Source organism: Nodularia chucula CCY0103, from assembly GCF_963923915.1.
GTDB lineage: Bacteria > Cyanobacteriota > Cyanobacteriia > Cyanobacteriales > Nostocaceae > Nodularia > Nodularia chucula.
Genome location: NZ_CAWUOL010000019.1, coordinates 1 through 57,671, shown reverse-complemented (window position 1 = coordinate 57,671; position 57,671 = coordinate 1). Strand labels below are relative to the sequence as shown.

The 57,671-nt window shown below is 39.7% G+C and carries 51 protein-coding genes (1 of these 51 running past the window's edge); 13 read left to right on the top strand and 38 right to left on the bottom strand.

The window, feature by feature from the left end; translation table 11 throughout:
• From ACM0OP_RS08185 to ACM0OP_RS08110, 16 genes are all read right to left on the bottom strand, one after another.
• On the bottom strand, positions 1-437 hold the start of the coding sequence (locus tag ACM0OP_RS08185) for an NAD-dependent epimerase/dehydratase family protein (protein ID WP_414527904.1). It extends 649 nt beyond the left edge of the window; only the first 437 of its 1,086 coding nucleotides appear in the window; its start codon is at positions 435-437; its stop codon lies beyond the left edge, outside the window.
• A 211-nt stretch (positions 438-648) separates the two neighbouring features.
• The gene (locus ACM0OP_RS08180) at positions 649-1,719 is read right to left on the bottom strand and encodes an NAD-dependent epimerase/dehydratase family protein (RefSeq protein WP_414527903.1); all 1,071 of its coding nucleotides are present in this window, start codon (positions 1,717-1,719) and stop codon (positions 649-651) included.
• Between the two features lie 62 nt (positions 1,720-1,781).
• The gene (locus ACM0OP_RS08175) at positions 1,782-2,978 is read right to left on the bottom strand and encodes a glycosyltransferase family protein (protein WP_414527902.1); all 1,197 of its coding nucleotides are present in this window, start codon (positions 2,976-2,978) and stop codon (positions 1,782-1,784) included.
• A gap of 84 nt (positions 2,979-3,062) precedes the next feature.
• The gene (locus ACM0OP_RS08170) at positions 3,063-3,974 is read right to left on the bottom strand and encodes a glycosyltransferase (protein WP_414527901.1); all 912 of its coding nucleotides are present in this window, start codon (positions 3,972-3,974) and stop codon (positions 3,063-3,065) included.
• Between the two features lie 21 nt (positions 3,975-3,995).
• Complete coding sequence (locus ACM0OP_RS08165; RefSeq protein WP_414527900.1) at positions 3,996-5,156, bottom strand: polysialyltransferase family glycosyltransferase; 1,161 nt, start codon at positions 5,154-5,156, stop codon at positions 3,996-3,998.
• 40 nt (positions 5,157-5,196) lie between these two features.
• Positions 5,197-7,449, bottom strand: a complete 2,253-nt coding sequence (locus ACM0OP_RS08160) for an N-acetylneuraminate synthase family protein (RefSeq protein ID WP_414527899.1) — start codon at positions 7,447-7,449, stop codon at positions 5,197-5,199.
• A 19-nt stretch (positions 7,450-7,468) separates the two neighbouring features.
• Positions 7,469-8,149 carry an acylneuraminate cytidylyltransferase family protein gene (locus ACM0OP_RS08155; protein ID WP_414527898.1) on the bottom strand — a complete coding sequence of 227 codons (681 nt, stop codon included), beginning with the start codon at positions 8,147-8,149 and terminating at the stop codon, positions 7,469-7,471.
• Positions 8,146-9,042: a phytanoyl-CoA dioxygenase family protein gene (locus ACM0OP_RS08150; RefSeq protein WP_414527897.1), complete on the bottom strand. Its 897-nt coding sequence runs from the start codon at positions 9,040-9,042 to the stop codon at positions 8,146-8,148. The genes ACM0OP_RS08155 and ACM0OP_RS08150 overlap by 4 nt, the downstream gene beginning before the upstream one ends.
• Positions 9,043-9,103: 61 nt before the next feature.
• Positions 9,104-10,039, bottom strand: coding sequence for a hypothetical protein (locus ACM0OP_RS08145; protein ID WP_414527896.1), 936 nt, complete (start codon positions 10,037-10,039; stop codon positions 9,104-9,106).
• 44 nt (positions 10,040-10,083) lie between these two features.
• Entirely contained in the window at positions 10,084-11,046 is a 963-nt protein-coding gene (locus ACM0OP_RS08140; RefSeq protein ID WP_414527895.1) for a class I SAM-dependent methyltransferase, read from the bottom strand.
• A 9-nt stretch (positions 11,047-11,055) separates the two neighbouring features.
• Positions 11,056-11,703, bottom strand: a complete 648-nt coding sequence (locus ACM0OP_RS08135) for a class I SAM-dependent methyltransferase (protein WP_414527894.1) — start codon at positions 11,701-11,703, stop codon at positions 11,056-11,058.
• A 161-nt stretch (positions 11,704-11,864) separates the two neighbouring features.
• Complete coding sequence (locus ACM0OP_RS08130; RefSeq protein WP_414527893.1) at positions 11,865-13,145, bottom strand: ABC transporter ATP-binding protein; 1,281 nt, start codon at positions 13,143-13,145, stop codon at positions 11,865-11,867.
• 48 nt (positions 13,146-13,193) lie between these two features.
• Positions 13,194-14,057 carry an ABC transporter permease gene (locus ACM0OP_RS08125; protein WP_414527892.1) on the bottom strand — a complete coding sequence of 288 codons (864 nt, stop codon included), beginning with the start codon at positions 14,055-14,057 and terminating at the stop codon, positions 13,194-13,196.
• A 224-nt stretch (positions 14,058-14,281) separates the two neighbouring features.
• Positions 14,282-14,755 (bottom strand): DUF29 domain-containing protein, encoded by a 474-nt coding sequence (locus ACM0OP_RS08120; protein WP_414527891.1) that lies wholly within the window; start codon positions 14,753-14,755, stop codon positions 14,282-14,284.
• A gap of 34 nt (positions 14,756-14,789) precedes the next feature.
• Positions 14,790-15,215 (bottom strand): hypothetical protein, encoded by a 426-nt coding sequence (locus ACM0OP_RS08115; RefSeq protein WP_414527890.1) that lies wholly within the window; start codon positions 15,213-15,215, stop codon positions 14,790-14,792.
• 306 nt (positions 15,216-15,521) lie between these two features.
• Entirely contained in the window at positions 15,522-16,847 is a 1,326-nt protein-coding gene (locus ACM0OP_RS08110; protein ID WP_414527889.1) for a glycosyltransferase family 4 protein, read from the bottom strand.
• Between the two features lie 1,181 nt (positions 16,848-18,028).
• Between ACM0OP_RS08110 and ACM0OP_RS08105 the strand changes: the two genes are divergently transcribed.
• The 4 genes from ACM0OP_RS08105 to ACM0OP_RS08090 all read left to right on the top strand — a co-directional run bounded on the left by ACM0OP_RS08105 (position 18,029) and on the right by ACM0OP_RS08090 (position 22,772).
• A complete protein-coding gene (locus ACM0OP_RS08105) occupies positions 18,029-20,194 on the top strand; it encodes a GumC family protein (protein ID WP_414527888.1) in 2,166 nt (721 codons plus the stop codon).
• Between the two features lie 369 nt (positions 20,195-20,563).
• Positions 20,564-21,838: a hypothetical protein gene (locus ACM0OP_RS08100; RefSeq protein ID WP_414527887.1), complete on the top strand. Its 1,275-nt coding sequence runs from the start codon at positions 20,564-20,566 to the stop codon at positions 21,836-21,838.
• A 202-nt stretch (positions 21,839-22,040) separates the two neighbouring features.
• Entirely contained in the window at positions 22,041-22,532 is a 492-nt protein-coding gene (locus ACM0OP_RS08095) for a hypothetical protein (protein WP_414527886.1), read from the top strand.
• Between the two features lie 42 nt (positions 22,533-22,574).
• Positions 22,575-22,772 carry a transcriptional repressor gene (locus ACM0OP_RS08090; protein WP_414527885.1) on the top strand — a complete coding sequence of 66 codons (198 nt, stop codon included), beginning with the start codon at positions 22,575-22,577 and terminating at the stop codon, positions 22,770-22,772.
• A 672-nt stretch (positions 22,773-23,444) separates the two neighbouring features.
• Here the strand turns inward: ACM0OP_RS08090 and ACM0OP_RS08085 are convergent.
• The gene (locus ACM0OP_RS08085; protein ID WP_414527884.1) at positions 23,445-23,648 is read right to left on the bottom strand and encodes a hypothetical protein; all 204 of its coding nucleotides are present in this window, start codon (positions 23,646-23,648) and stop codon (positions 23,445-23,447) included.
• 252 nt (positions 23,649-23,900) lie between these two features.
• On the opposite strand from ACM0OP_RS08085, the gene ACM0OP_RS08080 reads away from it, so the two are divergent.
• Positions 23,901-24,773, top strand: a complete 873-nt coding sequence (locus tag ACM0OP_RS08080; RefSeq protein WP_414527883.1) for an S-methyl-5'-thioadenosine phosphorylase — start codon at positions 23,901-23,903, stop codon at positions 24,771-24,773.
• A gap of 124 nt (positions 24,774-24,897) precedes the next feature.
• Here the strand turns inward: ACM0OP_RS08080 and ACM0OP_RS08075 are convergent, their stop codons facing one another.
• Both ACM0OP_RS08075 and sat read right to left on the bottom strand, forming a co-directional pair.
• Positions 24,898-27,039 (bottom strand): caspase family protein, encoded by a 2,142-nt coding sequence (locus ACM0OP_RS08075; RefSeq protein WP_414527882.1) that lies wholly within the window; start codon positions 27,037-27,039, stop codon positions 24,898-24,900.
• A gap of 235 nt (positions 27,040-27,274) precedes the next feature.
• Positions 27,275-28,453 (bottom strand): sulfate adenylyltransferase, encoded by a 1,179-nt coding sequence (sat, locus tag ACM0OP_RS08070; RefSeq protein ID WP_414527881.1) that lies wholly within the window; start codon positions 28,451-28,453, stop codon positions 27,275-27,277.
• A 168-nt stretch (positions 28,454-28,621) separates the two neighbouring features.
• Here sat and ACM0OP_RS08065 point away from each other — a divergent pair, with 168 nt between their 5' ends.
• Positions 28,622-29,275 (top strand): Uma2 family endonuclease, encoded by a 654-nt coding sequence (locus tag ACM0OP_RS08065; RefSeq protein ID WP_414527880.1) that lies wholly within the window; start codon positions 28,622-28,624, stop codon positions 29,273-29,275.
• 2 nt (positions 29,276-29,277) lie between these two features.
• Here the strand turns inward: ACM0OP_RS08065 and ACM0OP_RS08060 are convergent, their stop codons facing one another.
• Together ACM0OP_RS08060 and mnmA are read right to left on the bottom strand one after the other, a co-directional pair.
• Entirely contained in the window at positions 29,278-29,673 is a 396-nt protein-coding gene (locus tag ACM0OP_RS08060; protein ID WP_414527879.1) for a hypothetical protein, read from the bottom strand.
• Positions 29,674-30,084: 411 nt separating this feature from the next.
• Positions 30,085-31,140, bottom strand: coding sequence for a tRNA 2-thiouridine(34) synthase MnmA (gene mnmA, locus ACM0OP_RS08055; RefSeq protein WP_414527909.1), 1,056 nt, complete (start codon positions 31,138-31,140; stop codon positions 30,085-30,087).
• A 369-nt stretch (positions 31,141-31,509) separates the two neighbouring features.
• Here mnmA and ACM0OP_RS08050 point away from each other — a divergent pair, with 369 nt between their 5' ends.
• Both ACM0OP_RS08050 and ACM0OP_RS08045 read left to right on the top strand, forming a co-directional pair.
• Entirely contained in the window at positions 31,510-32,229 is a 720-nt protein-coding gene (locus ACM0OP_RS08050) for a hypothetical protein (protein ID WP_414527878.1), read from the top strand.
• A gap of 113 nt (positions 32,230-32,342) precedes the next feature.
• A complete protein-coding gene (locus ACM0OP_RS08045; RefSeq protein ID WP_414527877.1) occupies positions 32,343-33,884 on the top strand; it encodes an NAD(P)H-hydrate dehydratase in 1,542 nt (513 codons plus the stop codon).
• 149 nt (positions 33,885-34,033) lie between these two features.
• On the opposite strand, the gene ACM0OP_RS08040 is transcribed toward ACM0OP_RS08045, so the two are convergent.
• The 3 genes from ACM0OP_RS08040 to ACM0OP_RS08030 all read right to left on the bottom strand — a co-directional run bounded on the left by ACM0OP_RS08040 (position 34,034) and on the right by ACM0OP_RS08030 (position 38,972).
• On the bottom strand, positions 34,034-36,820 hold the full coding sequence (locus tag ACM0OP_RS08040) for a pentapeptide repeat-containing protein (RefSeq protein WP_414527876.1): 2,787 nt from the start codon (positions 36,818-36,820) through the stop codon (positions 34,034-34,036).
• Positions 36,821-36,881: 61 nt separating this feature from the next.
• The gene (locus ACM0OP_RS08035) at positions 36,882-38,201 is read right to left on the bottom strand and encodes a DUF1822 family protein (RefSeq protein WP_414527875.1); all 1,320 of its coding nucleotides are present in this window, start codon (positions 38,199-38,201) and stop codon (positions 36,882-36,884) included.
• 138 nt (positions 38,202-38,339) lie between these two features.
• Positions 38,340-38,972 carry a sigma-70 family RNA polymerase sigma factor gene (locus tag ACM0OP_RS08030; RefSeq protein ID WP_414527874.1) on the bottom strand — a complete coding sequence of 211 codons (633 nt, stop codon included), beginning with the start codon at positions 38,970-38,972 and terminating at the stop codon, positions 38,340-38,342.
• A 435-nt stretch (positions 38,973-39,407) separates the two neighbouring features.
• Here ACM0OP_RS08030 and ACM0OP_RS08025 point away from each other — a divergent pair, with 435 nt between their 5' ends.
• Entirely contained in the window at positions 39,408-40,817 is a 1,410-nt protein-coding gene (locus ACM0OP_RS08025) for a hypothetical protein (RefSeq protein WP_414527873.1), read from the top strand.
• A 130-nt stretch (positions 40,818-40,947) separates the two neighbouring features.
• On the opposite strand, the gene ACM0OP_RS08020 is transcribed toward ACM0OP_RS08025, so the two are convergent.
• Positions 40,948-41,688 (bottom strand): dienelactone hydrolase family protein, encoded by a 741-nt coding sequence (locus ACM0OP_RS08020; protein ID WP_414527872.1) that lies wholly within the window; start codon positions 41,686-41,688, stop codon positions 40,948-40,950.
• A 437-nt stretch (positions 41,689-42,125) separates the two neighbouring features.
• On the opposite strand from ACM0OP_RS08020, the gene ACM0OP_RS08015 reads away from it, so the two are divergent.
• Positions 42,126-44,081 carry an alpha-amylase family glycosyl hydrolase gene (locus tag ACM0OP_RS08015; RefSeq protein ID WP_414527871.1) on the top strand — a complete coding sequence of 652 codons (1,956 nt, stop codon included), beginning with the start codon at positions 42,126-42,128 and terminating at the stop codon, positions 44,079-44,081.
• Between the two features lie 492 nt (positions 44,082-44,573).
• Here ACM0OP_RS08015 and ACM0OP_RS08010 read toward each other — a convergent pair whose 3' ends face one another.
• From ACM0OP_RS08010 to ACM0OP_RS07985, 6 genes are all read right to left on the bottom strand, one after another.
• Positions 44,574-44,957: a hypothetical protein gene (locus ACM0OP_RS08010; protein WP_414527870.1), complete on the bottom strand. Its 384-nt coding sequence runs from the start codon at positions 44,955-44,957 to the stop codon at positions 44,574-44,576.
• A 1-nt stretch (position 44,958) separates the two neighbouring features.
• Complete coding sequence (locus ACM0OP_RS08005) at positions 44,959-46,074, bottom strand: tyrosine-type recombinase/integrase (protein WP_414527869.1); 1,116 nt, start codon at positions 46,072-46,074, stop codon at positions 44,959-44,961.
• Positions 46,067-46,396 (bottom strand): hypothetical protein, encoded by a 330-nt coding sequence (locus ACM0OP_RS08000; protein WP_414527868.1) that lies wholly within the window; start codon positions 46,394-46,396, stop codon positions 46,067-46,069. The genes ACM0OP_RS08005 and ACM0OP_RS08000 overlap by 8 nt, the downstream gene beginning before the upstream one ends.
• Positions 46,393-46,797 carry a hypothetical protein gene (locus tag ACM0OP_RS07995; RefSeq protein ID WP_414527867.1) on the bottom strand — a complete coding sequence of 135 codons (405 nt, stop codon included), beginning with the start codon at positions 46,795-46,797 and terminating at the stop codon, positions 46,393-46,395. The genes ACM0OP_RS08000 and ACM0OP_RS07995 overlap by 4 nt, the downstream gene beginning before the upstream one ends.
• A gap of 579 nt (positions 46,798-47,376) precedes the next feature.
• Positions 47,377-47,625, bottom strand: a complete 249-nt coding sequence (locus ACM0OP_RS07990; protein ID WP_414527866.1) for a hypothetical protein — start codon at positions 47,623-47,625, stop codon at positions 47,377-47,379.
• Positions 47,618-47,812 carry a hypothetical protein gene (locus ACM0OP_RS07985; RefSeq protein WP_414527865.1) on the bottom strand — a complete coding sequence of 65 codons (195 nt, stop codon included), beginning with the start codon at positions 47,810-47,812 and terminating at the stop codon, positions 47,618-47,620. The genes ACM0OP_RS07990 and ACM0OP_RS07985 overlap by 8 nt, the downstream gene beginning before the upstream one ends.
• A gap of 326 nt (positions 47,813-48,138) precedes the next feature.
• On the opposite strand from ACM0OP_RS07985, the gene ACM0OP_RS24585 reads away from it, so the two are divergent.
• Positions 48,139-48,540, top strand: a complete 402-nt coding sequence (locus tag ACM0OP_RS24585; RefSeq protein WP_462362462.1) for a hypothetical protein — start codon at positions 48,139-48,141, stop codon at positions 48,538-48,540.
• Positions 48,541-48,593: 53 nt separating this feature from the next.
• Here ACM0OP_RS24585 and ACM0OP_RS07975 read toward each other — a convergent pair whose 3' ends face one another.
• On the bottom strand, positions 48,594-49,046 hold the full coding sequence (locus tag ACM0OP_RS07975; protein ID WP_414527863.1) for a KGK domain-containing protein: 453 nt from the start codon (positions 49,044-49,046) through the stop codon (positions 48,594-48,596).
• Positions 49,047-49,458: 412 nt separating this feature from the next.
• On the opposite strand from ACM0OP_RS07975, the gene ACM0OP_RS07970 reads away from it, so the two are divergent.
• On the top strand, positions 49,459-52,512 hold the full coding sequence (locus ACM0OP_RS07970) for a DUF3854 domain-containing protein (protein ID WP_414527862.1): 3,054 nt from the start codon (positions 49,459-49,461) through the stop codon (positions 52,510-52,512).
• Positions 52,509-52,736, top strand: a complete 228-nt coding sequence (locus ACM0OP_RS07965; protein WP_414527861.1) for a hypothetical protein — start codon at positions 52,509-52,511, stop codon at positions 52,734-52,736. The genes ACM0OP_RS07970 and ACM0OP_RS07965 overlap by 4 nt, the downstream gene beginning before the upstream one ends.
• Before the next feature lie 579 nt (positions 52,737-53,315).
• On the opposite strand, the gene ACM0OP_RS07960 is transcribed toward ACM0OP_RS07965, so the two are convergent.
• The 6 genes from ACM0OP_RS07960 to ACM0OP_RS07935 all read right to left on the bottom strand — a co-directional run.
• The gene (locus tag ACM0OP_RS07960) at positions 53,316-53,600 is read right to left on the bottom strand and encodes a hypothetical protein (protein ID WP_414527860.1); all 285 of its coding nucleotides are present in this window, start codon (positions 53,598-53,600) and stop codon (positions 53,316-53,318) included.
• Complete coding sequence (locus ACM0OP_RS07955) at positions 53,578-54,168, bottom strand: hypothetical protein (protein ID WP_414527859.1); 591 nt, start codon at positions 54,166-54,168, stop codon at positions 53,578-53,580. Before ACM0OP_RS07955 ends, ACM0OP_RS07960 begins: the two co-directional genes overlap by 23 nt.
• A gap of 42 nt (positions 54,169-54,210) precedes the next feature.
• On the bottom strand, positions 54,211-54,573 hold the full coding sequence (locus ACM0OP_RS07950) for a hypothetical protein (RefSeq protein ID WP_414527858.1): 363 nt from the start codon (positions 54,571-54,573) through the stop codon (positions 54,211-54,213).
• Between the two features lie 188 nt (positions 54,574-54,761).
• Positions 54,762-55,406, bottom strand: a complete 645-nt coding sequence (locus ACM0OP_RS07945) for a hypothetical protein (RefSeq protein WP_414527856.1) — start codon at positions 55,404-55,406, stop codon at positions 54,762-54,764.
• A 2-nt stretch (positions 55,407-55,408) separates the two neighbouring features.
• Positions 55,409-56,290 carry a hypothetical protein gene (locus ACM0OP_RS07940; protein WP_414527855.1) on the bottom strand — a complete coding sequence of 294 codons (882 nt, stop codon included), beginning with the start codon at positions 56,288-56,290 and terminating at the stop codon, positions 55,409-55,411.
• On the bottom strand, positions 56,287-57,671 hold a 1,385-nt coding region (locus tag ACM0OP_RS07935), incomplete at its 5' end, for a hypothetical protein (RefSeq protein WP_414527853.1). The genes ACM0OP_RS07935 and ACM0OP_RS07940, both read right to left, overlap by 4 nt.

Below are 57,671 nucleotides of genomic sequence, written 5' to 3'. Positions count from 1 at the left end.
GGATAAAATGCTCCATTTGCTTCAGCAACTTGCAACTGACTTAAGCCGGGGATGGAATAGACTCGGCTCGTAGATAGCAGCGTAAACCCAGATTGATGGCGTTTGCAATATTCTAGGAGGTTAATAGTGCCGATGAGATTGTGTTGCACCAATTGTAAACTACTGGTTTTACCATCCACTCCCGCCAAAACACTGGGGTTAGCAGCAGCGTCAATCACCCAATCGGCGGGAGGTAAAGCATTTACATCACTGCTGTGACGAATATCACCATGAATTACCTCAATTCCTCGTTGCTGTAAGGTTGATTTATTCAACCAACTGCCTGAGCGCGATAGATTATCAATGCCAAAAATTCGATATTCTGGAAAATATTCTTGTAATGCTTTGGCTAAGGTAGAACCGACAAAACCACAAATTCCTGTAATTAAAATTCGCATAACAATGTGGTGAAAATTAATACCTTATTAGAGGATAATTAGAGGATATTTGAACTATTTTTAGATAAAAAAATAAGATTTAAGGTATCTCTTAATTTACCCAATTTTCCAACCGCACTCCCGCAACGCGTCCAAATAGCCGTGACTTCTAGTCGCCAGTTGACACTGAGCGCAGTCGAAGTGGGCTAGGAGTAAATTACACTTTACAAACTTAACAATTGTCTGTCTTTGTATTTAGTCTTTGTTGCCAAGACATTACAATTTGCTCAATAGTTTCTTCTAAAGAGATGGTAATATCCCAGTTGGGGTAATGTTGTCGCATTTTATTTAAATCTGAGTAATAGCAAATATGGTCTCCTATGCGGTTTTCTGACACATAGACATATTTCATTTCTTTTTGACTATATTTTTGTACTAATTTAAATGCTTCTAAAATTGAGCAGCTATTTTGCTTCCCACCTCCGAGATTATACACTTCTGCTATTCGAGGTTCTGCAATAAACGCTTCAATAAATCTAGCTACGTCTAGGGAATGAATATTATCTCTAACTTGCTTACCTTTATAACCAAAAATTTTATACTCTCTACCTTCTAAGTTCGATTTGACTAAATAACTTAAAAAACCATGCAACTCAACCCCTGAATGATTGGGACCAGTTAAACAGCCCCCTCGCAAACAGCAAGTTGGCATATTAAAATAGCGTCCGTATTCTTGCACCATTACATCAGCTGCGACCTTAGAAGCACCAAATAGAGAATGCTTGGATTGGTCAATACTAAAGGTTTCTGGAATTCCCTCTTGATATGTGGGGTCATCATAATCCCATCGAGTATCTAGTTCTTTGAGCTTAATTGTGTTGGGGCGATCGCCATAAACTTTATTAGTGGACATATGGACAAAGGGCGATTTGGGGCAAAATTGCCGTGCTGCTTCTAGTAGGTTCAATGTCCCAACAGCATTGGTATCAAAATCATCAAAGGGAATGGCTGCTGCGCGGTCATGACTGGGCTGTGCTGCGGTATGAACAATTGCATCTGGTTGAAGACTTTCAATTAAATTCAGTACCCCTTGGCGATCGCGGATATCTAGCTCGTGATGGACAAAACCTTTCAGAGTGGATTGCAGTCGCTGTTGATTCCAACGAGTATCCCCTTGTTCACCAAAGAATACTGACCTTTGATTATTATCAACGCCATGAATCTGCCAGCCTTGATTGGCAAAATAAACACAAACTTCGGAACCAATTAAACCGGAGGAGCCGGTTACAATTAATTTTTTCATGATCATCTCCAGTTTAATAACTTGGCAAAATATGATAGATAATTTAGCTAAACTTCACGCTTCTACAGTTGACATTTTTCTGTTTGGGCTGTAAAAGTAACAAGTTGATCTATAGATTTGAGAAGTTGATTATGAATTACTAAAGGGTTAAATAGAGATTTTGACAATTCTTTCGCGGCTTGAGATAGATAAATTTGATAATCTATATCATCGTTAAGTTGAGATAGGCACTTAATTAAATCGGCCGGATCTGGGCTGGTAACAATTGATCCAGCAGAATGCTCTTGCAAAAAGTTTACAGCAGAACAATCTTTTGGACCCCAAGCAATAATTGGTTTACCGTATGCACTGTATTCAAGTATTTTGCTTGGAAAACTTGTTTGAACTCGACGTTTTAGTAATTTGTTAAAACTTGTAACCACGAGATAAGCATCTGCATCGGCAAGCACAGTCTGTCCTTCAGGACCGTACTTTGCTCGACCCCTGTAAAGAGAGTTTTTTTGAGCAAACTCTAAAATATTATCTGACCAGTCTGTTGCTAGACCGTATAACCTCAGATCCAACCAATCTTGAGGATGATCCTGAAGAAACTTAACTAGAGATTGAACAACTTGGCCATAATCATTTGCTAATAGGCCTAGATAAACAACTCGCAAAGGCTTCTTCTGTAATGTTCCTTTTGGGTCAGAAACTTCAGGGGAATGAAAACTGGGGATGGGATAAAGTACTTCTGAATTGCGATGGAAACCGAGTTCATTACGCATTGAATCACATACACACAGCGCTAAGTTGCTCTCTTGATACAAGCGACGAAATCTATAGTCTAGAAGTTGTTTTCTCCAACTGCGACAAGGTGTTAAATCAGGCCACCAATCATGGAAAAAGGTAATGAGAGGAAGTTTTAATTGGCGAGCAACACTGGAGGCAACAAAACCATAGCTTCCGTAAGCGATGGTTACTATTGCCTTGGGATTAAAGGTTAATACTTTGTCTAAAAGTGACGAACTGGCTCTATGTTCTGCCATCAGTACATTGAGTGCCACAAAATCTGGGTATAGTCTTGTTTTACTTATTCTTTCTAGTAAATTATCAAATGGTTGGTAATATGTTTTAATATACTCAATTGTCTCTGCGTAGGGTTCAATAATGGCTTCAAATTCAAAATCTTGACTTTCTATAAAATGTCTATACATTTGAAGTGGTCCGCCACCTGTTTGTTCACAAGGTAGTGTACCAATATACATTAGTCTTGTTTTCATCTTTGCTTATGGTGCTTTGACTGATTGTTTTGTGATGAGAATATCTATGCTTAATATGTGAATGGAAACGAAAACAAGATTTAATCAGTAAAGAATATTTTTCATGTTCCAGGTTGCAATTTCTTGCATTGCTAATTTCTTACCTTTTTGCTCAGAATCATAAAAGCGTTTACGCCTGGAATCCATGCGCCAGCGTAGATAATATTCATATATTCGTTGACTACGACAGGGATAAACAGGGATAATTGTCCTAAATGCGTTTAAGATTGTTACAGAATAAGCCATACCTTCCACCAGTTTTAGTAAATAATCTTCTTGTAAACGATTACTCGATATGAGATGAGTTAGTCTCAGAGAGGTAAATTGACCCGTGCCTAAGCCAATATCACAGGCTGTGAAAGCCAAGTCAGAATCTCCACAGGAAGTTAGTTGCTTGCCCTTACGATCTAATTTAATGCGAGTATTTTGGTTACATACTAATTCAGCGTACTTTTCAGCTACAAATTTACGAATGCAAAGACCAGCACCGCAAGGTGTTGTTTCATGCTGATGTAGTAAATTTGACCACTTATCTTGGTCGAATTCTCGAATTGCTAGCATTCCCCAATATGGCTTTGTCCATTCAGGTGGTTCAATTTCAAACTCTGCTCTAATTTGTCCACCCCAAGCACCAAGGAATGGGTAATCTTTACTAATTTTAAGAACTACTTCTAAATAATCATCATCTAAAACGTTATCATCATCTACAAACACTAAAGTTGCTGCTTTAGCTTCTTTTATGGATCTTAATCTAGCAGGAGTTAAGCCAAGTTCATCTTCACGAATATGGCGTGAGTGCGGATGCCAACTCAGATCAATTTCTGAAGCAAGTAATTTGTCACTGGCATTATCTATTAAAAGTAATTCCCATGTATTCACAGATAAGGTTTGATTCTTTAAAGCTTCTAAGACTCTTAAAAAGTAGTCCTGACGAGGGTTATAAGAACATATGATCACACTCAAATTAATGTACATATTTCAACTAATATTTATTGATTCTTTAAACATTTCAGGCATCAAATTTATGTGAGGTATATGCTTTACTACTAATTCTGTCATGTAGGCAAAATCTCCCGAAAATAAATCAGATAGTTCATGAGATACTGTGTATGACTGTAAGCCAAATATATCCCTAACATAAAAAAGAGATGTTGAAGTTGCGGAAACACAAGCAACCAAGTTGATTTCTTCAATAAATATTTCTATTGGCCAGTATATTGGCAAATTAAATTCTATTGGATGGAGTTCTTGAAACTGAGTTGCCAGTTCTTTGAAGAAAGGTTTATTAATTCTAGGATGTTCTTTCCAAAGAGGAGTTAAATTCTTTTTTTTGATAGTATTAAAAATTTTAGAATACATATTAAGTTCTTGCTCCCATGACATTAATCCCCATCTGGCGAAACATTGACCTGTTACTAAAACGTAATTATTAGATTTTGAGGTAATTTGTTTAGAAAAATCAATTTTCATACCTGCTCGGATGTTTTTAATAGTCAACAAAACGAATTCATTGTTAATTTTTATAATTTTACAATCAAGATACTGGGGTACAGGTAAAATACTATTTAATAGTAAGTATGATCTAGTTAGACGGTTAAGATGTTGGCGGCATAAACCATGATTTTTGAGTCGATGAGAAATATTAGCATTTTGTTGAATCCGTTTTTGAATTTTGTATTTAGCTATTCCTGGTTTAAATATTAATTGAAGGTGATTTAAGCGCCAATCTTCTTGTGGAGCATAAGTATGTAACCCATCTTCATATATTGATATTTGTGCATTAGGGAAGCTTTCCAATATTAACTTTTCTGCTGGATCAGTTAATTTACCTATCCAAATTTCTGGAAAAGTATTTATACCAATCCTTTCTCTAATTGCTTGTAATAGTTCTAAAATTTCAAAATTTGAATAAGTAATAATATTGCTATATAGCAAATCATCTACCCAAATAATTTTTCGCCATGTCCAAGCTAGGGATGCTATTTCCATCATCACCTTCTTCATACCATTAGATAAACCTGGCGCATATAGAAGAAGATAGTCATCACAAACATAAGAAGTAGGACTAGAAATTTGTGATAAAGCAGATATAACTACTATTAGTTGCCAAGTTCCATTCGCAACAATAAGACGATTCATTAAATGTAGATTACCTCTAATTTTCGTTTAGGGCTAATTTTTAGCGACCAAAGTAGGTTTCCAATCTTTCCAAAGCAATCCAAAAACCCTCACCTTCATTTTTATGACCTTGCCAAATTTCAGGGATAAAGGATGCATTGGGTGCAGTTTTCTTTAAATCTTCTGCTAAAGCCGGAAAGTCAATTCCTCCTTCACCAATCTGTAAACCTTCTCCATCCGAACCCTCAGAATCAGCAATATGTAAATGTGCTACATAAGCCCCGACTTGCTCAATAAACTCCTTGAATGACCATTTATGATGATTACACGCTAACTTGGAATGTGATATATCTAAACAGACACGATAGCCATGTTTGCGGCAAAAGTCGGCTGTATCCTGGGGGTCAACGAAAAGGTTATGATATCGCTGACCACCAAAGTGCCAAGGAAATGGCGGCATTGTCTGGGGAATGACTTCAACACCTGTAGCATCAAGCTGGGAAAGGCTATCACTTAGTAACTCATAAAGTTGCTCTCGTTGCGATCGCCCAATTTCCACATCTAAGGTAAAGCCTCCCACATTAGTTACTATACAGGGACGAACAGACCGCTTAAAGTAAGGTTTGAGTTTTTGTGTAATCTCAATGACTCGCTGGAGTTCGGCAATTGAACGCTGGCGATATGCCTCATTCTGAGAACAAAGATCCAGTAAGTGATCACCAGCAAATAATTCTGGCGCGTGAACTACTAAATCTAAATCATAAGGCTGTTGAAAAAACTGATGGATATCTTGTTCTAAATCTTTGTAACTCAGGTGAAACTCTAGCAGGTCAGGATTGGTTTTAGCCAGGAGAGCTTGAAAGTCATGATAGCGAACGGGCAAACCCCAAGGACGTTTAAAGTTGTAATTTCGTGCTTTTACCTGTTCATGTTCTAAATCGCTAGGGTAAAAGAAATCACCAGCTTTAAAGTTTCGTTTTGTCTGTTTACCAATCAGTTCAGTTTTGCGATTTGGCTGCAAACCTTTACCTGGGCTTTTTACCTCAATCATAGCTGCGGTAATCATTTCTCCTGCTGCTAAATCGCAATTAATCACCAAGCTTTTGGCTAATGTTTCCCGGTTCATTAACTCACCCTGGCTGAGTTTGCGATCGCCACTTTCCCCCAGGGACTGCTCAACTTGGCGAATCCCCTCCACCATCAAGCGAAACTCATCTGGTAACAGGCTAACTTTGTGATCGTTGCCTTCCATTGTTTTGTCTAGGGTGAAGTGTTTTTCAATCACCTTAGCACCCTTGGCTACAGAGGCGATCGCAACATTAATTCCTCGCTCATGTCCAGAGTAACCAACGGGACAGTCGCCAATTTCCTTTAATCGCTCTATGTAATTGAGGTTAACATCCTTAAATGGGGCTGGATAGGTTGAGTTGCAGTGAAGTAGCACATACATCGCTCCCAATCGCTTGAGTAAGGCCACTGCTTCAGATATTTCTTGCTCTGTCGCCATCCCTGTGGAACATAGCAACGGCTTACCTGTTTTCGCCAAGGCTGTTAAAAGGTCATGGTTTGTTAAATCAGCAGATGCAACTTTATACGCCTGCATCCCGTATTCTTCTAACAAAGCCAAACTTTCTAAATCCCAAGGAGTACACAGAGGTAATATTCCTTGGGAATGGCAATAGTCAAAGGCCGTAAAAAATTCTTTGGAAGTCAGTTGAAAGCGGGATAGTAAATCTAATGTGTACTGTGAACCTAAATCCTCACTGGCATCATTAGCATTGCCGGCGTTGCTATAGAGAGATTTGAGATCCCGCATTTGGAATTTTGCACAGTCAGCCCCTGCGGCTATAGCTTCATCAATTAACTGTTTTGCTAGTTCTAAACTACCATTGTGATTATTCCCAATTTCAGCAATTACAAATGTAGGAGATTGGACATCAATGATAAAATCACCAATGCGGATACCTGCGGATTTACGGCAAGCAACAGCTACTAAATGACGGTTTTTATCTAAAAGCGGGATAAATTCAATTTCTTTGGAAAAATCAGCCTTAATTTTTGCCAGGTCTTCTGTGTAATCAATATATTTATAGTTTTTATTAGAAATTTTAGAGACTGGTTGATTTAAATTAATGGTGTCTTGCTGCACTAACCAACGCCGAAAGTCTCCATCAGTGAGGACACCTTCTAAAACGCCTGCTTCGGTAACTGAAAAGATAATCCGGTTTTTATTATCGCTGATTTTTTTCAGCGCGTTGATAATATCGTCTTCAGCAAAAACGATATATTTTGATAAATTTTTATCTATAATCATTGTTTCTGATAATTAATTTCTATACTGACTGCTTATTGAGCAAAAATTCCACATATTCAAAATCCTCTAAAGAATCTATTTCGTGACTTTGCTCTTCATTCATGACAAACATAGAAATTTTACCCCCCAGTCGGTTATGTAATTCTTTTAATACCCAAGGTTTAAAGATATAAACTGAACCATTTTCCATATATTGGGGATTCATATCTTGGCGGCGCTGGCGCTGGCGGTAGTCATAATTAATAGACTCAGTAACACCGTTGACCTGATGCCAAAGAAAGCGATGGGTTGGGGAAACAGAGAGTAAGGAATCTGCATTTTCTGACCGCAATTGCTCGATAGCCCGATCAATGTCTGAGCCAGTACGCAAGGGAGATGTACATTGTAAAAATACAACCAGTTCAGGGCTGATACCTGTTTTTTCAATTTCAGTTAAAGCATGGATAAGAGCAGATTCGGATGATGCAGTATCTGTGGCCAGTTCTATTGGACGTTGAATTACTTCTGCGCCATAGCTGCGTGATACAGATGCAATTTCTGCGTCATCTGTAGTTACGTAGACGCGATTAACAAGCTGGGCTTCTTGAGAGTCTATTATGGAATAGGCAATGAGGGGTTTGTCTAGCAGGGGGCGAATGTTTTTACCAGGAATGCCTTTAGAACCACCTCTGGCTGGGATGATAGTAATGATTGAACTCAACGTTTTATAGTTTCAAGCGGTTTAAGGTCAGAGAAGTAGTCTTCAGCTAGTAGCACTCCGTTTTCGAGAAGTTGTTGCCGCAGTACTTTTGGAAGATAAACTGACGACTTAGGATCTTGAGCTAGCTGCCGCCGCATATTATTTTGGGCGAACTTAATGGTATATTCATTAGGATATCCAAATGTAAAAAAGATAGACAATCTATCTCCTGCAATGCTGTCATAGAAAGTTTTAAGCCAAGAATTAAACTTGCTATAGGGTATGCGAAATAGCTTATGTAAAACTCTTGTGAGAAGCCCAATCGGTTTGAGCAACCAGGGAACAGGAATAACCTCGGTTTGCCCTGTGTGGGTTAACCGAACATCAAAGATAACAATATCTCCTGCTTTAGTTCTCAAGTACACCTCTTCACCTTGGTCTAGCGTGGACAGGCGATGTGATTTACTCCGAACTCTTAATCCTCCGAGGTTGTAGTAGTGATCTTGAAGATAGATGGCGATTTTATAAACTTGACAATCATCTAGGTTATAACTAGGTTTCTCAAAATAACCACCTTCCATAACCATCATGCCATCATCTTTATGCCAACCACTTAAAGTACGACTGTGAACGTCACAGTGACTTGTAAACATGATATTTTCTGTTTGTAAGAGTTCTCTCATAATTGATAGAACTTTAGGATGATAGAAAATCCAAGCTAAATTTGGAAGTACGCACGCTGCATTAGGTTGTGTTTTACCTCCGTAAGAACTAAAACTTATATCACATTTATTCATATAATTTGTTACCGAGTTTCGGAGATTTGCTATCTCTTCATCTCGAAAAACATTATTAATTATGAGAAAACCATTTTCGGTAAGGCTATTTTGAAAATCCATTTTTTCTTCTTTCATTATTGAGTCTTTAAATATTATCAATAATTTCCATGAAATTACTTCAGGAAAAGAGTAAATTCTAAGCTGTTACTAAGAGTCGAGATTTAATTTCATCCACATCTAAGTTTACTTGCTGGATTTTTTCTATCATATCGGGCCTAACGTGACATTTTCTAATCTCTTGTTCTATGAAATTGTAATCTATCAAGCTATTGTTTAAACACTCTTTAATAAGAGCAAAAAATAACTGTTCCTGGTTATAATCTGGGTGCTGACGATAAAAAGATGTTTTCTTATAACCTTTCAAAAAAAGCTTAATCTGTTTTTTAAACCAGCCTAAAGACAGGTTAAAACCTTTATATGTATTATTTAGATTTTCTGGACGATACACAAGTCCTGTTTTCCAGGGCTGAGTAATTTGAGTGGTATTGTGCAAGAGCTTAGTTTTACTATTGAGTGTGTCGTAATGATTCCACTCTTCAGGTAAGTCACCCACTATCTCAGGATCTTCAGTATTTAGCCCAATCCAATCTTGCAAGTCTCGCTTCTTGGCAAAAACTTCATCTATTTGATTCTCCCATTTCCAATGGGTTAACTTTTCACAATCTAGGAGCATCACACTTGAGTTGTGACTGATGACTTTTTCTCCAGAAAGAACTGGCCTTGCGAGAATTGCTTTACCAGCCATATCAAAAGTTAATAGATCATAGATATCATTTACAGCAAAGATGTCTGGATCAATTACAACTGCTTTACCTATATAGTGCATCAGTTGGGGAACAATAAATCGTAATGGCAAGAAGGATTGAGGTACATCCTTATACCACCCAGCCTGCTTGCCATTTCTAATACACTTAGAACCGTGATATTTTAAGATATGAGGAAAGCTTTCAATTCTGATAATGCGAGTCTCGAAATCATCTGCATGGCAGGACATTCTCTTAAGTGCATATAAAGCAACATTTGCTGCTAGAATTTCATGGCAACTTGTGTGAATAAAAACTGTTGGTTTCATACTCAATTATTCCACCTTATTAAATACTATAGAGAAAAAAAGCTTTAGCTTGAACGTTTGGCTACTATACGAATCCATTGACCTTGCTCTTTACCTGACCAATATGTTTGAAAAATAGATGTATCCTCTTTGTCAAGAGGTATTCTCCTCCTAAATAAAACTGTTTTTAATTTCTTGTGGATACGTTTAGTAAGCTTGATGAGGCTATTGGTTTTAGCAATAGTGTTTGGATTTGGAGGAAAAAATCCCTTAATATTGTGTCCGCAAGTCTTTAGCAACAACACTTGAAAGCCACTTGCTTCTAATAATGTCCGTATTGAATTGGGAGAGAAAAAGAATAAATGCCCTTGGTGTGTTGCGGGTGGAAATATACTGGGATTAATGCAATTCTCTATACCTAATGCATACTGGTTGGGAACTTCGAGAAACAAAATACCATCTTCTTTGAGAACTTTTTTAAGAGCAATAAGGTAAGATAAGGGGTCAGTTAGGTGTTCAAGAATATGAGATGAGCAAACAAGATCAAATGTCTGATCTAATCCGTTAGTATCATTAATATCAAAAAGAGTATTCTTAACAGTTCCATTTTGCAAAAACTTACCTAAACGAGAATTGGCTAAATCAGCCATTCTTTGATCTATTTCATACCCAAGTACTTCACATTCTTTTTCAGCAAACTTAATTAAGACAGAACCATCTGAGCAACCCACATCTAAGACTTTCAAGTGTGAACAGTTATCTATAAAGGGCGCAATTAGTTCAAATTGCGCATTAGCTCTTTGTAAGCTGATTTTCAATCGGTTTTCAATAGCATTTGCGTCATCTTCTTTAACATAGAACCCAGGTCTATAAAAATCTTCTACCTGATTTGCTTTGGGTAAAGGATGAGTAAAACCAACTTCATACTTGATGGACTTATAAACATTGCATCCTTCAAAAGATGGATGCTTGCCGAGTAGGTCTAACTTCTCATCATCAGGAATAAATGGTAAAAGGTGGTTATGCATATTAGTTATTTATTGAGGTTTAGTTCCTGCATAATATACCAACCAGTTTTCCCTCCAGCCACCTAGATAATCAACTGGTACAGCATCCGCCAAATTAGGCCATAAGCCTTGAATATTGTAACGCCTTGGTCCAACATTAAAATTTGATTCCAGCTTTTGTAAATCTCTAAACAAAAAGGCAAGACAGTCTGGAGAAAAACGCCAGTAATCTATAGGAACAGGATGATATCGCCAAGACCAAACAGTTGAAATATAACAAAAACCACCTGGCTTTAGAAGTCTCACAATTTCTTGAGCAGCTTTCCAAGGTTCATTAATATGCTCGAAAGTTTGATGAGATACAATTATATCAAAAGAGTTGTTTGGTAAATCTATTGGTTTAGTTATGTCACCAACAATAGTTGGTAGATTTTCGTTATAATCAATATCAAGATTAAGATATTCAAATTCTGGAAAAAACGTCATAGAATTTTGACTGTTTGATCCTCCTATCTCTAAAATTTTTCCTTTTTTTATATTAGTATTTATATTGAATGATTCAAATAGTATTCGCGAATGTTCATGAGTACTTTTATGAAATTCAATAGCTTTAGTAGAGAGGGTTTCGTCAGATTTTACTATTCTAGTTTTATATTCAGCAAGTTCAGAATTATTCACGACTGTCAATGGCTTATCATTGAGTAGCCTAAAGGACAAATTATTTAGGATGCGCCCTATTATTTTTCTGGTCTTCATAGTTGTTATTACCAAAATCTTTACAAATACAGTAACAAAATATTGTGATTTATGACTATTTATTTAATTCTTCAATTTTGAACTTACCTCACTAGTTCCCACGCATGAGGTTGATAAAACAAAGACCTATTCATGCAAAAATAACTCTCTACGACAAAAGGTAAATTGTCGGCATAATCAATTACTGAAATTTTATTATGCTTGATGATAACTTTCATAATATAATTACCTGGACATAAGCACAATTGAGGAATTGTCATCTTTAAAATGCTAATACCTAATGGGGCTTTCATGAAAAAACCTTCATTTCCGCTATCGATTGATAACATCACATCGTTTTCTCCAGATTCTTGAGTAATAAGAATGTAGGCACTTATTTTATTTATTAATTTTTTTGCATATAGCTTTACACAAACTTGAACTTCTTCTCCAGTTTTTACTGGACTGATAATTTCTCCTAAAGAATTCTGAAAGGATATAGAAATAATACCTAAATCTTCAAGGATATTTTCCGTTTGATTGATTTCCCAAAAATTATGACATTGTATGTTTTGCTTAAGGGAGAAAATATCTTGTTCGTATTGCCGAATGACATGATTAACACTGCCAGAATCTATGACTTCTCCTTTTCTTAGGTATACAGCATGAGTACATGCAGTGAAAATTGCCTGTGTGTTGTGAGAAACCAGGACAAAGCTAACGCCCTTATCGCGTAAGTTAGAAAGTCTACGATGGCATTTTGCTCTAAACTTTATGTCACCAACCGATAATACCTCATCAATCAATAAAATATCTGGCTCAGTATGAATCGCACTTGCAAACCCCAACCTTGCCGCCATGCCCGAACTATAACTCTGCACTGGCGCATCAATAGCTTCCCCAATCTCGGCAAACTCTACAACCTGATCAAACCGCTCATCAATCTCCTCTTTGGAAAGCCCCAAAATCGACATATTGACATAAATATTTTCCCGTCCCGTTAAAATTGGGTTAAACCCAGCCCCCAACGCAATCAACGGCGCAACCCGTCCCTTAATCTCTACCGAACCATGATCCGGCTTAATCAAACCACTAATAATCCTGAGCAGCGTTGTTTTACCAGCACCATTAGCCCCCACCAAACCCAACGCCTCACCCCGGCGCAGTTCAAAACTGACATCATTCAGCGCCCAAAACTCACCCTTGCGTAACGCTACATCTTTTCGCCGAGCGCCAAACACCTCACCACCTATATCTTGTATCCCATAAAACAGCGACCGCTTCAAATCCCGACAAAACCGCTTGGATACATTCTTCACCGATAAAACAACTTCGTCATCTTGTGGTTGTTCAAAAGTGTCTTGATCAGATGTGAGCAAAGTCATAGCTAGTAATGAATATAAGTTTAACTACAAATACAATCAGGGGATAAATTACGAACTCATGCGCTCCACAACAAACGGTATTGCCAATCTATACCATACCCAAGCTATTAATAACACCCCAAACGCCAAACCACTAACAACCCAGAAACCAGCTGGGTTAGTAACTAAGCCACTTGTGGCTAAATCTCGTGTAGTCACCAACAAAGGTGTTACCGGATTTAAATTAACAATGGTAGCAAACAATCCCTCTTTAGGAGTCGGATAAATCACCGGAGTCAACAACAACCAAGGAGACACAATTAACGGTATAGCTTTAGCTATATCTCCATATAAAGCCCCAATAGGAGCCAACAACAAACCAATTCCCGTACCTAATATGACCAAATGAATCAAAGCCACTGGCGAAAGCAATATACTCCAAGTCACCGGAATCTGGAACCAAATAAACAAGCCCAAAATCAAAATTAACTTAATGCCAAAGTTAAAAAATACTTCCCCCAACTTAGCTAATATAATCGCCTCTTTTGGAAAGTTAATTTTTGCCAGCATTGGTTTAGCTGCACCTACAGCCGCAATTGGTCCACTCAATGATTCCACAAAAGTTTGCCAGAGTGCCATGCTAAACATTACATAAGCCGGATAGGGAATTGCTGTCTCTCCTATATTTACCGCCCCAGCATTGCGCGCTACAAGCAACCCACCAGCCGTAATAATCGGTGGTAAAAATGCCCACAAAACCCCAAACAAAGACTGTCGATATTGAGCGCTAATATCTCTGACCAATAATCGCCATGCTAATTCTCTTGAAGCCAGCAAATCTCGCCCCATCTCCCGAAATAATTGCAATGGGTGGCGAATCCTACTTTCTGATGTATAAATAACTTTGGTAGAAACTGTATTACGTTGCCTCACATTAAAATTACCTGCTATGTGTCTGTAATTAAATAAAAAAAGTTATGTAGTACCAATTATTTTTGAAGCTGTATATTATTTTGACCACCTTAAATTACAAAAAGCCTGTTCTCTCCTCGCTTGCGGGGAGGGTTAGGGAGGGGTTCTTTCTACGCTTCTTTATATGAAATTGGTATAAGCTTGTTTATAACAATACTGTACTGTCTGTAAGCTAATTTTCGATTTTATTTACTCTCCATCGCCTTTTCAAAATCATCGGTCGTATTACACAAAAACTGCGGATTTAATATTTCTGCAATGCTATAAGGACAAGTCTCTAAAAAAGTAGCTAAACCTAATCCTGTTTCTGCCGATGCTTCCCGGCGAGCATTTCGATAAGCTTTGGGTAAAATATCAGGAATATATTGCTGTAAACTAGGTTTTTCTGCTAGTAAATCCTGTAAATCATCTCTTTGGTTAGCAATGGTTGTAAACCAACTTATAGAACGTTTTGCAGGCTGATATTGCCACTTGAGTAAATGAGCCAGTAAAACTACCAAGCGGTTTTTAAACTCATTCTTTTCCCTAATACCCATAGCATCTAACTCTTCCGCCAGATTTTCCCAGTCTAAAGCTGTGACATCCCGATTCGTTAAAGCTAAATGTTGCTGATTTATCCAACCTAAAAAATCTGTTTCGTAGAGAGATGACTTAGACATAAAATCTTCTCCCGCAAACCTATAAATGGCTTAATTATAAGCAATAAAAAGAATTGAGGGTATGAGAGCTTAGTTGTTTGGCATTCTTGCGCGTAAACTCGCCCACAGAAGGATTACCATAAGGATCAATCACCCCTGTTACCTGCTGCCATAGTTCCCTGGGTGCTAAGGAAATGTTATATGTTCCATTATCGGACTGACGCACATAATACCAGTTTTTTTGCTGACACTGTTCACACCAAAAACCTTCTAACCACTCTCCTTGTATGGGAACGGCTGTATGATTCGTTATTGACAAGCATGCAGCTCGCCGACTGAAGCCCCGTTGCTGTAACTGACCTGGTTGGTCAGCGAAAAGTCTATATTTTTGACTGACGCTATCAAGGTGACAGGCGTGAATGGGACAGTAGATAGCTCTACGTTTGGAACGTTTCCGATTTCGGTCACACCTTCTCTGCAATTCGACCTCCTAATATAACTAACAAGGATGGTTACGTTTGGAGGGACTGAGATCAATTAGACCATCGAAGCCCTACTCCTCAAAACTAGCACTCTATATTTAGAGAAAGTATGAATTTTTTTGTGGATGCTTGATACGATTAAACTATGTATTTTAACCTCCTAATAATCTCTTATTTATAAACCCAGAGGGGTATTTTTTACCCCTATTTTTCCTGCATCACTTATAGCACATAAGGGTAACTTTGACATCAAAACTTACTTGAAGCATTCACCCTGGATGTGGGTCGTTGCAAACTACATGAGATTATACCTCTTTTATGTTCAATGCCTGATGGAAAACATCCAGGTATTGTTGAGCAATTATTTTAGGTGTAAAGTTGCCTTGCAGATACTGACGGGCAGCGTTGCCCATCTGTTTCCCTAGTTGTTGATTATGCCTCAGCAGGCGAATAAATTCTGCTAGTCCATGACCATCACCATGATCAAATGCTGCACCACAGTTGGCTTCTTTGATTATTTGTCTCAAGCTGGAGTAGGGTGAACAAACTACTGCCAATGGCCTGCCTGTTGCTAAGGCTGAGTACAATTTGCTGGGTAACACTAAACTTTCACTAGATGGGTTAAGACTGACTAAGGACAAATCACTAGCTGTGAGAGAATAGGGTAAAACATCTTTATCTTGATAAGGTAAAAATGTAAAGTTGTTTAAGCCTAATTCATAGACTTGTGCAATCAATTGTTCCCGTTTAGCTCCCCCACCAATACAGACAAACTGGACTGGCTCATTTTGCAGTTCCGTAGCAGCTTTTAATAGGGTATCTATGTCATGACAGCGACCCATGTTACCAGAGTAAAGCACAGTGAATTTATTCACTAAGTTGTGCTTCCAAGCGAACCAGTTTTCTTCCTTGGCTATGGGGACTATCAAGTCTGGGTTAGCCCAGCTATGTATTACAGAAATTTTGTGACTTACTTGGGGACAGGATTCGAGGATACGCTGTTTCATCTCCGGGCTAAGAACTACAATTGCTTTGGCCTTGAGCCACACTCGTTGATTAATAGCTTGCCAAAGTTTAGCTACCCAATGATTTTGAGAGATTACACCCAAGGTAATAGCAATATCTGGGTATAGATCATACACTATGCATACATAGGGGAGTTTAAATAGGAGGTTTACTAAATAACCTACAATTGGCAAAAATGGTGGGGCTGTAGTTACTAATAATAGATTGTTACGTCGCCAAGCTCTTAGGAGATAGAGGAAAGTACGTAAAGTATATAAGATACCATTTACTAATTTACCACGAATTCTGCCTGGAAAAAGTTGTGCGCTGCGCGATCGCTGAATCTTAATCCGATCAATACGTTCTAAATATGGGGCTTTACTTAATCTAAAGGCATATCCAGGCTGACTGGTAAAAACCTCAATATTTATACCTTGCTGGCCTAGCTGGTTGACAAGTTCCTCTATCAACTGACCTGTAGCAGCATAGTCTGGGGGAAAAAACTGTGTAACTACAGATAAATTAATTGATTGCTGGATTTCAGAATTATCGTGATATTTATCTGCTGATTCAAAAGCGATGGATGCTGGTATTATCTTTTGATTAATTGATTTGTTCAGTTTCATCTATCATCGTATAGTAAAGAAATTTTCTTAAGAATTTACCAAACCACTGAAAGTTATTAATAAATCATATTCATTCATATTAATCCAATGTAGTTTTCCGTCTGTTGCCTAAACAAATGTGTGTTTGATGTTGTTTCGTGGTTGGATGATGCATATCAAATGGATGAATTGAGCATTGATATCAGGTGTAAAGGTAGATAATGAGATTTTTTTGCTGTAGGTAAGACAATATGATTATCCCATTAAGTAGCCCTAACTTTTGTAATGAAGCCCAAATCTGAATTATGCACTCATCTAAATTGCTTACCCATAGTGGGTAAGTATAGCCTAGCAACCTACGTTATTACACTGGAGAAATTTAATACTAACCTAAAATGATTATGTTGTCATCTTGCACCGTATTCTTCATGAAAAAATTACTGTAAGGAATTAAATTTCAATAAGTATTTAAAGTATTTATAAAGCCGTATCTTTAACAAAGAGAGCAATAGTACAAATACTTATACAATGCACCTATATACCAGAATTTGATGAAGATTAGATTTTTGTTTGACTAAAGATTATGAATTTTTACTATAATTGGGCTAAATCAGCAAGTCCTAATTAATGTTACCAATTATACTGAAAAGTGTTTGCTGAAGAATTTACTGATTTATAAAATCTATAATTTTGATACAATTATTCACAATATCCTCAAAAAAGATGTGTAACTGGCTAAGATCCGGTTTTACATTGAATCTATAATACACGCCACCCAAGATGTTCTGTATAAATATTGCTGGTTACATATTCAATTTTATCTACCTGCACTACTAATATGCTATTGATCATCTTAAAATCTCATTTGTAGAGAAAATACTATCTCCACTAGAGTAGTTGATAACTTGATGGTATAAAGTTAATGTTAATAATTACAGTAAGGCTAAATATACAATAGAATACCTCATTATGTGGCGTTGCCTGTTGCAGTGAGGTAAAAATTTATATGTGTTTATCCGTAGTTCATTCATTTTTCTCCCCTTTGGGGATGTTTGTTTACCCGCTAATGTGAATGTATCCTTGAGTGACGAGAGAATAGCTAGAGAAATTACTGCTATTATTTCTATCAGAACAGGTGATATATTCTCGTGGGTATATGTATTAAAGAGAGTACTGTTAAATTTCATTATCACATCAATAAAATGAAAAATCAAGCACACAAGCCTACCAACCCCGAACAGAGCATACACTCTACAAATGGATTTATCCCATATCAGAATATTCCGGTATATGAGGAACAAGAAGAATGGAACTATCAAGATATTTTGGGTTTGTTGCAACGCAGATGGTTAGTGATTCTTGGGGTAGCGACAACTTTAATGACCGGTATAGCTATCAACTTGATATTAAACCCTAAACCAGCAGAATATGAAAGCAGATTTCAGATGCTGATTGAGCCAATTGATCAATCAACTCAAGTAGTTGATCTTGTCCAAAAAGGTAATCCATTTTTATCTAATCGAAGTAATTTAGATTATGAGAGTCAAATTCTAGTCTTGAGAAGTCCAGAACTGATCGATAATAGTGCTAAACGATTAGCAGCTATTTATCCATACATTGACTATAATTATCTGCTTAATTCCTTAAGAATTGGTCGCGTAGGTCAAACTAAGATTATAGAAGTTAGATATCGTAGTCAAGATCCACAAGAATCGAAAACAGTCTTAGATGAAATTTCCCAAGATTATTTACAATACAGCAAGGCTAAGCGGCGAACTAATATCAATCAAGGCTTGGATTATATTAACCGAGAACTGCCCTCTCTGCAAAATAGAGTGGATCAGATTCAGAGAGAAATGCAAATTTTCCAACAAAAATATGATTTCATTAGCCCAGAGACCCTTACTATTCAAGTTGCTACACAAAGTTCTGGTTTCATTCAAAAACAGCAAGCACTGGAACAAGAGTTAGCCCAAGCTCGTGCTAATTACAATTTCTTACAAAGTGAAGAAGGTACTAAAGCATTGCTGGATAGCTATCCTGTTTATCAACAGTTAAATGATGAATTGCGTCAATTAGATATCCAAATTATCAGTGCATCTACCCTTTTCCAAGAAGAAAACCCAAATATTATCACATTAAGAGAAAAACGTAACCAATTAGTGCCGTTAATAGAGGAGGAATCAGAGCGATATATCCGAACTAGTCGAGCCGAAGCAACTTCTACACTCAATTCTTTAGAGCTGAGTAAGCAGGAACTGCAAAGAAACCAACAGATATTAGATCAACAAAGGCAACAATTACCAAGCCTCATACGAGAATATACAGAAATACAGGGTCGATTACAACTGGCTACTGAAGCTTTGAGTCGGTTTTTATCTACCCGCGAAATTTTACAAATTCAATTTTCCCAGGCAGATTTAGGTTGGCAATTAATTCAAGCACCGGGGCTACCACAAGCTCCTGTTGTGTCTTCAAGTATGGTGAGGGATTTGATTGTAGGATTAGCTGCAAGTGTATTTTTGGGCATGGGTGCGGCATTAATTGCTGACAAACTGGACAACACTTATCACAATGCCTGGAGTCTTAAGGAAAGGGTAAATTTACCTTTGTTAGGAACTCTTCCTTTCAGTAAAGAATTACAAAGAGGTGAATTAAAAACTGTCAAGACAGAGAAATCAGTTTCCGAGTTGTCAACTTCACTGAAGGAAGGGGAAGCAAGCCTTGGAACCTATCCTATAAATTTTATAGAAGCTCTCCGGGTACTTTACACAAATATTCAATTATTAAATTCTGATTCTCAAATACAATCTATTACTCTGACTTCAGCGATGGCAGGTGATGGTAAATCTACAATTGCTTTTCATCTAGCTCAAATAGCCGCAGCTATGGGGAAACGAGTATTACTTGTAGATGGAGATATGCGCCGCCCATCTGTTCATAGATTATCCAATCTAAATAATCTTTGGGGACTGAGTAATTTAATTACTTCCAATTTGCCATTTGAAAAAGTTGTGCGGCAACTACCTCAGATGAATGCGGTATCTATTATTACTGCTGGTCCCTTACCTCCTGATTGTGCAAAGTTGCTGTCATCAGAAAAAATGAAGCGATTGATGGCAGATTTTCATAAAAGTTTTGATTTAGTTATTTATGATGCTCCTCCTGTGGTGGGATTAGCTGATGCTAGTTTGATAGCTTCTCAAACGGACGGTCTGTTGATGGTAGCCAGGATAGATAAAACGGATCGTTCTGTGTTGGAGCGAATAGTTAATGATCTGAAAATAGCTCCTATTAATCTTTTAGGTGTAGTTGCTAATGGTCAAAAAGGTAATGTGAGTAGTTATTATTATCAACAAGCAAGATGATGGACACTCCTAGCAGTAGACTAGGGCGATGGACTCCAGCATATCTAAGTTTATCTGCTATGGCGTTTCTCTCTTGAGTGAGGTACAGTAGCGCCACCCCCAACGCTCTCATCGCTTGCGATGTATCGTATAGACAGAAGTCATCGAATTTAGCCAATCTCTTACAGAATAGCCCCCTAGACCCCAATTATGAGGAAGAATTTTCAAAGTATCCCAGAATTGGAGCATTTAGGGGGAGTCAAAATAATATGCAGCCTCACAAATAATTGGTGTAAAGCCCATTAATAAGATTTAAGTAAAAATACTATTTTTAAAGTATTAAGTGTATAATAATATCGCAAAAATAGATTTTTATCAGGGACTGTTTTGATGGATACAGTACAAGTCAGTGGTAGTGAGATTTCCCCAGTTATTGGTGCTAACTATGCTTACTGGAATTTAGGGAAAACGTTGATAACTTGTCTTCTACTGTTAGCAGGTTTCTCCATCGAATCGGTATTTGCTGCGGATAATGTTGTGGCTGAAAATTCAGAGCCTAAATTGAGTACATCTCAAAACCTGAAAACATCTTCTATAGAATCTCCGCTTAATTCACAGTCAAATATCAACTTAAGACAAAGATTATTAGCATCTAAAAAGCCTAATAATGTTGGTGATAGTTTAACTGCTAAGGTTGATTGGAAAACATTCAGTGGTTCTTTAGCAACAGAAAATTTTTTGCTGGAATCTGAGGAAAAGTTTCAAAATAACTATGGTTTAGAGAAACATTTATTTGCTGATCATATTATTAATACTGATTTGCATTTAAAAAATAAATTACAAAACCAAGATAATTTGTTATCGCCGGATAAACCAAGTCAAATTATTTCACAAACAGATTCGTCATCTTCTGAGGATGAGATTGAGGAATTGCGCCGACAATTTTTAATTGAACCAATACTGACTAGGGGAGTACCTCTAAAATCTTCACCTGGTTCGAGTGCTGGCTCTCCTTCTGCTTATGGAGCTAGTGCTGGTCAAGCTTATATCGGGGGTGGACTATATTTTCCTTTCGACAAAAGTAAAGATAGGAATGATGGTTCTATGTCTGTTGGTTTTGGCTTGGGAAATCCCTTTGATTCTGTGGGAATGGAAGTTAATATTGATATCACTAGTGTAGGTGGTGGACCAGGTTTTGATTTTGGAGATAGTGGTGCTGTAGGTTTTAAGCTACATAGATATTTAGGGGGCGCTACAATTGCAGCTATTGGTTGGTCAAATCCTATTAAATGGGGAGATGTTAACCTGGCTGAAAATACTATGTACGGAGTGATTACTAGAGTATTTTTTCTGCAACCAGATAACCCTGATAATAGCTTACCTTTAACCGTTTCTGTGGGTTTGGGGAATGGAGATTTTCGTTCTAAAGGTGCAATAGTAGCAAATGAAAATCCTCTGAATTTGTTTGCTAGTTTAGGTTGGACGATCCTACCCCAATTTTCTCTAATTAGTAGTTGGACGGGAAATACTTTCAATGTTGGGGGGTCTTTTATTCCTTTTAGGAGTCAACCTCTAATATTTAATGTTGTCATTGCAGATATTACTGAAAATTTGGATACTGGGTCGGGTCTTTCGATAAGTGGAGGCTACAGTTTTGAATTTTAACCTCATTATTAGTTGAACAATTTTTTTGTACGCGCTCAAGTGGGGGTAGCACCTCTCTAAGAATATAAATATAGCTCTGTAAATGAATCTCCGGCAGAATGCTGATAGCTTTTGAGAAGGTGAGACTGTATCATGATATCAGTGTGGCACGATGTCACTTAGTCAATTATCTAACAAGTTGATCACATTACAAATAAAACTCATGAAGACGCAAAAATTATCGTTGACTGTTGCTCTGGGTTTGAGTGCATTTAGTTGTTTAGTGGGTGCGCCCATGAGAGCAAATGCTGGTGGTGTTATTGTACCTGGTCCTCCCCCTAGTCCTTTTAACCCTCTAATTCCTCGCCTGGAAAGAGTTGTTCGTACTATTAATCGTAATACTTTAAGATTTTCCAATAATATCTTGAATGTTGCGCCTGAAACTCAAAATGATTTGAATGTAGCTGCTAACGACATATTGCAGGAATACCAAGATGTAAATATGCTCTTTGCTGTGATTCAAAATAAATCACTTGTGGAAAATGGTGAAAGTCCCATTGTAGATATCAATATGCTGAATGCTGCTATTGTTGATTACAATGACCTGCTGATGCAAAGTAGTCCTGAAGAACTTCGAGAACTAGCTAAAGATCCCGAATTTATCCGTACTGGTAGGATGCTAAAGGAGTTGAGGGCTGTTTTGAGCAGAAATTAAGTTAAGGTTTTTCCCCACCTTGTTGATGAGATGCTACTCTAGGTGGGGATAATTTTCTCAATAAATTATGTTTATTGCTCAATACCTATTAAAATACATAAACACTACGAAATAAATACAGCTTCACTGCATCATCACCATCAAATGGTTTGCGCTCAATGCAATATGACTGTTGAATTTGAGAATAATTCTATTTTGAAGCAGGTAGAAAAATCGGGGTTGGAGTTAATTGATTGCTAATTAACAATTTATACTATTTGTCCGGAGGCTGTACGCAGAGGATGGACGGCTATTATGCGTATTGATTGGATGTGTGCCAATGCAATTAAGGCTGTCCACGATTTAGATAATACTGATAATTATCAATAATTATGTTGAAAATACGGTGAAAGATGATGGGCGATCGCACTATTATCGCATGATTGTTGATTATCTGTTAATTTGGGTATCAGCAGTTTTATGATGAATGGGTGTGGTGTAGAGTAATCATGAGACTAACTGTGAGGCGGTTCTATAAACTGGGTTTAAAGCCCCGATCTTCTAGGAAGGCTTTTGTGGTATTATAGCTTTAGCGGTAAAGCGCACAAATAAAAAACGAAGTAGGTCAAGCGGACGACTCCTGATCCGGAACCCTGGTAGTAAAAATCCTCAATCTTGTATAAATGTGGGAGTAAAGCAAAAATTCCAGAAATCGTTTCAAACGCGGTCGGGCAGTCCGTGTATGCTTGTGGACGTATCCAAACGGGGAGATTTGAATATTTTATATTCAGGTTTCTAGTTCGGACGGATGAAGCAAGAATCCTCATGCCTTTAGGCTGAGGAGTGTCAAAGATTAAAGAGCGTTAATTAACCGACAAAATATCAGTGTACATTAATCAGTTGTATACACAAATGGTTAATTTTCTCAATTATCTAATCTACAACTTTCAGTAATCCTCTTTGCAAAGCATCAAAAACTCGGCTGATTTGCTGCCTTTCTTCTTCATTAAGGCCTTCTTTAGATAGCAGAGTGGACATTAATAATTGCTGGTCATAGCGGCTAATTCTGCCAATACTAAATATGTGCTTTAATAGCTTCTCTAACGATATTTGGTTTGAGGAACCTGTGCTTTGCATATTCTCTTGGAAAAAAATATTGTAAATTGTATATCCTATAGATTTTAATATAAACCTTTTTAATGAAAATGCCCTGAGTAGCACTACGGAATAATCACAAATAACTAGTTATTAAGCAGATAATAAATGAGTGGTGACCGCATAAGTAGGAATACGCAAGGCTATAGAATAGCTGATAGTTGATGTTCTCCCTGTCCTCCTGATCAGGGTTTCGGGTAGAATAACTTGGGAACAAAAAAGAACTTAAAGATCATGGCACTAGCTCGTATTGGGATTATTGGTGGGAGTGGTCTATATCAAATGGCTGCTCTGAAGGATGTAGAAGAAGTACAAATTGAAACTCCTTTTGGTTCACCTTCTGATGCGCTAATTTTAGGAAGTCTCTCAGGTACAAAGGTAGCATTTTTAGCCCGTCATGGACGTAATCATACTTTATTACCTTCTGAGTTGCCGTTTCGCGCCAATATCTATGCAATGAAGCAAGTGGGTGTGGAGTATTTAATTTCAGCTAGTGCGGTGGGTTCTTTAAAGGCTGAAGCTAAACCATTAGATATGGTGATTCCAGATCAGTTTATTGATAGAACCAAAAATCGGGTTTCGACATTTTTCGGTGACGGAATTGTGGCTCACATTGCCTTTGGTGATCCGATTTGTCACAATTTAGCTGGGATTTTAGCAGATGCGATCGCTTCTCTAAATTTACCAGATGTGGTTCTCCATCGTGGTGGTACTTATGTGTGCATGGAAGGCCCCGCATTTTCTACCAAGGCGGAATCCCATCTTTACCGCAGTTGGGATGCAACGGTAATTGGAATGACAAATTTACCAGAGGCGAAGTTAGCCAGGGAAGCAGAAATTGCCTATGCAACTTTAGCGCTGGTAACAGATTATGATTGCTGGCATCCAGATCATGATAGTGTGACGGTAGAAATGGTGATTGGTAATTTACAGCGTAATGCAGTGAATGCTCAAATGGTGATTCAAGAAACTGTGCGGCGTTTGAGTGAAAATCCCCCGGTTAGTGATGCTCATTCGGCGTTGAAATATGCGATTTTAACTCAGTTGGATAAAGCACCAACGGCGACTAAGGAAAAGTTGGGGTTATTGTTGCAGAAGTATTTATGAATTAAGCTATTTTATAGCAACTGTTAAGGAGGTTAGGACATAAACCGAGACATGATTCGGGTCTTAACCCAGTCCCCAGCTATATGAGATCCCCGACTCATCAGACAAATCGGGGATTTATGGTTTATGCTACTTGAAAATCAAAGTTGAAACTAGCCCAATTTTTGACATCTAATAGATAAGAGTCAGTGGATGTAATGTTAATTTCAGATTTGACTGCACTGGCGTTATGCAAATCTTGTAACAATGCTTGAGCAATTTCTAAAGGTTTCAATAATCCTCCGAAGGGTCTTTGGTCTGTGATGGGATATTTGGATTTTTCTAAATACCCTAATGTTTCTTTAAAGGGGGCGGTACTGAAAATCATTTGGTGTTCGCATTCATAAGCTGGCCCTGGGATCATCCATTCGGAAGCAATTACATTTTTTGGCAGTAGTAGGGTTTCCCCTGGGGTAATAACTACTTGTTGGAATAAGGGTTTGCTGTTGATAAACGTAGATTCTCCGGGGGATTGCCAAGGGTAAAAGGCGATCGCATTCATGTTATTTTTTAATCCTACCAACATTAAATAAATCGGGCGATCGCTCTGATTCTGTAATCGGTACTGCATTCGACTACTAATTGGCACAGTGGGATTACTTAAACCTGTGAGCAGTGATTTATTTTCTAGTTGTTCTCTGGTGAGGGTGCGAGTGGTTTCGCGCTGCATGACGACGCGAGATGACAAGTTATTCATGATCTCCAGAGTGGCTTTAACTGGTAAGCGGGAAGAACCTTCATTTTCTGTCAGTCGCCATAATTTTGCTGCTAAGAGAGTTGGTAATATCGGCATTAACCTCTGCACCACCAGCTTGACAGCTTCCCCAGGTTCACCAGATGTGTTGGGAATTAGTTTTCCTCCGGAACTAAATAAACCATAGCGACTGGAATTGTCAGATAGTTTACCAAATACACAATCAGCTGGTTGTTCTCCAGCAACGACAGTACCAACATGGTTAATGGCTGCAAAGGCGCTGGTTGCGTCTACTCGTTCAATTCTTTCTAATCCCGCATCTAAACCCACTATTAAATTCACACTTTTGGGTAATACCCGCACTGCTTCTTGGAATAGTTGTCCTACTTGAGGGGGAGTTTCTGGTTTAATTTTGGAAATTTGGGCTTTGGCTGTTAACCCAGTACGCGATCGCAATGTTAACTGCTCTCCAGTTAATAGCGTAAATCGGGAATTAACACCATAGTTTTCTAATACTTGTGGAGGTAATCCCGCTAAAAATAGTTGGGCTGTTTTACCATCATCTTCAATGACTCTAACTACTCCCTCAGATCCAACTGTGGGGTTGGGGAGGAGTAATTTCTCCACAGTTAAGGCTTTGGGTTGACTTTTATCGTCACTGAATAACGCTGGCTGCTGATTGCTTCCTAGCTTATGCATATAGCTTCCCACATGGGAAAGGCTGAATTGAACTGTGGTTGCTGGTGTACTTTCCCACAAGTATTGAGTTAACACATAAGTCAATAAGCCGGCACTAAATCCAGAAAATAGGATTTCCCTAGCCAACTGTTGACTGTCTGAAGTCGCAGTTAAAATAACGGCATTATTGGGGTTGGAATTTTGATTTCTCAGTTGTTGTAAAAATTCCAGTTCCTCAATTGCTAGTTGTGCTTCTGCGGATGCTGGGCGGACACGAGTTCGCCAACCCGTGGGCTGGAGTGTGCTGGGAGCATAAAAGCTGGTATCCAATACAGCTGTTACTTTCTCTGTGGGGAGCGATCGCAACAAGAGCCGTACTGTTTCTTCTAAAATATAGTTGACTATTTCATCTTTTTGTGCATCTTGAGGATTAGCTGGAACTAAAGCATTCTGCACCGTATCGGTAAATCTGCCCGATTTAATCCGAGTACCATAGCCACTGAAGTGGAATAATGCCACATCACCAGCTTTCACTTGCTGTCCCAGATGTGCCGCAAAAGCCTCTTGAATAGATTTTCTGGTAGCTTTTTCTTCAGTTAAAGTCAGAATATCCGAGGATACAAAGCCAAAACGATGAATTAACAGTTCTTTTTGCAGTTCTACATCGGTGAGACAACCAGCCAATGCAGGACTTTTCTGGTATTGATTAATGCCAATCAATAATGCTAATTTACGTTGACTAGGTTGTGCTAAAGCTTGGGAATAGCGATCGCATAAAGTCAACCACTCAGCTTCAGTCACACCCAATACCGCGAGTATAGAACCAATCCGTTGTAAAAAAGTCCGACGCTTCATAATTAGCCATCAGTCCTCAGCCCTTCAGCTAACAGCTTATAAGGCAGAAGTCTGTAGTGTAAAGTTAAAGTTTATACGGTTCACTAATTAGGGACTTCCAAGAAATAAATTATCTTAGTAAACTAACCACTTCAGATGCAGAGAACACCAATTCATTAAACCTTTAATAATAACAGAGTTATTTTGCGTGAGGTGATTGAGTATTTTTTTATTTGGAAGTCCCTGAACAAATACCTTAAGCCGATGCTTGTACTTGCATCGCCCGCGCTAATTCAGCCGCCACTTCCGGACGGGAAAATTCTGGAGGTGGTAATTCACCTCGGCGCAGCATTTCCCTGACCTTAGTTCCTGAGAGGTGAACACGTTCCTCTGGTTTACTAGGGCTAGTTTTAGTAGTTGCCATTTGCTTGGTGCGTGTACAGTAAAAAGCGTGTTCAAACTTCATTGGCACAATACCCAATTCTCCCGGCTCAAACTCATCAAAAATGTATTGAGCATCATAAGTGCCATAATAATCACCCACACCAGCGTGATCCCGTCCCACAATAAAGTGAGTACAACCGTAGTTTTTCCGGACTAAGGCGTGGAAAATAGCTTCCCGTGGTCCAGCATAACGCATTGCCGCCGGATTAATTGCCAAAATCACTCGGTTTTGGGGATAGTGATGTTCTAGCAAAATTTCATAGCAGCGCATCCGCACATCGGCCGGAATATCATCTTCTTTTGTCGCCCCTACCAATGGGTGCAAAAATAAACCATCGACGGTTTCCATAGCACACTTTTGGATATATTCATGAGCGCGATGGATGGGGTTACGAGTTTGAAAACCAACAATAGTTTTCCAACCTTTTTCCCTAAACATCTGCCGTGAAGCTGCGGGATCAATTTGGTAGGAGGGAAACAGGGAATGGGAATCGCGTTGTAATAGCCAAATCTCACCGGCAAGATTTACAGAACCCTGATTGTAGACTACCTGCACACCTGGATGTTTAGCGTCATCAGTGCGGTAAACATTAATAGCCTCTGCGGTTTTATCGTAGAGATACTTTTCTACCAGTTGCAAAACTCCGATAAATTCACCATTGGGGTTATCCAAACGGATCAAGCTTCCTTCCTGGAGAGGAGAGGCTACTTCTTCTATTACTGATAGTGTAATCGGTATTGACCACGGCAGTCCATTAGCCAGCCGCATTTCTTTGACGACACGGGTGTAGTCTGACTGGTTCATAAAACCCGTGAGTGGACTAAAACCGCCGATAGCAATCATCTCTAAATCAGAAACCGCCCGCCCATCAAGTTGCACGCGTGGCAAAAAGTCGGCTTTTGAGAGAAATTCTACCTTTTGTTCTGGTGTAGCGATACGGTTAACCAATTGTCCACCGTGGGGTGCAATGGCATCTGGATGTTGACTCAACGTAATCCCCTCTTTGACTTAACTGCAATTGTTTCAAACTATGTACTAACTTACCAAAATGCTGGTACGCAGTTGAAAAAGAGTTTGGGAATGGGGAGGTATGAGGGGGTGTCGAGAATGTGGGAGGTGTGGGAGGATGGAGTTGATGTACTTTACTGGCTGTGAAATATGACGGCTGTATCCCCTGTTGTAAAACCTGTTAGCCAATTACGGTTAGCACCTGGTAGTACAGTGACTATCCAGGATGTGAGTTGGGAGGAGTTTGAGTCTATTTTAGGCGAGTTGGGCGAAAAGCGATCAGCACGAATTGCTTATAGTCAGTCAACGTTAGAAATCATGGTTCCCCTACCTGAACACGAAAAGCCAAAGGATTTAATTTCAGATATTGTTAAAATTTTACTCAAGAAGACTGGGAAAAAATACGAACCCTTTGGTTCAACCACCTTCAAACGGGAAAATATCGCCGGGGTAGAACCAGATGCTTGCTTTTATATTCGGAATTACCAAACCATGATCAATCGCCGAAGACTGGAACCGAATGATCCGCCTCCCGATTTAGCCATTGAGATAGATGTCACTTCTAAAACAAAACTGGATGCTTATGAGGCGATCGCAGTTCCGGAATTATGGATTTACGATAATAGTAAGCTGACTATTTATGTACTCGCAAACGGGCATTATATAAATTCTGATCATAGTCCTACTTTTCCCCATATCCCTTTAACGCAAATTATCCCTGCTACAGTGGAAAGGTCTTGGCAAGTGGGAACTGTGCAAGCTTTAGAAGAGTTTGCAGAACAGGTGGATAGAAGTATTTTGTAATATTACTGAGACTGTAAATATTCCAACAGTAACAATCGTAAGTAGTCCAATATTCTGATATAACTCTTCATCTGTTCATACTGGTCATTATTACTAAAATAAAAGTTAGCAATTTGCGGCACATTTAAAACTCGCACGGACTGTAGTTGCTCAATTGCCTGAGATTTATGGTTAATTTGACCAGTGGCTTGAACTTGACTCGCATAACCTCTAATATTTACTGTCAACAGTTCAATTTCCTCTAACAGCGAAAACTCCTCATCCTCTGGAGGAAATGTCATTATTATTTCTTTGCGCTCGTTGCGAGTAGTCTGATAAACATGAGTCAATTGAGCCAATAATTGAATAATGTTTTGCTTGGTCACTTCTTGCTCATTTAAAACTGCTTTATTCATCATTAACTCCATAGGTAACTATTTTTTCAGTCCCATATTTATCAGGTCTGATAATCACATATAGGGTTTCCTAATCATATAAGGTATATCATAGCCCCCTTCTCGCTTGCGGGGAGCAGGGCTGTTTCATTCGCTTGTGTGGGAAATTTGTCAACAGGATAATCTCACGCAAAGGCGCAAAGGCGCAAAGAAAAATCAGGTATTTCGGGCTGAAGACCCCAAAATTTTTTGTCCTAATTGTGGATTTGCCTTCAATTTTTATCTCTTTGACCCTTGCAATTTTACCTGTTTTAGGGAACGAAACAGCCCTGGTTGGGGGTGGGGTTCTTTTACTGCATTAAAGTGGAAAACGCTATAATTTGGTTGAAAAATCAAAAACCCTCCTCTATTGCGGTGTAGAGTTAGGGATTCTGCTTAACTAAATTGTTCAATAATCCCGCCACCTAAAACTTTATCACCGTCGTACCAGACAGCAGCTTGTCCAGGGGTGATGCTAACTTGGGGTTCATCAAACACCAAACGCACACGGGAATTTTCCAGAGGAATCACTGTGACTGGTGTGGGGCTAGAACGATAACGAATTTGCACTTCCGCCCGAATTGGGGTGGACGGTTCAGCGATAGAAACCCAATTTACTTGATTAACTGTGCATTCTGGTTGAGTTACCTTGGTGCGATCGCCTACAACCACTTTATTATTAACTGCATCTAATTCAATTACATACAGAGGTTCAGCCGCCGCAATTCCCAAACCTTTACGCTGTCCAATGGTGTAATGATGGACACCATCATGTTGACCCAAAATTTTCCCGGATGTGTCCACAATATCCCCTGGTTTGGGTGCAAGATATTTATCCAGAAATGCCCGCATAGAACCGTTGCTTTCCACTAAGCACAAATCTTGACTTTCCGGCTTATTCGCAGTGGTTAACCCGTATTCTGCGGCAATCCGGCGAGTGTCGGCTTTTTCTAATTTGCCTAGAGGAAATACTGTAGATCCTAGTAAATCTTGAGACAAATCATACAGAAAATAAGATTGGTCTTTGTTACGGTCAACAGCCCTTAATAACTGGTAGCGGCCAGTAACTTCGTCATAGTTAATTTGAGCATAGTGACCAGTAGCAATGCTTTCACAGCCTAACTTTTCACGAGCATACTGCACCATTGGCCCAAACTTCACCGTTTTATTACACTGAGAACAAGGCAGAGGAGTAATTCCAGCGCTGTAACCAGTCACCAGGAAATCCACAATCTGGGTTTGAAACACTTCACGAATATCCACAACCTCATGGGGAACTCCCAACTGTTCACAGATATCAGCCGCGTCGATCATTCCTTCAGAGCAACATTGACCCTTACCTTTCATCAACCAAAGGGTCAAACCAATTACTTCATAGCCCTGATGATGCAGAATAGCTGCGGCGGTGGAACTGTCAACACCACCAGAAAGACCAACGACGACTTTTTTCATATCCTTAAATCTTCTTAAGCTATTGGCTATCTGTGATAGAGAGCAAAATCTCTGCTCAACAGCTTGATGACAAAATATTAAACTTGTTACCTGTGAATTTGATGCAGTTAACGCAACACCAGAGTTTTGCAATTTTCCAATTGTAGCACACATATCTTTAAACAAAGAGGCAGGGAGTAGGGAGCGGGTAGCATAGGGTAGGCTCTTTACTTTCCCAGTACAGCCAAAGTCAATTGCATATTATTTTTAATGTATTGATTGCAACTTAGGCATAGTACATTTTAAACTAAAAGTATAAAAAAGATAGTTGCTACAATACCGGATTTATTGGTGGCTAACAGAAATTATCTAGGAAGTTTTGTTATTACTATGTACAGTCAGATATCAGGTAAATTTACTGCCCTTCAGCTCGCGCCTTGGTTTTTGGGAACCTGTTTAGCGCTAATTCCCCAAAGTAGTCCCGCCCAAATGGGGCAGCGTTTACCGGCACTACCCCAGGTTCAACCAATGCCAGTGGTAGAGTTTAATCAGTATAACCAGAACTTTCAACCCTACCAAGAAGTACAGTTGAGTCAAAATTTTCAACGTTATTTAGTATACGTTGATGGTGGTAATTCCCAAATTTTGCAACAAGTACGCTGGATTGAACCGGAAGCCTATATCCGTCAGTACCAAGGGCGGACTATTATTCAGTCAGGAATTTTTAGTCAACTAGTCAATGCAGAAAATCGGGTCAGAGAATTACAGTCATACGGTATTAATAATGTCCGAATTGCGAATTTTACAGATGGACGAGAGGTTGGTTTTAGCGCAGCACAACCGTCACAACCTGTGCAATCTACTCTCCCTAATCGCCGAGAAGAATCTGGTTACTATGCTGTAATCCCTGCTGATGCTAGAAGTTTACCTGTGATTGCAGATAATATTAGGCGGACTAGTGGATATTTTGAGCTAGTGCAGGAAAGACAACAACCACGGGGAACTCATGTAGCTGTCGGTCCTTTTACTGAACGTTCCATAGCCCAGGCATGGAATCAATATCTGCGAGAATTAGGATACGGTAACTCCAGGGTTTACTACGGTAAGTGAACTACAGGAATGGGGAATGGGTGGGACAGTCTTTAATTTTTGTTTTCCTCAAGTCCTTGGCGGTTGCGATTAGATGGAATTATTGCAAATTGGAAGTCGAGGACTGAATACTAATGCAAGATAGACAAGAACAAGTTGCACAAGTGGTAGTCTCTGCTAGCCAAATGCGGGATATTGAAGGGCGGATATTTGCTGCCGGAATGCCTGTGGCGGCTTTAATGGAAAAGGTGGCGGGACTTATTGCTGTTCGGGTTCAGCAAGCGGAAGGATCTCGTGTGGGGATTTTAGTTGGTCCTGGTCATAATGGAGGAGATGCTTTAGTTGTAGCCCGTGAGTTACACTTTCGCGGGTATGCAGTTTGGCTATATTCTCCTTTTTCTAAGTTGAAGGAGTTAACTTCACAGCATTTAAAATATGCTCAGAGTTTAGGTATCCCGTATTATCAAGAATTTGAGCAATTGCCAGAGTGTGATTTTTTGATTGATGGGTTGTTTGGTTTTGGTTTAGAAAGACCCATTACTGATGCGATCGCTTTGGCAATTAATCAGCTAAATCAATGGCATAAGCCGATTTTGAGTATTGATATCCCTTCAGGTATTCACACTGATACAGGTGCAGTATTAGGCACTGCTATTCGGGCGAATCAGACGTTTTGTCTCGGTTTATGGAAGTTGGCTTTTTTGCAAGACCACGCTTTAGAATATATCGGCAAGGCTGAATTAATTGATTTTGATATTCCTGGGGCTGATGTGCAAGCTGTTTTAGGAGATGCACCTAAAATTAAACGCATTACTCCAAGAACAGTAAAATTAACTTTACCTTTACCTCGTCCACCAGTAACGCACAAATATAAAGAGGGTCATTTACTGCTGATTTGTGGTTCCCGTCGCTATGCAGGGGGAGCAATTTTAACGGCTTTGGGTGCGCGTGCTAGTGGTGTAGGTATGCTTTCAATTGCTGTGCCAGAATCTTTAAAACCGCTTTTAATATCCCATTTACCGGAGGCTTTAATTATTGGTTGTCCAGAGACGGAAACTGGGGCGATCGCACATTTGCAATTACCAGAAAATACTGATATGAGTTCCTTTAGTGCGATCGCTTGTGGCCCTGGTTTAACATTAGATGCTGCGCCTATTCTCTCAGAGGTGATGCAGTGCGATCGCTCTTTAATTCTCGATGCTGATGCCTTGAATATCTTGGCAGAAATGGGAACCATCCCCACATTACAACAACGTCCAGCGCCAACGGTTCTCACACCCCACACAGGTGAATTTCAACGCTTGTTCCCCCATATTCCCCAGCAAGACAGAGTAAAAGCCGTGGCAGAAGCCGCAGTACAAAGTGGGGCTGTAGTTTTATTAAAAGGGGCAAGAACTGCGATCGCTAACTCCCAAGGTGCAATTTGGATTAATCCTGAAAGTACCCCAGCTTTATCCCGTGGTGGTAGTGGCGACGTGTTAACAGGGTTAATGGGGGGATTATTGGCACAAGCAACTACTAAAAAAATTCCTGTAGAGGATATAGTAGCAACAGCCGCTTGGTGGCATTCTCAAGCCGGAATTTTAGCAGCCCAAGAACGCACAGAATTAGGTGTAGATGCCTTTACCTTGACACAATATCTTATGAAAGTTATCAGTAATCTAGGCAATATGTAAGCAATACTGATAATTTTCTTGGCTAATTTAATTTTCAAGTAAGGGTTCTGAATCTATAGCAACTGACATATTGGTTAGGACATCATAATTGTGGTTTTAAGGGAACGGGAAATGTCCTAACTACCTTGGCGGTTGCTATAGTTTACATCCTAATCTTGATGGCTATAGCTATACAATTCTAGAGGACTTTCTGCTGGGTTTTGGTAAATTACTGGTAGCCAACTCGCGCAAGGAAAATCATTTTCTAAACCTTGTAATTTCATCCGAGCTTCGCGTACTGATTGATACAAAGGCTGACCCGTAGAAAATTCCGCCAAGAAATTCCTTAAAAATTCCTGTGCAACTTTGTCGGGTACTGGTTCGCGCATCACAATCATTTGGGGTATATGTAAATCTGCTAAATTAGTTGCTAATCCCAAACCATCACAGGAATTGAAAATAGCCAAGTGCAATCCATTTGCAATCGCTTTAGTTAGTGCGTTTTTTAATTCAGTAATTGTTAAACTATCCCTTGGATTGATATGAAAATAGCCAATTCCTGCGTCAGATTCGGTAAAACTGTGACCAGCAAAAAAAAGGATATCCCATTCTTGTAGCCATAGTTCATCGTTGAGAACTTGACGTTGCGGTTCGACTAAAAACTTGACCTCTATATTGGGTAATTGTTCGAGTAATACTCTATCTTTTTGGATATTTATACCAGTGCTATCTCCTAATATAGCTAATATTTTTACATGGGATTTTGGAGATTGAAATTTTGATTTTCTTTCATAATAATTTGACGAAAGTGCTATTTCTGCTTGAGAGTAGCGCTCAAAAAAATTCCAAAGCAGTAAAGGTATGCGTCGGAGTTGATTATCTTCTGTTTGTAATAGTATACGAATCGATTCATCAGGGTTTAATTTTTCTAATAGTTGTTCTTTAAGTGGGCGAAATTGTGAAGAATTTAACCATAAGTTAACTTGTTCATGTAAATTAAAAGATAGGCGATCACATTCTTTGAATAAATCCCTTTTACTAATATTAGTAACTTGTGTTTGTGGGAATTTGATACGTAAGTTTCCCTGTAAGCTGTGACGATAGGATATTTGCCATTGAGTGTATGCTACAGCTAATTCAGGTGCAGGTGGTAATTGTCCGTTTGATTCAAAATAGGGATGTTCTCCATTTGAACTAATTTGTAATATTACGGGAAATCCTGTGTTGATGTTTCCTTGACCTAATTTTAAAACTACTAATTTTCCTAATGTTGATTGTTTTTTCTTTTTTTCAACAATGGGGGCTATCATTTGCATTAATTCTTTTAAATCCGCTTGATTTTGACTATATAGGCGAATTTGTTCGTCTTTACTTTTTAGTTCTGCTTGATGTCTGGCTTCTATCTGTTGAAGTGCAAATTGATAATGTTCATAAAAATCAGCGTGAATTTTTTCTTTATTAATAAATTCCGGTGTATCTACCCGTACTACAACAACACCATCACCTTTATTTTCAATGCTTTTAATGGCCAAGGGTATATCTATATTTTCCAATTTCACATTTGCTAAAGCCGTAGATAAGGCCTGTAAATCTAAACCATTACGGAAAATCAAATCAACGGTATTGATAGCGACTTGAAATAGTTTTGTAAAATCACCTGGAAGAAAATAACCACTACAGGGACGACGTTCCTGTTGATGATTACAAAGGTAAACATAATCACAAATCACTCCATCAAGTTGGGTGGTACTGTCAATATTCCAATTGTTTAAACAAGATCCGGTTAATTTAGCTTGTTCAAAATTGGTATTTAAGGCTTGGGTTTTTGTGAAGTTGGCAAATTCTAAATTAGCCCCTGTTAAATTTGATAAGCTCACATCTGCTTCTGTGAAATCAGCATTTTGCAAATTCGCAAAAGCTAAATATGCTCCTTTAAAATTACATCCTTGATAGGATTTATCTACTCCATTATGGGTGACAGTTAATTCACGTACTAGATGATTAATTAAAATTGTATTTTTAGTTTTTGTTTGATGAATTTTATTAGCTAAATAAAAATTTGTATGGATTAACTTGGCATCGCTAAAATCCGTACTTGTGAGTGTGGTATGAGTAAAATTAGCACCTGTGAGATTTGCTTTTCTAAAACTAGTACCACCAATTGCACAAAAATTTACAGCTAGGTTGTAAATATAAATAAATTTGGTATTACTAGCTGTTACTTGCCAACTAATATAACCACAAATAAATACAAAAAATATAATTACGATTAAATTTGGTATCCAAAATTCATCGGAACTAACTAATGTGTGTTTTAATGAACGGGAAGCATTGAAACTCAAATAAGCACCAATAATCCACCCGATCCAAAAAATATAACTATTTGACCGAAAAAGCAATTTAGCAGCCACAAATATGACTGTACCAAGGGTAAAACCAACAAATTCCCAAGCAGCAGCACCTAAGAGGCTCCAACCAGTTTGGTTGGCGATCGCAGTTCCTGACGAACCAAATACTAACCACAGATAACCCCAAAGTGTTGTAGCTACTAATCCAGTTAGGATTCCAGTTGCGATCGCTAAGTCTCCACCAAACCCCCGTTGAATTATAATCGCAAAAAATAAGAGAATGGCAAATAGACTTACTACACCGGGAACGATAGTAAATTGCCGAATATAATCACTATAAAATAATGTTGTTAAATTCACACTAGCCAAAGCCGAAGCACCACCACTCACGCCAAACAGTATAAACATTCCCATTAGGTATAACGTGATATGTTTCTGTGGGATTCCAGCTTTCGCATTTTGAAAGTTAGCATTTTCTAAAATTGCATCACTAAAATTAGCACCACGAATATCAGCGTTGCCAAAATTTGCACCAGTAAGATTTTTTCTTCTAAAATCATAACCCTGGAGATTTTGACCAGAAAAATTATTATCCTTTGCTAATGCCATAATTTAAAATCATCATATTTAGGGACGATTCATCAATTTATCATCCATAATTAACGTCAGATTAAATTTCAAAATTTTCCTGTAAATTAGTATCACCCAAAGCAACTTGTACGCTAAATTTTTCCCCCAATTCACAACTAAATTTGAGTTGCATATAAACATCTGCCCTTCTAGCTGTAATTTCCCGCAATATATGCCCAAAATCATCGATTAAGATTAGCTTTAACTCTGTTGGTAAATAATCATCATTATTTGTAGGATAAACTTGCAAAAGTACGCTTACATCCCCTTCAGCTTTTTGTAAAAATGCCACAGCTAAAGCTACAGCTTTACTAGCGATCTCCATACCTAAATCAATTAGTTTTACCATTTTAATGCCAGTCGCAGGGTTTTCTGGGTCAATTTTCTGCAAACTTTCTACAGCAATCCACAGAGTTTCATCATCAGATGTGCTTCGTAGTAAATTAACTAAAGCTTGAATCGCATCACTATTACCAACAGCAATTTCTCCTAAGTGTTTGGCTGCACTTTGCCGTTGATTTTCATCATTTTCAGATGATAATTGTTTAATAAGTGCCTGGATATTTTTTTGTTGACTATTTTGTGATTCACTATGACTGCGGGTTGCTATAACTAAGTTTGGGAATGTGATCAAAGCCTGCCATTCACGTTCAAAAATATTTTGCCCCCAGCGACTGAGCATAATTTGTGTTTGATTAACAGAGTTAGATAATGAGTTGAAAACTCTATTTTGGTTAAATTCAATATCTATTATTTCCTGCTCTATTTGCAAGCAATTAGTAAGAATTTCCTCTGTTAAATACACAGTTTTCAAGTATGTACTACGAGCCAAAACTGGTATTGTTAAAACATCACTCCAAGCTTTTTCTATTTGATGAAACAGAGCAAATTCTGCGGTATGTAAACTATTTCTGTTTCCTACTTTTAACCCCAATTGTTCAATATCATTAATTTCTGGCTGTTGATTTATTAAACCATGATAATAGTCTCCGACATTTAGTAATAGGTCATAAATATCTCGTGATAACCTCTTGCCAACTGACTTTAATAAATTACAAACCAGCATTGGCTGTATATGCCAAGTCTCAGCCAGTAAGTCCTGCCCTAAACCTGTAATATGGGTAGGAATAACTAGATCAATATCAGAAATAACATCGGTTTCGGTAGATAATACCATTACAGAAATAATATCTACCTCTGGCTCAGTTACAATCATCACATAACGGGGTTTAGTGTCACCTGCTAAAAAACTTTTAGCCTCTATTGAGTAAAGTTTATTCTCTTCATTTAGCGAAAATTCTACATCACGGTTTAACTTCCAAATTTCTCCAGGTTGTGCTGATAGTGAAGGTTTTCGCATATTCCCAGATTTGGATTGATCACAGCTTGTACCCATAGGTTTAGTATTTCCCAATATTGCAGGATGGTTAATAGTGTTAACAAACGAATCCATTATCCTATGCGGATAAATAATAAACTTTTTAAAGACTTGACAAAATTACCATTGGGCTTTTGAACGTCTGCGAGTATCTTTGAGTTTACTATTTTGTTGTTCAGGTTGAATGGCTTCGGGTTCCAGTAATCCTAATGCGATCGCCACACGTCCAACTAATTCCTTCCAACGCTTAGAAACTTCCCCTTGACTGACTCCCAACACAGATGCTTGTTGGGTTTGGGTTTTACCTACAACCATAAGTTGCCATAATTTCAGATAACCGCGATTGCTGTAACGGCAATCTAGATTGATAATCGCTTGTTTCGCCTTGATAATTAAATCTGCACGGGCTACTGCTTCCAGAAGGTTCGACTCATCGGCAATGGTATCAACTAAAGATACATCAGTACCAGTAATGGTTGCGTCTAGACTTTGGTGCGATCGCAAAGATTCTTTTTTCACAAAATTGATAATCTCATACTTAGCAACCACTGTAGCCCAACGTTGAAATTCTGCGATTCCTCCCTGGTGGAATTTTCCAGCTTTTACAGCTTCGTAGACTTTCATCATCGCCGTTTGGGCTGCATCTTCCCAGGATACAGAGCAATATTTACGGGCAATCTTGGCTATTACTTCTTGGTGTCTTGCATCGATTTTTAGATGGGTAATCGGTTCTGCTATTGATTTCGACTGCATAATATTAGCTCAACTTAATATAAGCAAATAACAAGAAGACCGCGATACTCTCAGGGAGAGTTGTTGCCGACATCGCAGGTTAATGAGGCAGACTAATCTATCGACTATGCATTTTCCCGATTCTTTAAGTAATTTTACCATGAGAGGGTACTTAGCATTTTTATACATCTTTATATGAATATGTTTGACAGTCCGCTTTTATGCACCTATGCTTCACCTGGATAAAAGGGTTAGAAAACACTTGCTCAAATAACAATAAAAAAACTTGAGTCAATTTAGGAATAATCTGTTTTTCTCATTTGTTGATGAAAGTGAGGAGAACAAAAGACACCTCTCAATAACTACAAATCATCAAAAGTGAGACAATCCAAAAAACTGAAAAATTCTTACAAGCAAAAAATGTACCCAAGATTCAGAAGCAAAGCGGAATGTGGGATGAAAGTATCATTATTTTCGCTTTGGCTAGTAGGTTCGCTGGCCACAGGGAACGTTGAAGCAGTTGCCGAATCTGTGCGCAGTTCCCACGAAACAACACAATTAAATTATGGCTTCGTTTCTGAGAAAAAGCGGCCTACAGTTTTACAATTGGCACAGCCACAGATTCGCATTCCTTATGATTCAATCAGGCCACAAATACCGATTCCGGGTTCGGAGATAAGGATTGATCCGGCGCTTCTTGACATCATCAGGCGACAAGGCGCAACAAGTTCACCGAATCAACCTCAATTTGTAGCAAGATCGATTACCCCTAATACCTCTGATTTAGATCCGGCGATTCTTTCACGTAAGGACAGATACCCTGAGCCAAGAGAGCAAAAAGTTTTCACTGTATCTTTTGGTCGGCAGGATGGCTCCCCAGCAACCTCTCCAGCAGAACAAATTGACTGTAGTCGCTTGCCACGTAAATCACCACGGGTGGACTTAGCTACAGTCTTTCGTGTTGAAACAAGGCGGAATGTTACAGGCGGCACTGCGCGTACTCAGCTAATGTATGCTGATGCAGAGCATTTACTGCCGACAAGTGGAGGTTTTCGCGGGGAACTGGAATGTGACGAGTCCAATAATTCACTCTCGTTCAAGATCCCTGGTCGTCTACTTGGGGGAAGCGATGTTACAGTTCATGCCATAGCTTATTCCAAGACTGGGCTTGTAGCTTATCGCCCATTCCGATTCCGAGTAGAGAATCCGGATATTATTGTGCGCCTGAACAAAGTTAAAAATAATTCCAGAAAAAATAATTGGGATGTACGTAACCCTTTTCGACCCTCATCAGGAATGCCAGACATCTATATGATTACCCAAGCATTCTTAAACACAGGGCGATCCTCAATTGATAGAGAGAGACCTCCTGCAACTTCTAGCCCCCCTCAGTTAGGAGTATGGGATAACGTACCAACAGGTGATGAGCGCAGACCCAATAATACGCTAATCTACAATGGTGAAGTAGGATTAGGTTTAAATTTTGGTATCCTTGCATATGATCACGACGATTATAACTTGGCACTTATAAACGCTCAACTCTGGCAAGCATCAAGTGCTATCTATTGCCAAATTGAACAGTATTGCCCCTCTGCTATACCTCAAGTAACAGCACCGCTTCACCAGCTAATGCAAAACGCAATTAGGAAAGGTAGCAAGGATGACTTGATGGCGGGTATAGATATAAAGTTACGACCAGACTCAGATCCAGGTTCAAGTCCATTGGTGGGTCGAAATTGGGGTCTAGACCCTACTCCAGCCTCTCGATGGAGTGCTGATGGCTATGAAATTAATATGGGTAACGTGTCTGTGTGGCTTACTTTTAATGAAGCCGACCCATCTTGGATTAATCCCGATTTGATATAGCATAATCTAATGAAATATCAAGACTAAGCTTATGTTATTTGTCTCCCAAATTTTTCCTTAATAATTTTATGAGGTGCGATGGCGTTTTGCCGTTCCGGAGGCAATCGGATACAATACCCGCAGCGCTGCTTCAGTTGGCAAATGTACGTTCTAAAAAAGTGACAATTTCAGACCAAGCAGAGGTAGCCGCAGCCGAATCATAGCGATAGCCGTCGTCCCGCATAAAAGTATGTTCGGCTTCATACAAGAGAACTTTGTGAGGCACATGAGCATTCTCTAGAGCTTTAATTAAAATTTGACGGTCATTTTCTGGAATGTGAGGATCAAGAGTCCCGAACACCAATAGCATCTCGCCTTTGACTTCACTCACTCGATGGATGGTATCAGCTATCTCCTGACCTAGCTTTCCACTGGGAATCCCGGTAGGGTAGCAGCACACGGAAGCCTTAATTTCGTTTTGAAAGGCGGCGCGGAAAGCTAAATGTCCACCAATACAAAAGCCGAGAGTACCTATTTTACCTGGCGAGACTGCACTTTCTGTTTTGAGAAATTCCATTACGGCCAGGCAATCAGCATCATAGTCAGCAACTTTTGTGCGCCGAGCATCATCATTACCCCGCATACGACCTAAATCATCTGGCGAAATCACCAAGCCAACTGGCTCTATGCGATGAAAAATTTCTGGCGCTGCTACTACATAACCATATCCTGCTAAGTAGTTAGCTAAACGAACAATCGGGCTACCTAACTGATAAATATCACTATAAAATACAATACCTGGGTAAAGTCCTGGTGCTTTGGGAGCCGCTAGATAAACACGCATTAAACTATCATCTACTCTTAACTCGACATTGCGCTTCGTAATTTGCACTTTTTTGTCTCCGTTTTATGTCCACTTGTGGACAAGTGGGTTTGATTAAAGCAGCCAATTTACAGATTTTCGCTAGGATATTCAAGGGGATTGCTTAGGGCTAGAATATCGCAGACTTCACCTTTAATGCTGTAGATTTTATCCCAAATAAAATTTTCTAGTGTGGCTTCTGATGCCAATTCCCAACCCCTGCTATTAATGTTCCCGTAGCGTCTCGCAAAGAGGGTGCGGACTTCCGCGTACTGTTAAACAATAAAATATAGCTGCTAGTTTGATTTATGTTATTGATGATGCTGCAATGATATAGGTCGGAGTCAGGTTGGACACAAAAAAACCACTACTGCGCTTTCTGTTGGTCAAGAAGCTTACTATGTAAGGGTTGGCGTTCACATAGCAGTCTGCCTGTAGGTAGTTTACTGTAATTTAAGATAAATACGATGTACGAACAAATTTCTCACTCACTGTTAAATTCAATACTAGATGATTTAAAGCCAGAAATTCGTCGGCAAGATTTGCGGCATTTTTATACCCGCCTGGGGGCGAACTTTTACGCTATTCATTCGCTATTTTCTACGCTGTACGGACATCGTGATGATTTTGAACTGCAAATGTTACGGCTAGTTGAAACAATGGCGAAAGGCTATATTGATCGCTCTTCAGAGTTAGAGCGGTTGGATATTCAACGTGAGCAAGACCACAATTGGTTTTTGTCGCAAAAATGGGTAGGGATGGCCCTTTATTCCAACGGTTTTGCCGAAAACCTGGCAGATTTAGAGAACAAAATCGGCTATTTTCAAGAGCTAGGCATCAATATGGTACATATTATGCCAATTTTGATGTGTCCTAATGGTCAAAGTGATGGGGGATATGCCATCAGTGATTTTAGACAAATTGACGAGCGCGTTGGTAATTTAGAAGATATTCGCAAAATTGCTCAGGAGTTCAGAAAGCGTGAAATTTTGTTGACTCTGGACATTGTGCTTAACCATACTTCTGACGAACATGAATGGGCGCAAAAGGCGAAGATGGGCGATCGCAATTTTCAAGATTACTATTATATCTTTGAAAACCGAGAAATCCCTGATATGTTTGAACAAAATATGCCAGAAGTTTTTCCTGAAACAGATCCGGGTAATTTTACTTGGAATGCTGAGATAGAAAAATGGGTGATGACGGTTTTCCATAATTATCAATGGGACTTAAATTATAGTAATCCCAGAGTTTTTATTGAAATGCTCGACATTATTCTGTTTTGGGCAAATCAAGGTGTGGATATTCTCCGGCTGGATGCAGTTGCTTTTTTATGGAAAAAGATCGGTAGTTCTTGCCAAAACGAGCGCTATGCACATTTAATTTTGCAGTTAATGAAAGATTGTTGTCAAGTGACTGCACCTGGTGTGTTGTTTATCGCTGAGGCGATCGTTGCTCCTGTGGAAGTAATTAAGTATTTCGGCGAGGATGCGATCGCAGCTAAAGAATGTGAAATTGCTTATAATGCTACTTTAATGGCATTAATGTGGGATGGAATCGCCACTAAAAACACTAAGCTAATTTACCAAGGCATTAAAAGTTTGCCTAATAAATTAGAACGAGCCACTTGGCTAAACTATGTGCGTTGTCATGATGACATTGGTTTGGGTTTTGACGATAGTGATATTCACTTAGCCGGTTATGAACCGAGAGCGCATAGAAAATTTTTAGTTGATTACTTAACTGGTCAGTTTGATGGTTCCCCATCGAGGGGAATTGTTTTCATGCCTAATGAAGCTACGGGAGATGCGCGTATTTGTGGTTCTCTAGCTTCTTTGGTGGGATTAGAATCGGCGCTGGAAACTGCTGATGAGGATTTGATTGCCCTGGCAATTAACAGAATTTTATTAATGCACGCAATTATTCTATCTTTTGGCGGCATCCCTCTAATTTATAATGGCGATGCGATCGCGGTGCTTAATGATTACAGCTATATTGATGACCTAAGCAAAAGTAATGACAATCGCTGGGTACACCGCCCTAAAATTAATTGGGAAAAAGCCGACTTACGCAAAAAACAAGGCACATTAGAACACACGGTATTTAATGCCACAAAAAAAATGATTGCCATCCGTAAAGAAATTTCTGCATTTGCTGATTTTAATAACCGGGAATTGGTACACATAGATAATGAACACTTGCTATGTTTTGTTCGTTTCAATCATCAACGTCCATCAGAAAAAGTGCTAGTTATCGCCAACTTTGATGCAAATCCGCAAGACTTATATTTGGAGTCACTTAGAACTATGGGCTTCAATATTTATAGTAATTTTGTTGATTTATATAGTGGTATGAAACCGGAGCAATGTGATAGTCGTATTACTTTACAAGGATATCAATTTTATTGGCTCACAGAGACATAAAAAGCTTCAATATCTCCGCAATTGATTGCATTACCTTTAAATCAGTTTATCCCAAAAATGGCTGAAAATCCCTCCATGATGAGAAATTTTCGTGGGGGATTTTGGCTTGTTCTAGGCTAAATCTAGTCTAGGGTAATTTATCGAAAGGCTGAAAAGTAGTGGGTGACCTGGGACTCGAACCCAGAACCAGCAGATTAAGAGACGCAGTGACTGGATAAAAACATGAAAAAATTCCGACATTCGCCGAGTCGGAATTAAAAAATATGAACACTTGACTTTAATTTAATACCCCTGCCTAAAACAGCTAGTGCGATCGCCTCAAGCGATGAGTTCATTTACTGTTCAGCAGTAGCTTATAGTCGTACAAAGCCTTGATGACCCTTACCAGTACAAAATAAATTCGGGTTTTCATTTTAATGCTCCAAGGTTTCCTCCAATTTACCCGGATTTCTTCTAGCTCATCGATCAGCCCCTGTATCTCGTTAGCTTTATTCATTGCAGCGCTCTATTATCAAGTTTCCTAAATTCCGATACCTTAGCCCGAATGTCTGGGGTATACATCAAGGTAATATCAAACCGTTGCTCAACCAGTAGACAGCTATACTCAAATACAGGAGATAAGCGTATGCGGGTATGGAATAAGGAAATAGATGTACATCCACTCCTGTTTACTCTGAACGAAAAAATAGGAAGATAGACCATCCAATAAATTCTGGGGACTTCAAACACCAGAAACTTAGTAATAAAAACTGTCTCCCCAAATGTTAAGCAATTGTAAAGGTCTGTTCTGATGCCACTTCCCAGAAAGTAAAACCACGGCGTTAGCACTTCGAGCGTACCGTTAGCACTTACCCACAACTTAAAATTTTTCATCATTCTATTTCTCTTGTATCCGAGGCGGTAAAGGTCTATTAGTCTTGGATAAAGCGTTTTCATAAGCCTGTTGATGAACCCTGGAACTAATCCATGAGTGATATGTCTGGGAATGCACTTGTAGGCTATGCCCCATTTGTTGAGCCGCCAAACTCACATCAATTCCATACTCCAGGCTTCTTACAGCCCAGGCGTGGCGTAGGTCATACACCTGGAACGGAATACGCTGATTGCGCCGGAAATGCTGAGTCACGGTGTTTCCTATGGCGGAATTACTTCTATTTATGGTTATGTCGGGACGCTTAACCAGAGACAAATTAAATTCATCAAACCATTCTGGGTGAAAAGGCCACACCATGCGATCGCCTGTTTTTCCATCCATGATTTTTAAGACGCGATTACCCGAAACTAACTCCGGAATATTCACAAAAAAAGCCTCATGGTTTCTTAATCCATAAGTCGCCAGCATCCCAAAAACCCAGCGCCATTTATGATTTTCTATGCTGTGGTAGACCTGCAATATTTCGGCATCAGTAGGTAGTTTTCGTGGTGTACGGGATTTGCAGCCATACCTACCAACAAAATTTCTCCCATCAAAATCTTCCAGGCAAGCGAACTTAGCTAAAGCACCCAGCGATATTGCGTAGCGTCGCCGAGTTCGAGTGTCCGGCTTAGTTTTTAAAATCGTTCTCTGTAAAAGGTCACTGGTCAGAGGCTGATCATTGGGTAAGTGCTTGAACACGTCCCAGTAATCCTTAGCCCATGTAGAGAGAGTTTTATAATTTTGCTCTCTCCGTTGCCAGTAATCCTCTTCAAATCTAAAGAGCCAGTCCCCCACGGTCATGGGCTGTGGTTCCGGTTTTAGGTAATCTGCCCAGGTGAAAGTTTTGGCGGCAAGCTGAATCGCGATCGCCTTGGCTTGTTGTTCCGCCAGCTTGACTCCTTCATTATTAGCAGGGGCAATACTAATCCTCTGCTGATACCAGTCTTTCCGGTGTGACTTGGGCTTGGGGGGAAACACTCCCCGGAGACATAGCCGCTTGCCAATTATTTCAATCTTTATTCCCCAATTATTAGCAGTCAGTCGCCCATTAGCTTCCTTAATTCTTTGCTCAAGCATTGAATTGACTGGGTAATGTAAACAAATTCCACTTGTCAATATGGGTAAAAGTATCTTTCGGAATCTCACTAAATAACTGAATCTTTGCTCTTGTCCATAAATTTAATGGATAAGTATCCAAAGTAATGGGAGTAAAAATGCATCGCCTTATTATCAGAGATTCTGTTAGTACAGTCATTTTAGCCAATTCTTCTCTTGTTAAATCATCGGTTAATTGAACAGTTTGATTTTCTTCTGATAACATCAAGAGGACATGAATAGAAATACATTCCCCTCCTAGCCCATGAAATATTGGGATTCTTACTAATTGCAGAGTCATCATTGTTCTTCCGCCGCGACTCCTACAAATTCTCCTTTCTCAACCTCGACAAATACATGAAGCATTACATGATTAGTTTCTGGAATCTCATCACTTTCATCATCGTTACTGTCGCCGGATATCTCCTTTGTTTCTAGTCCAACTGCAACAATGTATTCTTGCGCCTCGTCATCCTCTTCCACTATGTAAGATGTCTGGATATCCCATTCAACCACTTCATGAAATGAATATGGTTGACCCTCATCAGGTGGATATAAAGTTATCTCACTGGAAATATTCGTATCATCATCGTCACCATGCCAATCTTCCCACATATACAATCTTTGTCCAAAAGCTGCACCGTAATCATTTAGAACGTAATTATGTGCGGCTTCTTCGATTTTTTTCTGCTTTTCGATGTCCATGTTTTTGTCTTACTCAATAGAAAATATGGATATCTGCGATGACTAATATCAAACGCAGATATCCTACAATGTATTCAGAGAAGGATATTGAGAATTATCTGGTAAGGCTGAATATAGCCTTATAATTAATACTCCTGGTTAATCGATTGAGGCTTTGAGCGTGCATTTCCGCGTCGGCTCTCGTTCCAAATCTGCAAACTTTGCTGGGAGGAATAGCACTGACATTTATAACTAACCAAGGTAATGTCATCTTCCTGTTCCTCTATATAATGCTTGTCCGTCAATCTTCTTAATCAAGAAATTAAATTCAATCCTGCCTAGCCTGAACACTAAATTGATTAGAACTTTTCTTCTGACAAGCCAGGCTCTAGCTGGTTGGTATTGTATCTTTTGTAGTTTTGTAATTTGCATGGTTAATTTCAAAAATTCATACAGAATTATCCAGTCTTAATTCCAACCAATTGCTCCAAAAAATATGAGTTATTTTGTATCTGGACGTTCGAGTACCCCCCTGAAATACCCAAAAAGACAACTCATATATTTGTAGAAAAAATTCCCCATTGGATGTGATTTTTAGCCTCATTGGTTGTTTGATGGTGGTGAAATTGAAATTGATTTATTTCCCGATATTTTGTTTTCCAGTCTAATGATTGTTAGCAGTCTCTCAATACGATATCTCTGTATGTTGGGTCTAAGCTCAAACCCATGTAAAAACTGCACTCGTATCATTAGGGCTGCTACATCTTCCGCCTCATCATCAGTCATGGGAACTAATTTTTTGACTGCTTCTACAAGGTCGGTAAGTGTGTTGGTTAAGAATCTATTCATTCTTTAATTCCATCATTTGGGTAACTTGATTCCAGAAAATCGTGGCTTCGTCTCCATGCAGAATCATTGTGTGTTCTGCGTTGAAGGTAATAACTACGTAATCAGATGCAATCATTTTGATTTGATGTACTTGGCTGATGTTGATGATTCTTCCGCCAATTCTTACTAGTGATGGTGATTGGTTCATATATTCACTGGGGGTGGGGTGTTGGGGAGTACAAAACAACTAACGCTGGTAGATCGTTGATATTGGACTCAATGGCTGGGGGCTACCATCTCCCCACGGTTTACGTCGCGCTGCGCTTTCTTCTCTAACTTGCAAATCATCGGCAGTTCGTTGGTCTGAAGGCTGCCATCTCTCCAAAGGTTGATGTTTTTGCGTTGATCAGAAAAAGATTGTGACAATTAGTTTTGTCCATCCATAACTAGACTATAATAGGGGATGAACAAAACTGTCAATAATTCTGTTCATACAAAAAAACATTTTGTTCGTACAATAGGTAAGGTAGTTCAGTGAATAAATCTAATGGGACGACCAAAGACGTTACCCTCAGAAACAATCAGGGCCACAGTTCGGATCAGTCCGGAGGATTGGGAGTCCTTCGACAATTTAGCGAAGGGTATGAATACAACGAAGTCGGAACTAATCAGAAAAATTGCTCAGGGGGAAATTCCGTTGGGACAAATAGTTTCTACGGAGATACGCCTCTTGGGAAAATCCTCCAGCGCCTTCAATTAGTCGAACAGAGTTACAAAGCATATGTCCGCGCCGATCAAGAGATATTAAAGGCGCGTCTCGACGAGAGTAAAAAACTGGAAGAATTATTTGAGCAATCGGTAGCTAAACTTCGCCAGGAAATCTATCAACTGGCCACAGAAGAAAATCCGGTTAATGGGAACGGACATATCAACTAGAAACCTGCCACACAATTGTGTGACAGGTTTTTCTTGTCTATACCAGTGGTGTATTAGATGTTGAGGTCAGAGCGGAACTCATCCAGAGGCGATTCCTCCTTATCCGGCACAAACTCCAGCCTTAATCGAATCCGCCCCTTCTGCCACTTGCCACATTCTTGAAGTAGTTCACATTCAGCACCATCCTCACTAACCCATTGCTGTTTATAAGAAAATCGATGTTCAATTTCCTTCCTTATCTCACTAATTCGAGATGTTGAGCCGTTACCGATATTCTCGTTGCTGTCCATGTGGACAACATCACTGTCTTGTAAATCCATAAATTTTCCCTTCCAAGAACAAAGCGGGCTGGAGGCAACCAACCCGCTTTTCCTAAAATTCCCACAAAAAATTGACCATGAACAATGTTTGAAAAAGATAGGTAGATATATATTCACTCCCACATCTCTAAAGTTAGGGGTAAATCCACCACCATCCACCACCGCCTTATATAGCAAGGGTTTCATCCACCACCCGACCCACCACCCGACCCACCACCCGACCCACCACCCGACCCACCACCCGATATATCTATATTGAAAATCAGAATCAAGTTAGAGGAAATTATTCTTCATTTACGAATTTGGCGATGGGCTGCAATGCACAGCCCTATGCTCCGGTGTTTCCCCTCTAACGACTATGCCCCAGCCTTTTCTAACCTATTTATTTGTCTAACCCCGGTCTGGGATTTCAGAGCCACCAAGCGTGAAGACCGGATGTTTTTCACCCTCGAAATTATAAAGCCAAGGATTTTTTACAATATCCCCTACCAGATACTGCATGGCTTCTCAGACGCAACCGGAATTTCAATACACGAAATTGACGGCATTCCTTTCTAGCAACACCAATCAAAATTATTAAATCCAGGACAAAGGTATAATGGTTACACGCAAAAAAAATGGTGAAGCGCCAACTTCACCCAAAAACAAAAACAAAAATTGTACTGCTATTGTAGCAGAAAAAACGCCTCAATCCCAATCTGAGCAAGTATTACAAGAAACTAATTCCTCACTTTCTGAAAATAAATTCAACAGTCTTGAAGAGTTTAAATCCTTTGTCAAAGACGTATTTATTAATAAAAGTGGCATAGCACCAGAACTTTATGCCGAGTCAGTAGAATTTCACCAAGATGTTGAGTGGAGCGCTGGCATGGATGCCGAAACTCCCATACATGATGAATTGGGATGGTACTTTGCCAGATTCACCCACCAAGTTAAGCCAACTATATATGCTGCATTCCTCAAAAATGAAGATGGGAGTGTGTGGCAAGCAATTGTGAGCTTGTGGGATGAGGAAAGACAGCGCCCATACCGATACATGGCCCCAAAGAAAAATGGCGATCGCGCATTCTTCCCCCCAGTTCCTACAAGTATTAGAAAAAAGATTGCATCGAGGTATGGGGTAGAAGTACCGATGGATGGTAGTTTCTGGGATTGGTTAGCAGCTGCTAAGATTCCCCGAATTGTGACTGAAGGGGCTAAGAAAAGTTTGGCGGCCTTATCTCAGGGGTACTGTGCGATCGGACTTTATGGGTGTCGCTGTGGGGGTGGCAAATCCAAAGATGATGACGGCATTGATTTAGAACCCAAACTAACTTCTGACCTGGAACGACTAGCAACAGAAAACTCAATTTGGCTACTGGGGATGGATCGTGATGACTCCCACAAAGCGAAAATTTCAGTCACCAAAGGTAAAAAACGCCTGAGTGATGCCCTAAAGACTGCCTGTAATCCCTATCTAGAGGATATTGTATGGAGAACAGAACAGGGTAAGGGGATTGATGACTTGATTGTGAACAACGGATCAGGAGCATTTGACCGAGTGTATGCTGATGCGATCGCTCGACTGGAGAAAAAATTTAAAGCTGGGACACCGGGACAATATGAAGAACCAGAAAAGCAGAAGAACCCGCCCCCTGACCAGCAAGCCAAAAGGATAGCTGAGGATTACCGACAGCTGATCGCTTTTAACGATGAGACTAAATTGTGGATGAGATATGAGGCTGACTCCCCTGGGGTGTGGTCTCCAGAATCAAATGAGTACATGGAATCAATCATTTACAAAATTCTCGCCAGTGATAACATCCAGAACTTTGGCTCAGATTATGTCACCAACATCCTAAAACTACTCCGGCATGAGCTAATAGAACGGCGATGGAATGAAGTCTCACCCCGCGACTGGCTACCATTCACCAATGGGGTGGTAGAGATTGCCACGGGTAAACTCCACAAACACGCGCCAGGATTCCGGCTGACCTGGACACTACCGCGCGACTACTCCGATACTCCAGGCAAGTGGGATAACATAAATAATTTCTTGGAACACTTGGCAGACGGCAATCCCAACATTAAGGAATTGCTGATTTGTTTCTGCAACGCTGTTATTAAGGGACGGTACGACCTCCAAAAATTCCTGCACCTAATTGGACTTGGTGGAACTGGTAAGGGTACATTCGCCAGACTAGTTACAGAACTGATTGGGGAACAGAACGTTTTAGTAACTAATTTACCAATCTGGTGTACTAATCAATTTGAAGGCTACAACGCTTTTGGTAAAAGGCTCGTAGTGTTCCCAGAAGAAGACCCATACAAAGGTTCCATTGGTAGGTTTTTATCCCTGACCGGTGGTGATAAAGTCCGGGCTGAGGAGAAGCGCAAGAAAAGTTTTAACTTTGACTACCAGGGAATGACTCTTGTTTGCTCCAACTTTCCAATTTTCGTTGGTGGTAGTAGCAGCCGAGCCAAGCGACGGACAATCACAGTTCCATGTAACCGCAAAGTTATGGAACGCCAGCGACGGGAACTGTCAAAAGTGTTTGAGCCAGAACTGTCAGCATTTACCCTTTACCTCCTAACCCTAGATGACGATCATGTGTCCCGAACTCTGAAAGGTGAGAAAGAAATCCCCCAATGTACCTTGGAATTTTGGGAAAACCAGATGAAAGGCGATTCCGTCAGTTCCTGGATCAATGACTGCATTGTTTATGATGCTAACGCTGTCACCCCTATTGGGAACGATCGCAACGAGGGGAACAATGGCACGCCGATCACCCTGTTTGGTTCCTACGTTGCACATTGTTTAAAAACAGGTGGCTCCCCAAAGTCCAGCCGGACATTTTCACCAGACCTAATAGAGACTTGCCACACCATCTTAAATTGGCCTATCTCCAAAGAAATCAACAAAAAAGGTACGTTCATCAGGGGTTTGAGGCTGCGTTTACCCAAAATTGATGAAGAAATCCCCACTTATGATCACTGGCTCAATCAAAGAATATCCGCCGATGATATTCAGCCCGACATTCAAGGTGATATATCGGGTGGTGGATTGGGTGGTGGGTCGGGTGGTGGGTCGGGTGGTGGGTCGGAACCCTTGCCCAGTAAGGATGGTGGTGGATTAGAGCAAAACACCCCTATGTTTAGAGATATCCCAGAAGATATATCGACCTATATATCTCAACCAACCACAAAGGATATTCAATCTGAGAATATTTCAGTTGAACCAACGACACACCAAGAAACACAGAACGGCATTGGCAATCTACCTCCCATTGCCTTAGCTGAAAATACGAGGTTTGGGACTGTTGCTGTTTTGCTAGCTGTCACAAAAGTCTATAAGAATGGGCGGATGGATTGCGAGGCCTCTTTTGACTTCCCAGATGGTTCAGCTAAAACAGAAAAATTTAAAATCAGCAGGCGAAAAGATGCTGAAGAATTGGCGCGAGAACACATCACGTGGTGGGAACGAGGCGAAATGATTGACTCCAAATACACTTGGTCAGTTCGCCAAATGGGAGATGAGGAATATGTATGGATACCTGGATGTAGGCTGGTGGAGTTGCAACGCCCGCCTCAAAATATGTGGTTTTATTTTTATACTCCAGAGGGTCAGAGTATCCGGGTCAGAGATGGTAGTGAGTTTAAATTAGAACAATGAGTGAATGGAGATTAGCCGCTAGACGGGCGATTCAGAGAGCTATACAATCTTTCCCACCGGGGGCATCTCCCCAGGAAATGAAGAAAATAATTGATGCTGCGTATCCGTTCGGGCTGCGGGCGAACCATCCATATAAAATTTGGTTGTCAGAACGCAGGGAATATTTCAAAATTTTGGGCATCCCCACACGCAAAAAAAAAGAGGTGCGATCGCACCTCCCATGAAAAGACTCTGAAATTTTGAAAAATTAGTCAAACCTATCGGCAACTTCAGACAATTTAGCGCTGAACTCTTCTCTATATATCTCCATCTGTCGCTCCATGACAGAAATTCTCTTTTCTTGTGCAAGGAGCCGGACTTGTGTACTCATCCAGACATCAGCCAGCCTGTCCACGATAGAGCTTTCAACCGCCCTAATCTCGAAAAACAGTCCCACGCTCAAACCTAGAATCACGATTAGCAATAGTATGGTGTCAGGAAAAATTTTTAGCAACATATTTAAACCCATACATCAATATTAACTAGCCAAAAAAACTGACTCATCACTCCGCGCCTTTTTTTGAAACATAAACGACGACTGGTGAAGGATGGAGGTGAGGGCATTCGCAGCACAGTATTATTGCTTCGTGGGTAGATACGCCGAAAGCTGGTAAAGTCCCGGTAATTATCGACTTGGGCAATGTAGCCGTAATTGATAAAAACCGGAGCAGAGTTTAGTGTGTGCCTAACTCTAATCCACTCCACAGAGTTATCAATCAGGGACGTAAACTGCCACTCATCAGAAATAGGAATAGCCCCAACATTTACCCATCCCACTCTAATCCATCCTCAGCTTCGTCAATCTCGTCCAGTCGCTCGTCATACTCGCCGCCATAGAGGTATTCTTCTAGATCAGTAGCAGTGGCAACCCTTACTAAACCGCTACCAGGTTCAACCACAAAAGCAAAACCATCAGGGTCTTTAGCAGCTGCTTGTCTCCAGTTTGGTGGAGGACAAGTCAAAGTCCAATCAAAAGACGGGTCGCCGGGGAGAATGATAACTCTGCCGTCATCAGGATATTGGATTCTATTCGCTAGGCAGGAGGTCATAATTGACACCTCTAATACTCCATCCAGCCGCTACAGCTGCATCTAAAACCGACTGCTGAGGCTTGATGAACGTACTAACAGTTGACCCACCTACACGCTTGGAAGCTCTCGGTGGTTTTGGAGTAGAACCCCAAACAAGGTTTTCCGTGGACCCCGTAGCTTGTGTTATTCCTAATATTGCAGCGTTATCCATTTCTGCGGCCGTTAAGTTCCAGGCATAGTTGTAACCTCCCGGCATATCAACATATACGCTACGACTTGCGCCGGCAGTTTTTAGCCCTCGAATACCAGAACCACCCGAAGTAACAATCCAGTTTGCTCTTTGCAAGTCATTAATTTTGTTGCTGGAACAAAAACTACTTACCTTGCTTCCTCCAGCTATTTCCAAAGTAGCCCTGTTGGGCTTGGGGCTGTTTGCCCCAAAGAAAACACCCGCCGCTCCTGCAAAAGCCGTTTGACCTAATGGTCCCTTGTATTGGTTATGAAATGCCTGGTTTATTTGAAATCCATACCTCAAATTTGAAAAAGTCACATATACCGGAATCTTATTACCTCTGCGTCTTGGCATGACTCGTCTGCTTCCTCCTTATCTAATTTAATTTGCTATTTCCTAGTTGTTAGTACCAAGAATGGTATTAAGGTCTAGTGGAATTATGAATGATGAAACTTGCGTTACCCCTACAAAACCCTCTTCAGTAGGAGCGCTGTAACTAAAGGGCGGGAAAGATGAAAGTTGTTCTGCTGGGTCTACAATAGGCTCGTTCACAGTGATTTGCGCCCTGCCAGCACCTTGACGGAACTTGTAAATAAATTCGGTAACCCCAGAATCAGTCAATGCGTCCGCATCTTCCCCAGTAATGATTCCAACATCAATCATCACCTTGCCACCAGTAACGACGATCGCGTCTGCATATCCCATTGCAGTTAATTCGGTCTGAACTTGTTGCCAAGTTAAATCTTGTACAGCAGCCATATTTTTATTGCCCTAACAGAAGGAAAGTATTCGCAGTATGCCACGAAAATTATTGATTGTGTACTGGCTGTAACAGCTTACTGAGTAAAGGTTTCAAGGGTTTTAATATGGTAGCAACCCTATAGGGTTGTAATTTTTCGACCCTAATTAAAACTATTTCAAAATCACTAATGTTAAATATTGTGAAGCTATCCTAAAGGGCTTGTATCGCTAGGTTCACGATACAGATCCAGCCTTCGCCGTGTCTTACCATAAGCCTTCTTCCCTTGTCTGGGTTTCCCTGCTAAATCAGTCGGTTCAGAAATCAGTGTGGCATAGCAGGGGTAATATCTAGTGGGTAACTTTATCTTGTCTGGGTCTACCTCTACATCATCAGAAACCCTCAACTTAGTTATCTTATCCACTGATAAAGTAGCTAGTCGCCTGACAACCTTAACTGCCTCCTCTTTCGTGGAGCCATACACAGCCATCTGTCTTCCACTGGACATTGTGGCCGTAGCTCTATATTCCCCCCAAGTGAAGGGAAGCGCTGCCCTCTTGATTTGCGTCCAAGTTAACCCCTTTTTGCAATTTGGGATATGGTAACTAGCCCTGGTGGGGTTTTCTCCGTTTACCTTCCAGGGGGGCTTTTCTTTAGATTTAAAAATAATATTTAAAATTCTTTCTTGGCGTTTGGGACGTTGGGCATCAGCTACAGGTAGCCCAACTATTTGCCCAACATCTTTATTCCAAATTGTTCTTTGATTAGTCATGGCTTGGAGTATCGCCAACTTGATGTCTTTTTGTCTGCCAAACAAAACGATGTCTTGAGATGATTTGACGATACTGGTCATAATTACGGCTCAGGGTTGATGCGGACGGCTTTATTCTCTCCTAATTCTATTTCATCTCTAAATTGTTCCATTCGCCAAATGTCATCTAGTCCCATTGTTACGATATATCCTGTATCCCAAAAAGCATTTTCAACTCCCCCCAAATATCCTTTTACAAATTCCCTCAAAATCTCAGGCTTGATAGATTCAAGTTTTTTATCAACTGCCTTGGCAAAGCTCCAAGCCTCTCCATCTTGAGTGACTGGAGATAAACCAAACATTCTCAAACTTCTTAGGCTTAAGATTGATTGATAAAAAAGATTTTGCAGCCCAAGCTGACCTATCAAAGCGATTCCAAATTTGAATTGGTTCTCAATATTTGTGCGAGATTCTGAGGTTACATCTTGGCGTAAAGCTGCTACTCGTTCTCTGGCAATATCAACTGCTATCCTGGCCGGAATGATGGGGTATTTGATGGGAATGCCGTTGATGACCGCTACGGTGGCAACCCGGATACTTGTATCTCCCAGAATATATCCAGCCATATTAGAAATTAAATTATTGGTTGACTCAATCTGTTTTTTGATTTGCTCATCAGATTGATTCCAGTCGAAGTTATAAACGGTGTAGCTGCTAATTTGCATGAACTGCCATAAAGACGACCAGCTAATTTCAATCCCCAGGGAATTAGCCACAGATAGAGCAAATCCACCAAGGCGTTTTAACCCTCCTAAAAGTCTTCCAAAAACACCCCTACTGTTACTGCTAGAAGTATCAGCTAATTGGCTAGAAAATTTCCTAGTACGATGCCAACGGTTAGACCCTTTATACTGGGTTTTCTGCCCAATGGTAAATACATCTTTTCCTGGCTCTAAATCTATTGTCCCATCGGGATTTATTTTCATTTCAACCCCCGTAAATATTGCTTTAATTTCTCTGTCAAATCCTCAACTTCCATTATTGGTACACCATCAATCTTCATGTCTCCAATTGGTTCCCTTAGAAGTTTTAAAAATAGTTTCCAGTCATCCTCATCAGCTTTTAATTTCGCCAAAGCATCTTTAGCAATAATTCCTCCCATTACACTATCTCCAGGTTTGTACTGTGTAGTTAAAGCGGCTTTAGTGATACCTGCTGAAATCAAAAGAGTATTCAGCTTATGTTCAAGGTGTCCGCTTCTGTGGGAATAGCTAATTATTTGCTGTTTAGATTCCTTGATAAATTCTCTGATGTTCTCCGTCCCTGGAGTAAATAATGTTGGAATTGTTTTAGGAGTTCTATTGATTTGATATCCCAGATACTTGGCATTGGCTAAAGAAATATCTTGAGTAATTAAAGCAGCATTTTTTGTTGCTGCTGTTTCAACTAATCCTTTCATTGCTAATTGAGTATTCAGTTGTAAATCATCCTGGATTACCAGAGATACACCCATTAATTCGGCTATACCGTCACTGATATTATCAATCCTGATATTTTTCTCAATTATCTTGCCAGACTCTTCCACCTCAACAGATATATTTAATGGAAATTCTCCAACAACAGACTTAAATTGAGCGTACTGATAGCCTTGAAAACTCACGTTGTCTGTAATCTTTTGATAAGCAGACAAAGGCCAGTCAGAAATATTAATTATCTCGCCAGTAGCCGGATTCCGATTGATTCTAGGCATAATACTGGGAGGTGCAGTAATAGGTAACTTATGCAGCCCCGAACGTCGCCACGTAGCAGCATCCAAACCGAACAACATTTCAGGAAGGCTTTTTGCTTGCATTGTTAGCGGCTGAGTATCAACAGATGCACTTTTTGTTTCCCTATAAGCCCTGGGAATTGTGCTTTTAATTGACGCTTCTGGATTAAATCTGTAATTTACAGCCTCTTCCTGAAACCAATCATTACCTCCCATAATTCGGTAGGTTCTACAACATACTTTAGAAACTGTTTCTAACTGACTAGAAAGTTGTTGCACCTGTGACTGAATGCCGTACAGTCCTAAGCCTCCATAGGGTAATTCCATATCCTGCCCAACAACGCAATTATGCGCGGTTATGGTTCCTTGGATGGGAAGAAAATTAGCTGAGGTGTTAATAGTCTGGCTAGTAAGGTTAGTTAAATTGTTGACACTAGTATTAGTCTGGTTAGCAACATTGGTTAAGTTGTTAATACTAGTATTTGTTCGATTCGCAACATTGGTTAAGTTGTTAACACTAGTGTTAGTCTGGTTAGTAACATTGGTTAAGTTGTTAACACTAGTATTAGTCTGGTTAGTAACGTTAGTTAAGTTGTTAA

Coding starts and splice junctions, on each gene's coding strand:
- ACM0OP_RS08010 (WP_414527870.1), bottom strand. CDS start 44,957: ATGATGAAAAATTTTAAGTTGTGGGTAAGTGCTAACGGTACGCTCGAA.
- ACM0OP_RS07990 (WP_414527866.1), bottom strand. CDS start 47,625: ATGAATAGATTCTTAACCAACACACTTACCGACCTTGTAGAAGCAGTC.
- ACM0OP_RS08175 (WP_414527902.1), bottom strand. CDS start 2,978: ATGAAAACAAGACTAATGTATATTGGTACACTACCTTGTGAACAAACA.
- ACM0OP_RS08105 (WP_414527888.1), top strand. CDS start 18,029: ATGAAAAATCAAGCACACAAGCCTACCAACCCCGAACAGAGCATACAC.
- ACM0OP_RS08040 (WP_414527876.1), bottom strand. CDS start 36,820: ATGGCATTAGCAAAGGATAATAATTTTTCTGGTCAAAATCTCCAGGGT.
- ACM0OP_RS07970 (WP_414527862.1), top strand. CDS start 49,459: ATGGTTACACGCAAAAAAAATGGTGAAGCGCCAACTTCACCCAAAAAC.
- ACM0OP_RS08060 (WP_414527879.1), bottom strand. CDS start 29,673: ATGATGAATAAAGCAGTTTTAAATGAGCAAGAAGTGACCAAGCAAAAC.
- ACM0OP_RS07995 (WP_414527867.1), bottom strand. CDS start 46,797: ATGGACATCGAAAAGCAGAAAAAAATCGAAGAAGCCGCACATAATTAC.
- ACM0OP_RS08035 (WP_414527875.1), bottom strand. CDS start 38,201: ATGCGAAAACCTTCACTATCAGCACAACCTGGAGAAATTTGGAAGTTA.
- ACM0OP_RS08160 (WP_414527899.1), bottom strand. CDS start 7,449: ATGATTATAGATAAAAATTTATCAAAATATATCGTTTTTGCTGAAGAC.
- ACM0OP_RS08180 (WP_414527903.1), bottom strand. CDS start 1,719: ATGAAAAAATTAATTGTAACCGGCTCCTCCGGTTTAATTGGTTCCGAA.
- ACM0OP_RS08025 (WP_414527873.1), top strand. CDS start 39,408: ATGAAAGTATCATTATTTTCGCTTTGGCTAGTAGGTTCGCTGGCCACA.
- ACM0OP_RS08100 (WP_414527887.1), top strand. CDS start 20,564: ATGGATACAGTACAAGTCAGTGGTAGTGAGATTTCCCCAGTTATTGGT.
- ACM0OP_RS08120 (WP_414527891.1), bottom strand. CDS start 14,755: ATGTCTAAGTCATCTCTCTACGAAACAGATTTTTTAGGTTGGATAAAT.
- ACM0OP_RS08015 (WP_414527871.1), top strand. CDS start 42,126: ATGTACGAACAAATTTCTCACTCACTGTTAAATTCAATACTAGATGAT.
- ACM0OP_RS07975 (WP_414527863.1), bottom strand. CDS start 49,046: ATGAAACCCTTGCTATATAAGGCGGTGGTGGATGGTGGTGGATTTACC.
- ACM0OP_RS08085 (WP_414527884.1), bottom strand. CDS start 23,648: ATGCAAAGCACAGGTTCCTCAAACCAAATATCGTTAGAGAAGCTATTA.
- ACM0OP_RS08000 (WP_414527868.1), bottom strand. CDS start 46,396: ATGATGACTCTGCAATTAGTAAGAATCCCAATATTTCATGGGCTAGGA.
- ACM0OP_RS08065 (WP_414527880.1), top strand. CDS start 28,622: ATGACGGCTGTATCCCCTGTTGTAAAACCTGTTAGCCAATTACGGTTA.
- ACM0OP_RS07945 (WP_414527856.1), bottom strand. CDS start 55,406: ATGACCAGTATCGTCAAATCATCTCAAGACATCGTTTTGTTTGGCAGA.
- ACM0OP_RS07960 (WP_414527860.1), bottom strand. CDS start 53,600: ATGACCTCCTGCCTAGCGAATAGAATCCAATATCCTGATGACGGCAGA.
- ACM0OP_RS08110 (WP_414527889.1), bottom strand. CDS start 16,847: ATGAAACTGAACAAATCAATTAATCAAAAGATAATACCAGCATCCATC.
- ACM0OP_RS08075 (WP_414527882.1), bottom strand. CDS start 27,039: ATGAAGCGTCGGACTTTTTTACAACGGATTGGTTCTATACTCGCGGTA.
- ACM0OP_RS08145 (WP_414527896.1), bottom strand. CDS start 10,039: ATGAAACCAACAGTTTTTATTCACACAAGTTGCCATGAAATTCTAGCA.
- ACM0OP_RS08045 (WP_414527877.1), top strand. CDS start 32,343: ATGCAAGATAGACAAGAACAAGTTGCACAAGTGGTAGTCTCTGCTAGC.
- ACM0OP_RS08050 (WP_414527878.1), top strand. CDS start 31,510: ATGTACAGTCAGATATCAGGTAAATTTACTGCCCTTCAGCTCGCGCCT.
- ACM0OP_RS08080 (WP_414527883.1), top strand. CDS start 23,901: ATGGCACTAGCTCGTATTGGGATTATTGGTGGGAGTGGTCTATATCAA.
- ACM0OP_RS07985 (WP_414527865.1), bottom strand. CDS start 47,812: ATGAACCAATCACCATCACTAGTAAGAATTGGCGGAAGAATCATCAAC.
- ACM0OP_RS08030 (WP_414527874.1), bottom strand. CDS start 38,972: ATGCAGTCGAAATCAATAGCAGAACCGATTACCCATCTAAAAATCGAT.
- ACM0OP_RS07950 (WP_414527858.1), bottom strand. CDS start 54,573: ATGGCTGCTGTACAAGATTTAACTTGGCAACAAGTTCAGACCGAATTA.
- ACM0OP_RS07965 (WP_414527861.1), top strand. CDS start 52,509: ATGAGTGAATGGAGATTAGCCGCTAGACGGGCGATTCAGAGAGCTATA.
- ACM0OP_RS07955 (WP_414527859.1), bottom strand. CDS start 54,168: ATGCCAAGACGCAGAGGTAATAAGATTCCGGTATATGTGACTTTTTCA.
- ACM0OP_RS08150 (WP_414527897.1), bottom strand. CDS start 9,042: ATGAAAGAAGAAAAAATGGATTTTCAAAATAGCCTTACCGAAAATGGT.
- ACM0OP_RS08095 (WP_414527886.1), top strand. CDS start 22,041: ATGAAGACGCAAAAATTATCGTTGACTGTTGCTCTGGGTTTGAGTGCA.
- ACM0OP_RS08005 (WP_414527869.1), bottom strand. CDS start 46,074: ATGCTTGAGCAAAGAATTAAGGAAGCTAATGGGCGACTGACTGCTAAT.
- ACM0OP_RS08165 (WP_414527900.1), bottom strand. CDS start 5,156: ATGAATCGTCTTATTGTTGCGAATGGAACTTGGCAACTAATAGTAGTT.
- ACM0OP_RS07940 (WP_414527855.1), bottom strand. CDS start 56,290: ATGAAAATAAATCCCGATGGGACAATAGATTTAGAGCCAGGAAAAGAT.
- mnmA (WP_414527909.1), bottom strand. CDS start 31,140: ATGAAAAAAGTCGTCGTTGGTCTTTCTGGTGGTGTTGACAGTTCCACC.
- ACM0OP_RS08130 (WP_414527893.1), bottom strand. CDS start 13,145: ATGACTTTGCTCACATCTGATCAAGACACTTTTGAACAACCACAAGAT.
- ACM0OP_RS08140 (WP_414527895.1), bottom strand. CDS start 11,046: ATGCATAACCACCTTTTACCATTTATTCCTGATGATGAGAAGTTAGAC.